Source organism: Peribacillus sp. YIM B13481 (genome assembly GCF_042787985.1).
GTDB lineage: Bacteria > Bacillota > Bacilli > Bacillales > DSM-1321 > Peribacillus > Peribacillus simplex_A.
Genome location: NZ_JBHZPE010000010.1, coordinates 1 through 57,671, shown reverse-complemented (window position 1 = coordinate 57,671; position 57,671 = coordinate 1). Strand labels below are relative to the sequence as shown.

Below are 57,671 nucleotides of genomic sequence, written 5' to 3'. Positions count from 1 at the left end.
CCACATCCATATGCAAGTCTCCCTTAATTGCACAAAGCTCTACTTGTAGTTAAGTGCTTTTTTAATCGAATGATCGTACCTTCGCCCTTATGGGAAATTATATTGATTTCATCCATGAAGTTTTCCATGATGGTAAATCCCATACCGGAACGTTCAAGTTCGGGTTTTGTCGTAAATAACGGCTGTTTAGCCTCCTCGACGTCCTCAATGCCCAGTCCTTCATCACGGATGGTCAATTCCACAGTATCGCCTTCGATGACCACTGAAATGTAGACCCAGCCTTCCGGGTCACTCTCATACCCATGGATAATCGAATTCGTAACGGCCTCTGACACGACAGTCTTGATCTCTGTCAATTCATCCATCGTCGGGTCCAATTGGGCAATGAAAGCCGCAACAGTTACCCTTGCAAATGATTCGTTTTGGCTTAGTGCAGAAAATTTTGTTTCCATTTTATTTTTCATCTTAGGCAACCCCCAGTCTTTGCAAAGCGTTTTTTTCGGATAGTTCCATTTTAACAATTTTAAACAACCCTGACATCTCAAATAACCGCTTTACCGCTGGAGAAATTGCACAGACCACCATTTCACCTTGCTTTTTGTTTACCTGCTTATACCGCCCTAAAATAACTCCGAGCCCTGAACTGTCCATAAAATGCAATTCTTCCATGTTAAGGATAATATGCTTGATGTTATGCTTTTGAATAGCTGCCTCTGCCTGGTTTTTCAATTTTTCTGCTGTATGATGATCTAAATCACCTTTGAGACGAATGCACAATACGCGATTTTTCGCCTCCATATTAATCGTAAGACTCACTATATACAGCCTCCTTCACTGTCTTATAAGGAGTCAAATTCTCTTTTTCACCTGCCAATTCCTTCTTACAGGCAAAACTAGTGGTGTTTCGCCTAAATTAGTACGATTAACAGGCATTGCGACAATTTATTCTATTTAGCTTGGGTAAACATGCCGAAAGCCCTTTTATACAATTGCCACCAACTGGCATTTTCAACAGTTTCCTTCGCGACAATCGGAGATTCGACATAAACCTTACCCTTTTTCTTCAATTCAAACGTACCAATTTGATCACCTTTTTTAATGGGGGCATTCAAATCTTTATCAATAGTGATTTTTTTTGTAAAATCCTTTGCCGTTCCGTTCTTGGCTGTCAAGACTGAAATAGGTTCACTTGTCACTCCCACCACGGATTTCTTGTGGCCTTTACTTACCTTTGCTTCACCTAACACCTCGCCGCGTTTGTAAATCGGATATGTGATGTAATGTGAAAATGCATAATCTAACATCTTAGTAACCTGAGCGTTTCGTTCCTTTGGAGAAACAGCTCCGAAAACGACGGCAATGACACGCATATTCCCTTTTTTTGCTGTTGCTGTCAAACAATACTTCGCTTCATTTGTGAATCCTGTCTTCAGTCCATCCACTCCAGGGTAAAATTTCACTAATCTGTTCGTGTTGACAAGCCAAAATTTCTTTTCGGTATTTTCACGGAGATAATCTTCATATGTACCCGTGAACCTTGTAATCGTATCGTATTTCAATAGTTCCTTCGCCATGATCGACATATCATGGGCCGAACTGTAATGATCTTTAACAGGAAGGCCTGTTGCGTTTTGGAACTTTGTATTTTTCAGCCCGAGGTCTTTCGCCTTTTTGTTCATTTTCCTAACAAACTCTTCTTCCGATCCAGCAAGACGTTCAGCCATCGCGACCGATGCATCATTCGCCGAACCAATCGAGATGCCCTTAAGCATGTGTTCTGTAGTCATCTCTTCACCTGGCTCGAGGAAAATCTGGGAACCGCCCATCGATGCCGCATACTCACTAGTCCTGATTTTCTCCTTCATGCTAAGTTCGCCTTTATCGACCGCTTCCATGATTAGCAGCATCGTCATAATTTTTGTCATGCTTGCCGGTGAAAGGCGAACATCTGCATTTTTGTCATATAGAACAGTACCTGTATCCCGTTCAATCAAAATAGCGGATTTAGCATTTGCCGCCAGCTCGACACCTTTTTCTTCAGCTGCCTCTGTATGCGGGATGCTAAAACCCATTGCTACTAATACGGTTAAAAATAGAGAAAGAATCCGCTTCATCTCCATACCCTCCAATCTTTATATGATTTATTTTTTCCATCAAACCCATTTTTATACAAATAAAGATGAATTTAAGATCATATAATGGATATCAAGTAATAAATTAACAAAAAAATAAAAGAGGCTGCGCATGGGCATCCTCTTTTAAACATTCATTGGGACAGACAAAAAGACCGCTCTAAATAATGAGCGGCCTTTTTTTGAAAAAATTTATTCCATAATCTCTTTATAGATCAAAGTAGGTTTTTCTACTTTCTCTTTTGAAATCGCAATGCTTTCATATAATTTTTCCTTTACCTTTGAAACATCTTCAAAATTACTGTAAATCGTCACAAGGGATTCACCTTTTACAACGGTTTCTCCGATTTTTTTACGGAGTACCAGCCCGACTGCCAAATCTATCTCTGATTCTTTTGTCGCCCGGCCTGCTCCTAAAAGCATAGCTGCCGTTCCTACTTCATCAGCGATGATTTCCGATACATACCCGTCCACTTTCGCTTCCAGCTCGAAAGTATGAGCAGCCTGAGGAAGTTTTTCCGGCTGATCTACAACCGAACCATCGCCTCCTTGCGCTTCTAGGAAGACCTTGAATGAGTTAAGTGCAGAACCATCTTTAATCGCATTTTCAAGCAGGGTTCTTGCTTCTTCCAGCGAGCTTGCCTTTTTGGCAAGGTATACCATATGGCTTCCTAGCGTTAAAGAAAGTTCCGTTAAATCTTCCGGCCCTTCCCCTTTAAGCGTATCGATGGCTTCTTTCACCTCTAAAGCATTTCCGATTGCGTAACCCAGCGGTTGGCTCATATCGGAAATGACAGCCATCGTATTTCGTCCCACATTGTTCCCAATGCTCACCATCGCGTGCGCTAACTCTTCGGAATCTTCGAGAGTTTTCATGAAAGCGCCTGCTCCCGTTTTAACATCGAGTACAATCGCATCTGCACCAGCAGCGATTTTCTTACTCATGATCGAGCCGGCAATCAAACCGATACTATTAACGGTAGCCGTAACATCGCGCAATGCATATAACTTTTTGTCAGCTGGGGTCAGGTTGCCACTTTGCCCAATGACAGCTATCTTATTTTTATTTACAAGTCGAATGAACTCGTCATTTTCTATTTCGACATGAAAGCCTTTTACAGACTCCAACTTATCGATCGTACCGCCTGTATGGCCGAGGCCGCGTCCTGACATCTTTGCCACTGGAACACCTACAGCAGCAACCAATGGTCCAAGTACTAGTGTTGTGGTATCACCCACACCGCCTGTTGAATGTTTATCGACCTTAATTCCTTCAATCATCGATAAATCAATTTGATCGCCCGACTCGACCATTGCCATGGTTAGATCAGCACGTTCCTGCTCATTCATCCCTTTGAAATAAACAGCCATCGACCAAGCACTCATTTGGTAATCCGGAATCGATCCATCGGTAAACCCTTTGATAATGAACTGTATTTCTTCAGTAGAAAGAGCCTTTCCATCACGCTTTTTCTCGATTAAATCTACCATTCTCATATTAGAATCCCCACTTTTTAAAGACACCGCTTCTATAAAGGTGTACTTGTATTTTTTTGGATCGTTTTATATGTCTTTAACGATGTGCTTAACAAATTCCAGAAAACTGCTTTTCACTTTTTCCGTTGTTTCAATTACCTCTACATGCGACAAAGGCTGATCCAGAATGCCTGCGGCCATATTGGTAAGGCATGATATTCCTAGCACCTTCATATCGCTATGTCTAGCTACGATAACTTCAGGAACTGTTGACATTCCAACTGCATCCCCGCCAAGGATCCTTGCCATTTTCACTTCGGCAGGTGTCTCATAAGTCGGTCCTGAATTCCCGATATATACACCTTCTTTAATATCCAACCCGAGTGTTGATGCTATTTTTTTAGCTTGTGTCCGAAGGCCTTTATTATAAGCCTCTGACATATCAGGGAATCTAGGGCCGAAACGCTCTTCATTAGGACCAATCAATGGGTTTGCCCCCATTAAATTAATATGATCCGTAATGAGCATCAAGTCACCAGGTGCGTAGCTTTCATTAACGCTTCCCGCAGCATTCGTTACAATTAACTGCTCAACTCCAAGAAGTTTCATTACACGTACTGGAAATGTGACTTTCTCCATGGAGTATCCTTCATAAAAGTGAAAACGCCCCTGCATTGCTACAACTTTTTTGCCACTTAATTGACCAATGACAAGCTGTCCAGCGTGTCCTTCAACAGTCGATACCGGAAATTCCGGTATTTCGTGGTATGGGATCGTTATGGGATTTTCAATTTCATCTGCCAATACTCCAAGTCCAGAACCAAGAATCAGTCCTATCTCCGGGGAGCCTTCAACCTTATTTTTTATAAATGACGCAGCTGTCTCTATTTTATTAAACATCTTTTTAATCTCCCCTTATTTTATATCGCCCAATATATTTTTCCCGAAGGCAGGCATTTTGACATCAAAATTGGCAGCGACCGTCGCCCCGATATCAGCAAATGTATCTCTAATTGGGAGCTCGGCACCTTCTGTAAATTGTTTGGAATAGACCAATAATGGCACATATTCACGTGTGTGATCGGTTCCTTCATGTACCGGATCATTCCCGTGATCGGCAGTGATGATCAATAAATCATCCTCTTTCAGTTTTTCAAGGACTTCCGGCATCCGAGCATCGAATTCTTCCAATGCCTTTCCGTATCCCTCTGGATCGCGGCGGTGGCCGTATAAAGCATCGAAGTCGACTAAGTTCAGGAAACTTAACCCTTTGAAGTCCTGTTCTATCGTTTGGATTAATTTATCCATTCCATCCATATTAGATACGGTCCTTAATGATTCAGTGACGCCTTCACCATCAAAGATATCCGAGATCTTCCCGATTGCGAGAACATCATATCCAGAATCCTTCAATTCGTCCATTACTGTCCGGTTAAAAGGCTTCAATGCATAATCATGACGGTTAGGCGTTCTTTTGAAGCTGCCTGGTTCACCCGTGAAAGGTCTGGCAATCACTCGCCCAACCTTGAACTCATCAGCCATTGTCACCTCACGAGCAATTTCACAAATCTTGTATAATTCGTCTATCGGAACGATATCTTCATGTGCAGCAATCTGTAAAACGGAATCAGCTGATGTATATACGATCAACGCACCCGTTTTCATATGTTCCTCACCAAGTCTTTCAATGATTTCCGTTCCGCTTGCCGGGACGTTCCCAATTATTCCACGTCCCATTTTCGTCTCAAGTTCATTGACTAATAATTCCGGAAAACCATCGGGAAATACACGGAATGGGGTGGATATATTCAAACCCATTATTTCCCAATGTCCAGTCATCGTATCTTTCCCTGTAGATGCTTCTTTCATTTTCGTATAGTATGCGAGAGGTTGCTGAGCCTTATCAATCCCTTTTATTTCACGGATATTTCCTAAACCCAATTTTGCGAGAGTCGGCATTTTCAATCCATTCATTTTTTCAGCGATATGGCCGAGTGTATCCGCCCCTTTATCACCGAATAAATCGGCATCAGGTGCTTCGCCAATTCCAACTGAATCCATAACCACAACAAATATACGTTTAAACGCTGAATTTCCTTTCATGAGTCATTCCTCCTAAAATAGTAAATCACTTTTTATACTCCCTATAATACCCTTATTCTGCTCAGATACTCTTCAATTAAATGAAATCACGAGAACGTCAGAAGTCTGACCTCTCTACATTGTAAACGATTACCCATGATTGAGACAAATAATATATTTCGAAATGAAACAAAGTGCCATCAGATGGCGCGAGATCGTCAGCATCCTTTTTTCAGCCTGGTCCATACCGAAAAAAGGCTGCTCCCTTTAACTGTTTGCAGTTAAATTCACAACCTTTCTATCATTCTACTATTTTTTTAAGCTCGCGGATGGAATTTTGAATATACATCCTTGATCCGTACGTTCGTAATATGTGTATAGATTTGAGTTGTCGAAATATCCGCATGACCCAGCATTTCTTGGACGGCACGTAAATCAGCCCCATTCATCAATAGATGTGTCGCGAAAGAATGACGCAGTGTATGTGGTGTAATTTCTTTTTCTATTTGTGCCGATTTTACAAGTTTTTTTAGAATTTTCCAAAATCCCTGTCTTGTCAGCCTGTTGCCATGATGATTCAAAAAAAGTGAATCCGTCCTGTGCTTGGGGCTGGCCAATCTCCCTCGAGCCCCTTCCATATAATGTTCAATGGCACTCAATGCCGTTTGCCCAATCGGAATGATCCTCTCTTTTTTTCCTTTCCCTACGCAACGGACAAAACCCATCGATCCATGGACATCCCCCACATCCATGGATATCAATTCACTGACACGCATACCTGTCGCATACATCAGTTCCAGCATCGCCTTATCGCGTAATCCGAATTCATCCAATATCTTCGGGGCTTCCAATAATGCTTCAACCTCTTCCATGCTTAATACTTTTGGAAGGCTTCGTTCCGGCTTTGGCGTTTCTATATGTATGGACGGATCTTGATCGGTTACCTTTTCCCTTAGAAGAAATTGATGAAAAGATCGAATGGAGGCAATATGGCGCGCTACCGTCTTCGATGATTTCCCTTGATCCTTCAAATGGACGAGAAAATGCAAGATGTTCACCCGCCGTGAATCATTCCAGTCGTTAATGGTTTCAACATCTTTCAGATAGCTCCAATATGATCTTAAGTCGCGCTCATAGGAAACGAGCGTATTCTTGGCAAGTCCTTTTTCAATGGTTAAAAAATGAATGAAATCCCTAATTTGATTCTCCATATTCATTACTCCCCGTTTAAATAAAACAACATTAAGCGTTCAAGCCATGCATCATCACCCGTATCAACTGCCTTTGATACTTTTACAGCCATACCTTTGGGCTCATCATAACGATGATAACTTTGATATTCCTGATTCAACCATACCATTCCTATATAAAAAAGAACAGTGAAGCTAACAAAGAGAATCATCACTTTAGCCGTATGCAAAACAAGCGATAAGGATGTTTTCATCATCTTTCCCCTCCCATTCGATCCTTTGTATCAATCTATGCCCAACAGGACAAGTTTTATACGTGTTTCGGCAAGGAGAAAGCAAAAATAGCCTTTACGTGAAAAAAATCATTCTTCATCCTGATATTTTTCTTGAGATGCCTCGCAATAGGTTTTTAGCCTTTTAAAAATGCAAAAAACCTTCTCCATCAAATGGAAAAGGTCCGACTTCATTCACCTTTATTTTCTTCTTTGCCATGACATCGATGGCAAATGCCATGAAAGGTTAATCTATGGTCTTTTATCTTGAAGTTCCAGTCGCGTTCCACAATGTCTTCTACGTCTTCAAGCAGGTCTTCTTGGATCTCATCTACCGCGCCACATTCCACACAAACAAGATGATGGTGGAAATGCGCAGCTCCTTCTTGTCTTAAATCATAACGGGAAACCCCGTCTCCAAAGTTAATTTTATCTACTATCTTCAATTCAGTCAGCAACTCTAGCGTACGGTAAACTGTTGCCAATCCAATTTCCGGCGACTTTTCTTTAACAAGGAGGTAAACGTCTTCTGCGCTTAAATGATCCTCTTCATGCTCAAGTAAAACGCGGACGGTCGCTTCTCGCTGAGGCGTTAATTTGTAGCTGGACGAGTGCAACTGCTTTTTTATCCTATCAATTCTATTTTCTATTTCCATACCTAATATTCCCTCCCGCGCCGCTATCTTATCCATTATATCAAAAGAGGGAAAACTGTCAAAATAGATTTCTTGTTAATGATAAAAAAAATTACGGGAAGGGCAATTTTCCATCAATTACCCAATAAGCTTACGACATTTTTCATTAAAGAAGGGGATAGGTACGCTTCAAATGCAGCAGCTGTTATCAAAAATAACCCCGACAAAACCAACGAGAAAATATACCGTGATATTATCGGCTTAAGCGGCTCACGGACCTGCTTAAGGAAAATCCGGCTGATCATTTTCATTGATAGTGAGACGGCAAGGACGGTTATCACGATGAATATCGGGACTATGAATATATTTTGGGGCAGAATGGCGACGAACGATAATAAGAACCCACTCCATCCCATTTGATTGACTAAAAAGCCGACTGTGAATCCAACAACCATTCCTTTTATAAATAACAAAACCAAGATGACCGGCAAACCTATGACCGATATTCCGAGAATCCAGATGACGCCGATATATTTTATATTATGCATAATACTTTGGCTGAACATATCATGCGAAGATGCAAATTCACCTTTGGAAACTTGTCCGAAAAATTGCGATAAATAATAGAACAAGTCCTCCTTTTGGGTAAAGCTCAAACTATTCACCAGTACTGCCCCAAAAATGACACCCATCAAAAAAAGCACGGTGATAAAGACATATAATGAGGAATGTTCGTTAATATGTTTCATTACGGCATTTTGTACGACAGATTTTTTTTTCATCTTTCATCCTCCCAACTCCGCTTACTAGAATCTATGTTTTCACTCTCTCATTTATGCTAAGAAAACTTTCCCATCAGCAGAACACCTTTAACTGTATTCGTGTTATAATTTTCCATATTAATTATATGGAGGCAGGATATGAAAGCTATATTAATGGATTTCCCAGAGAAGATTGAAACCCCTCGATTATATCTAAGGCCTTGTCAGCCTGGTGATGGCATTGACGTTTACGAAGCCATTGTCCATTCTAAATATGAATTGAAACAGTGGCTGCCCTTTGCCCATCAGGATGCCTCTTCGGAAACTTTAGAACGGAATGTTCTGAAGGCTTTTGCGGACTTTATTTTAAAAGAGGATATTAGACTTCATATTTATAGGAAAGAAGACGACCAATTCATCGGCTCCACTGGTCTGCATCGAATTAACTGGGATATCCCTAAATTTGAAATTGGCTATTGGATTGATACGAGGTACAGTAAACAAGGGTACATAACGGAAGCGATAGAGAAGTTAACCAAATTCGCTTTTTACCATTATGGTGCTAAGCGGGTCGAAATCCGCTGTGACCCTAAGAATATTGCCAGCAGACGGATTCCCGAGAAGCTAGGTTATACCTTTGAAGGAACTTTGCGGTATGACTGTCTTAGTGCAGATGGCAAGGAATTGCGGGACACCTCAATTTATGCAAAAACAACATACTAAAAAAAGTCCTGACAGTTAACCATCTCATCTGTCAGGACTTTTTTTCAGGTTAGCTTTCCTTTTTGACCTTTCCATACTTGCCTCCGCCCCCCACTTCAAAAGAAAGCGTCCCTTTCCTTGCAGAATCGATGTAGCCCGCCAATTTTTCAGGAACGATTTCCATGAGCTGTTCAAGCGTAACTTCATGAAGGATATTCATCTCGGTTCCAAATGCCACCAGCAGTCTTTCCATGGATTTAGGTCCAAGGCCTGGGATGAAATCAAGTGGTACTTGGTGGATATATGGCGGTCTTTCCCTCCCATATCTTCCGTTCATTTTGGAAATGGAGAGTTCTTTGATCCGGGATGACACCCCTTTTATAATGGACTTATTACCACACTCAGGACATTTTTCACTATCCCTCAATACCTGGTGTAAACACCCTGAACATACGGTTTGATGATACTTTCCCAATAAGGGGTTCAAACCATAATTGACGGTTACTTTTCGATTTTCCTTTCCTTGAAGGGCTTTTGCCAACTCATTGAAACTTGGTTCTTCAAGCTGGATTTTTTGATATTCACGAGCGATTTTCCCAAGCGAATGCGCATCAGAATTTGTCACGAATACATAGGATTCCAACTCTTCGATATCCTTGACCATTTCTGTATCTGAACTTAAACCAAGTTCGATGGCATCAATTAGCTCCTGGTCTAATACTTCAGTCAGACTGGATCGCACCCCTTTCCCGTATAAGCTTTTAAATGGGGTGAAAACATGTGCCGGGATAAACAGGCCGCCCAATGACTTCACCATCTTTTGTAACGTTCTTCCATCACAATAAATCCTTTGCGAGCTTAATGTGATATTTTTAACATGGCCGCTCATCCATGATGAGAATTCCTTCATCGCTTTTAAAGTGGGAAAATAGGCGAGGACATGGATTGGTCCATTACAATTCTGATCATAAATTTCTATCTCCGAGCCTGGAATGATGGTTGTATTCTTGTATTGAAGACCGCCTTCAATCTTTTCCGTGATTTTGCCATCCTGAATTCCCGCTTCGATCTCTTCGATAATTTCAGGAGAATGGCAATCGATTATCCCGATTAGATCAAGGCCCTTCCTTTCACTTGCCACTTGCAGCACATTGCTGAAGGTTAACGTTTTAGCACCTGTTATTTTCACGGCCCTTCCGCTTCTCGTTCTGCCAATATGGATATGGAGGTCAGCGTAAAACTCTTTCATTTATGATGTCGCCTTTTTCAACATCAGATACTGAACGGCATATGCCGTTTTGGCATCCTGGATCTTTCCTTCAGCCATATAAGTTTGGGCTTCCTCCAACGTGAGTTCCATCATCTCGACAAATTCATCTTCATCCAGCGGGGCCGCATTTTCTTTCTTTTTCAAATTGTGGGCCACATACAGGTGAACCAATTCATCGGCGAAACCTGGGGATGTATAGAAGGATATGATGTGCTCCATTTTTTCGCATTCATAACCTGTCTCCTCTTCAAGCTCCCGTTTTGCCGATAGGACCGGTTCTTCGCCTTTTTCCAGCTTTCCTGCAGGGATTTCCACCAAACTTCTCTCCAGCGCTTTACGGTACTGTTCAACCATGATGATTTTATTTTCTGCCGTAAGAGCTATGATGGCAACTGCTCCCGGATGTTTCACTATTTCACGTTTACCCGTTTTCCCATCAGGAAGCTCTACATCATCCACTTGCAGGCTGATTACCTTTCCTGTGAAGATTTTTTCCGAAGACAGCGTTTTTTCTTCAAATTTTTTCATCCTGACCACTCCTTGTTCTAATTTCAGCATGATTCCTCATACATTTTACCATAATAGAGAGGGAGGGCGATTTAATGAAGGTTTACGTATTGGAAAAAAGCGTTACTTTATCCGGAAAGAGTTGGGAAATCATTCAAAAACTAAAACAATTGCAAAATCAATATGTCTATATCAATGATTGGATTGCCGACATACACCATCAGGTGCCACCCACTCCTTTAAAACGGATCAAGTGAATTCTTTGAGTAGAATGGATTTCTCCTTTACAATGAATGTAAAGGGAGTGGATAACATGAAAAAACGCAAACTAGGGAATTCAGAAATGCTAGTATCTGAAATCGGGCTCGGATGCATGTCATTGGGGACTGTTGAAAATCAGGCATCCGAAATCATACAGGCCGCTTTAGATGAAGGAATCAATTATTTTGATACTGCTGACTTATATGATTTCGGTATGAATGAAGAAATCGTCGGAAAGAATTTAAAATCGGTCCGCGATAAGGTATACATAGCCACCAAGGTTGGAAACCGTTGGAATGAAAATAAGGATGCCTGGAGCTGGGATCCATCTGGCGCTTATATTAAAACGGCAGTAAAAGATAGCTTAAAACGATTGGGCACTGATTATATCGACCTTTATCAGTTACATGGAGGCACCACTTCAGACAATATCGAAGAAACGGCAGAAGCATTTGAAGAGCTAAAAAAAGAAGGATATATCCGATATTATGGAATTTCCTCAATTCGTCCGAATGTGATCAAGGAATTCACTGAAAAGTCTGAGCTTGATTCCGTTATGATGCAGTATAATCTACTCGATCGCCGCCCAGAAGAGTGGATATCCCTTTTGGCCAACAATCAGATAAGCATCATCGCCCGCGGGCCGCTTGCTAAAGGGCTGCTTAGTGAGAAAATGCTTAAAAAGGCAAACGAGGATGGATACCTTGACTATAGCTATCACGAACTTAAAGATTTGCTTCCGCAAATAAAGGACAAACTTTCTGATAGGAAGCTTAATGAAACGGCACTTCAATATGTTTTGTCCCATCAAAGCGTCGCTACCGTTGTACCAGGCGCAAGCTCGGTACAGCAACTCCGGGAAAACTGCCAGGCCGCTAACAGCTCCTCACTGTCCAAAACCGAGCTTGATATCTTGAAGCAGTTGACCAAAGCGAACAAATATGAAAGTCACCTGGAATAAAAAATGATGAACTGAACTGATTGTTTCAAAGGACGTTTTGTAGGCTGCCTTGCCTCGTTAAACCAACGGGAGGGGCAGCCTATTTCCGTTCCATCGTTTTATCGTTTACTTGGCCATACTGCTTCTGTACCGTTTTCAAGTTTCCCATCATTATTGTTTTTCAACTTTTTTCATTGCCATTCTATAAATGATGTTGTACAATTCAATTGTGCACAACCTAAGGATTAAATAGGGGGGAAAATGATGACAAAAACATTATTTACAACGTCTGTAACAGTTGATGGCGGAAGAGAAGGAACGGCAATTTCTGCTGACGGCAACTTCACGGTTGATATTGCGATGCCTGGAACACCTAGGGCTAAACAGATGCCTGAAGCATCTAATCCGGAACAGCTTTTTGCTGCTGGATATGCTGCATGTTTTGATAGTGCTTTGCAATCAGTTGGTAAAATCGAACACATTTCTTTCGATTCCAAAGTCACTGCAAGCGTCAGTCTTTTGATGGGTGAGATGCATCAGTACAGCTTGGCTGTAACTTTGGCTGTGAAGGGATCCGGGATTGATAAAGAGACATTTGAAACCCTTGTTCATAAAGCACATCAAATGTGTCCTTATTCAAAAGCAATCAATGGCAATGTGGACGTCGCCTTTGAAATAGATGTAGATTAAAATCCGACAAAAAGACGCTTGGGGTTCCCAAGCGTCTTTTTCCTACAATTCCTGTAATGTTTTCAATAGTTGGAGCAGCGAAGCTTTCAAATCTTCAACCACCCTCTTATCCTCACCCGATATAGCCGAAATGCGATCGGGAATGAAACAGGCCTCTTCCTGTAAACCAAGCCCCTTTTCCGTCAACTTAATCATGACAGACCGTTCATCTTCAATGGAACGTTCACGGACAATCAAGCCATTCTGCTCCATTCGTTTCAACATGGGGGTAAGCGTTCCTGAGTCGAGGGCAAGCAGCTCCCCTAGCTTTTTTACTGTAAGTGTATCCTGTTCCCATAGTAGAAGAAGAACGAGATATTGAGGATATGTCACTTCGAGTTTATCAAGCAGAGGTTTATATTTCTTCGTCATTTCCCTTGAACTTGCATAAAGAAGGAAACATAATTGATTTTCCAGTATTTTACTTTTCATCACATCACCAGCTAGTAGTAGTCCATCCGATATGAATGCATACCGAACTTACCTTAAATATAATCGTTATGCTTTATAAAATAAAGGAATATCAGTAAGGGATGTTCCCCTATCCGTTTAAAATGGTTCTTCCTGTGGATGGGCTACACTGCCCCCTTTTTTCTTTATTTATAGTTCTTCCAGTTCATATCGCTTTCACCCAATAGCTCCTCGAATGATTTGTTCTTCTCCCGCTGCTTTCTTTCTTCGCGTTTTCTTTCTTCCTCCGCTGCCCTTTTCTCCTGTTCAGCCTCATTCAGTTCCTTTTGCTTTTGACGAAGCTGGGACATGATATCTTGATTGATCATATCACCAAGTTTCAATGATGATGAATCTTTATCTTGGTTTTTGCTTTGATTTTGATTTCGCGGCTGTTTCTTTTTCATCCTTAAAACCTCCTGGCCATTTATTTGAAATTATTATATCACAACTGCCGTTTTCCTCGTTATGGTTTTCAAACAGTGTTTTCCCATTTCCCTCATGGTAAAATAAAGAAAATCAACCGAGGAGGACCCTTCATGAAAAAATGGTGGTTTGCAATAGCTGGAATCCTAACCTATATCATCGGCGTCGGCATTTATTTTTCCAATCGGATCATGTACATGAAAAAGAAGGAAACCGATTATATCCAGAATCGTGAAATCATGGCTAAACGCCTGATCAGGGAGGATTTTGATAATCTGCCTAAAACGGAAATTTGGGTACCCTCACCATCCGGATATTCCTTGAAATGCTTGTTCATCGAACCGCATGACACCAATAAATGGGTGGTCATTTCTCATGGTGTGACGGAAAACAAAGTCAATTCGATTAAGTACATGAATATTTTTCTTAAGCGCGGCTTCAACGCCGTCATTTATGACCACCGGCGGCACGGGGATTCTGGTGGCAAGACGAGCAGTTATGGACATTATGAAAAATTCGACCTGAAGGCCGTAATCGATGAATTGAAAAGACGTAAAGGTTCCGATCTTCATATTGGCATTCATGGAGAATCCATGGGGGCCGTAACCCTGCTTTTATATGCCGGAATGCTTGAAGATGGTGCTGATTTTTACATTGCCGACTGTCCATTTTCAAATTTCGAGGATCAGATCAAACACCAGCTCAAGCTTGAAATCCCATTTCCCTCTTGGACCGTGTTTCCGCTTGGGCGTATGTTCATCAAACTCCGAGATGGATATTGGACAAATGAAGTGTCCCCCATCGATTATATGAAAAACATCCGAAACCCTGTGCTCTTCATCCATAGTGAAAACGACAGCTTCATTCCCGCTTCCATGACAGCGGAATTATATGCAGCAAAAGAGGGCCCAAAGCAGCTGTACATCGCTAAAAAAGGGGCCCACGCTCAATCTTATAATGAAAATCCAAAAGAATATGAAGATCAAATCGATCAGTTTCTCAAACTTGTCTGAACAGAAAAAGAGAGGGTATCCACGATTCCCTCTTTTCTAGTTAGATTTTATTAAAATAGCTCATCCTCGGATTTAAGATTTGATTCGGACTTTTTAATTGAAAGCTGTTCGCTTCCGGAACAAAGTCTATTTTCATGACTTCATCCAGAAAAATCATTTTTGATTTCTCAACATATAGGGGAATTCCGTTCGTTTCCGCTTTTTCGGTACCTTCTTCAGGTTCGTTGACCAGCCATAGCGCGGTCACACCACTTACCACGCAGCCACAGCCATCAGTATCATATTTCAACTGTAAATATCCTTCTTTTCCCTGAACCTTATCGGCTATTTTCTCAGCGGCTCTTTCCGTCCATTCAATATACATGATCCATGCCTCCCGATATCTTTGCATTCCCCTATTATAAACGATAAAAATGTTTCTGTTAATGATACTGCTTCCTTCTGCAAGATCGCCCAGATTATCTTTTGCCCCGATGATCCCCTTTCACCAAGAAGAAAATACATTAAAAAGAACCGATATCGTTTCGAATATGAAAGGCTGTCCCTCGAGAACAGCCCTTCCGCTCATCATTCCATTATCCTTACATCCGCTATATCGGAAAGCTTGATATAGTGAGCCTGCTGAAAGCGATCGACGATATGAAGCTTTTGGGTGAGCTCATTATAATAATGGATCCTGCCGATTAACAGCTGATACCGGTTTCCTTCATAATGAGCGATCGTGACATCCTTTCTTTCCTCCATCGCTTCCCCCATTACCACATTCATTTCTTCCAGTTGCTGCTCATCAAGGATGCGCTTCGTTTCATGGCCATCCTCCACCACCCAATCCCGGAGCATCTTCACATGCTCCGGCAACATCATCGATGTCCATTTGATACGGCCGCGATCACGAATCATTCTTTTCCCTCCCTTCAAAGTCGACCTTACGCCTTATGCCCACCAAGCAGCCTGCTTCGGTAAACGGCTGTACCCGCTTCCGTATACGAAACTGCACGCAATAACGATTTGGGTCCATATTTATGGCGGATTCGATCAACCGTGTAACTCAATTCCCGCTTTTTCCAGCGCGAAGCATCAAATAAAGTCAGCTGCATTTCGTTATCATCCACAATATTCGAGAGTGTGACCGCTATGCTCCGAACCGTTTTTTGCTTATAGTTCTCATGAAAAAGCTCCAGGCAAACTTTATATAACTCCATCGTAATGTTAGTCGGTTCACTAATCGAACGCGAACGATGGAAACCTCCGCCAAACTCATCCTTGCTGTAACCAATGCTTAAGCTGACCGTCCTTCCTGCCTTGCGGTGGGTACGTGCCCTTCTTCCAACCTCTTCGCAAATTTCCAGCATGACCTGCTTGACCTCATGCTCCTCCTTATAATCCCTTAGCAGGATTTGACTTTTGCCAAAGCTGACTTGCCCTTCGATGATTGTTGCCCCCATATCCGATAAATCGATTCCCCACGCATGGTGGTAAAGCTGATTGCCCATAATTCCGAACTTCGCTTCAAGTAATTCAAGATCATAATTGGCAAGCTGCCCGACCGTGAATATGCCCATTCCATGAAGGGTTTTTTCTACGCGCCTGCCGATTCCCCACATTTCACGAAGCGGGGCAATCGGCCAAAGTTTGTTCGGCACATCCTCATACTTCCATTCCGCAATCCCTTTATGCTTGGCTTCCAAATCAAGGCAAAGTTTTGCCATAAGCATGTTCGGACCAATTCCAATGGCACAGGGGAGCTGTAATTCCCGTTCGATTTCATCTTTTATCTTTTCAGCTATCACCTGGGCATCTCCCCATAAAGAAGCGGCACCATCGACTTTCACAAAACTTTCGTCCACACTATACACGTGAATCGCTTCTTTGGGCACATAACGGTTGAACAAGCGGGTGATTTCCGTCGAGACCCTTAAATAGGTCGCCATTTTGGGTTCAACGACGACAATCCTTGGATCATTCGGAATCTCAAACCTCCGCGAACCTGTCTTGATGCCAAATTCCTTCTTCATCTTTGGGGAAGCCGCAAGCACAACGCTCCCCGTCCTCTTCAAATCACCAACCACCGCCAGATAACAATCGAGTGGGTCCAGACCAAGCATGACCGCTGAACAGCTTGCATAAAAACTTTTCATATCGATACACATAATTGATTGTTTCGGCATTGTCCCATAATCCATCATTTCTTCACCCTGACAAGAATATACGTTCGCTTTTATTATATTCATAACTTTAACCGAATATACGTTCTTGTTCAATGGAAGTTTTCATACAATTTTCTACTTTTTAATGCAATTTCCTTCAAAAATATAACGAACCCTAAAAACGGATTAAATACCAATTTTAAACTGATTATCCATATAGTTTTTTTAAAAACAGATCAATTAGGAGCTTGAATAATCTAGAATGAGTCAAAAGGCTTAGTTTTTTTAAATTCCCCTCACTGCTTTCAACAGTCTTTCGTCCATTTAATTTTAGTCTTACTACTCATTTTTTGTAATGAAACTGTAACCAGAATTATGTCTAATTGTCATAATGGTATTGTAGGATAATATTGTTAAGAATAAAAGAGAGATAGATAGAGAGGAAATGAACATTATGAAGAAATGGATCGCTTCAGCTGCTGTTGCATCTGCCATGATGCTAACCCCACTGCAAGCCTTTGCAAATATCGGAGATCAAACCCTCAGACCCGGAATGACACATAGCGATGTCAAACAACTACAACAACTTTTAAAAACCAAAGGTTATTTCACATATTCAGGTTCACTGACTACATATTACGGCACGTATTCCACATCTGCAGTAAAAAAATTCCAAAAAGCTAAAGGATTAACTGCCGACGGAATTGCTGGCCGAGGCACATTTAATGCGCTTGGTGTTTATAATGTCAATAATACAAGCCTAATCAGCTATGCAAAAACCTTAATCGGCAAGCCCTACAAATGGGGCGGGACAACACCAACTGGATTCGACTGTTCAGGCTACATTTATTATGTATTCCAGAAATCACAAGGAATTACCTTACCACGTACAACATCATTGCTCTATTCAAATACAGGGTTAAAAGTATCTTCACCATCTAAAGGTGATCTTGTATTCTTTGATACTTCTTCTGGAAGAACAGGAGTATCACATGTTGGGATCTATATCGGAAATGGTCAATTCATTAGTGCTACATCTTCAAAAGGAATAGCCATCGCGGATATGGATAATTCTTATTGGAAACCAAAGTATTTAGGTGCGAAAACTTTATAAAATCCAGGACGTGAGCTCATTCTTGTGAGCGGATTCCCATAAAATAACCGGACAGAATTCATAAATGATTCAGTCCGGTTTTATTCATTTCTTTTATTTTATATATAGTATTTCATCCGTTAAATCCTCAACCGTCACCATGAATGAAGAATCTAAGTTGGAACGATTCATCATTTCGATATTATATACATGTTCTGAGGGCAAATGGCTGACCTCGAGAATCATGAATCGCTGACTTTCCGCTTTGCTGACATGATCGATGGCAGCAGTGACCGCCCTTTGTTCGGCTAAGCTTTTTGCATCCGTCAAAACAAGAATCAATTCCGCTTCCGCTTTCCCAGGAAATGTTTTCTTGACCCCGCCCCGGTGCCATGGTTTCACTTTCATCCCGATTTCCAGGTCAGCATAATCGAGATCATTCCCATGTTGATCTTGAATATATGTATCATTGGTCACCTTGTAGTACGTCCCTTTAACCAAAATCCTTTTATCGTCAAGATCCGTAATGAAACCTTTTTCCCCCTTATCAATGGCCTCATGCATATTCCTATCAGAAGATTGACAGCTAGCCAGAATAAAGGCAACAATTATATATATATAAAGGTTTACGATCATCTTCATGAAAATCCCTCCTAAAAAATAGACGGTTTTCCTAATGAAACGGTTACCAATTTATTCAAATTTTTTTCAAACAAAGGGGGAATGTCATTGGACATTCCCCTTTTGTTTTATCTATTGCTGACCTTATTCGCCTTGTAGCGCTATAGAAAGTCTGGCCTACTTTTTGAAGAATGCTTTTTTCCCTAAAGATTCGGTGATCTTTGGAAACATGTTATACCATTTCCCAGCTAAATTCATCCAGCCAGGGAGATTGATTTCCCTCTTATTGGTCAGCATCGCTGCTACGATTTTGGTCGCGACATCTTCAGGGTTAAGCATGAATTTTTCAACATTCTTTAAATATGTCCCTGATTCATCCGCAATGTTAAAGAAATTCGTTTCTATGGGCCCAGGATTGACGGTGGTCACAAAAACATGATCTTCCATTAGCTCGAGCCGAAGTGCGTTTGAATAGCCAAGAACTGCGAACTTGGTCGAAGAATACAATGTTGATTTAGGAGTGGCAATTTTACCGGCCTGTGAAGCGATATTGATGATATGCCCCGATTTTCTCCGCTTCATATACGGAAGAACCAGCTTTGTGCAGGCCATTAATCCAATGACGTTAACAGCAAACATTGCTTTCGTTTCATTTAATTCCGTATCCTGCGCTTCTTTAAACGTGCCGAAACCGGCATTATTGACCAATACATCCACTTCACCTATTTGTTCATGGATGTCATTGAATACCCTTGTCACCTGATCAGTATCTGCAACGTCAAGCTTATAGGCATATGCGTCAACCCCATATTGGTTGATTAGTTCATTCTTTAGCTGTTGTAATTTATCCAGGCTTCTGGCCAAGAGGACGAGACGGCCTCCCTGCTTTGCACTTTGGATTGCAACTTCCTTGCCAATCCCTCCGGAAGCACCGGTAATAACAATAACTTTCCCTTGTAACTTATTCAAAAAAGTGAGCCTCCTTGAGAACATTAAGCGATTGAATACAGAATGACCCCTGATTGGATTTCTGTTTCGACTTCACCCAAATCTTCTAAATAATCCAGCTGACCAACCGTTTCCGAAAGTGTCAGGCCCACTTCCTGAAGGTAAACTTTCGGAAAAAGCTGCTGACACACTTCAAAGACCGATAAAGGTTTATCTTGAAGCATGCTTTTCACCTGCATGGCTCGGTTATGCTGCCGCTCGAATCTATATTGAATCAAGTCAGCAACCGCATCTCCTTCCACTTCAGTTCCATGTCCGGAGTATACAGTGGATATGGAAAAATCCAATAATTTCTGAAGTGATGCATTATATTGCAGTAACGGACGAGGCCTCTTACCGCCCAGAAGTAAAGGCGGTTCCATTAAAGGATTAGGTGAAATCTTAGCAAGCAAGTGATCACCCGCGATCATGACACCGTCACTTTCCCTGTAAAAGGATAAATGGCTTTGCGCATGCCCTGGAGTCTCGATCGCTTTCCAGCCTGGAAGACCAGGAAGCTCATCCCCCTCGGCCAAATATCCATGCAGCTTCCGTTGACTAAGGAAGCTGATTTCATCGCGGTTATGGATCAGTTTATTTTTCAGCTCTTCTGCCACTCCAAACTTCGTGGCATAATCAAGAAAAAAACGATTATGGGTTTCAAGGAACTCATCACTGATAGTCAGCCAGCGCTGATTGTTTTTATGTCCATAAACAGGGATATCCTTTTCAAAGAAATCGAGTGCACCTGCATGATCAGGATGATGATGGGTTAAAATGATTTGTTCGATATCAGTCAATTCCAGACCCAAATCACCAAGTCCATTAGTCAAGGCTTCCTTTGATCGTTTTGTTTTAACTCCAGTATCAATTAGCGTTAAAGCATCCCCTTTAACAACATAAACATTTACATCGCCCACTGCAAATGGCGTGGGCAATGCAAGTTTTGCGATATCTCCATTCCAATTCGCCATAATCTTTTCCACCTTAGAAATTATATTTATATAAATCTTTTTATACGCTAGACAGGATTTTTAGTACACTTATCAATAAAATATAGGTATAATTACCATTTTACATGTATTTTTAATCACTGTCATTATTTTCACATAATTCATGTCTATTTTTTGTCGTCCATGCATATATTATCATTGACAGAGTACTGATATATCCTTCATAATCACAAGTAATTAAAGACGGATGGCTTTGATTAAGGCCAAGTAAATTTATTGATGGCGTAAAGAGAGTGAAGCTCGGAATGTGCTGAAAGGCTTCATCGCCCCCTCATTATTGAACCTACCTTATGAGCCTTCAGGAAAACCTGACGTAATTCCCGCGTTAGAGGAATCAAGTGCAGCTTTTCTGTTTATTTGTTATGGAAAAGTTGAACAAAGGTGGTACCACGGAAGCTAGACCTTTCGTCCTTTATTGGATGAGGGGTCTTTTTGTTTTTAAAAAAAGACCGAAAATTTAAAAGAAAAAGGAGCGAGAAATATGAAAAAAATCGCATTTATCGGGGCTGGATCGATGGCAGAAGCAATCATTTCGGGGCTGGTGACTCAACAGGTGATTGATCCAGCAAATATTTTTGTAACAAATAAATCCAATGATGACCGGTTAAATTATTTAAAGAAAGAATACGGGCTAACTGCCACAAGATCGCTGCAGCAATTAGTACAGAATGCAAACCTTGTCGTACTGGCGGTGAAACCGAAAGATATTTTAGAAACGATGCAATCAATAAAAGAATACATTCGCGAAGAAATGCTGTTCATTTCCGTGGTGGCCGGGGTTCATACAACAAGTTTGGAAGGAGTCGCCAACAAACAGTTCTCAATCGTCCGAGCCATGCCTAATACATCGGCAGCTGTAGGAAAATCAGCAACTGCCCTTGCGGCTAATGGTCACACGAAAGAATCGCAATTACAAACGGCGATTACCCTTTTTGAAACGGTAGGAACCGTAGCTGTCGTTGGCGAAGCCCAGCTAGATGCGGTAACAGGCTTATCAGGAAGCGGGCCGGCTTATATATATTACTTGGTCGAAGCATTGGAAAAATCAGCAGAAAAAATAGGTCTCGATTCCGAAACAGCGAAGCAATTGATTCTCCAGACACTGATGGGTGCGGCCGATATGTTACAGAAATCACCTAAAACGCCTGCCGTACTAAGAAAGGAAGTAACTTCACCAGGCGGAACGACTGAAGCAGGTCTGAAAGCACTTCAAGCACATCAAGTGCAAGAAGCATTCATTGCCTGTGTACAAGAGGCGACTGAGCAATCGAAGCGAATGGGCGATCAAATAAGTAAAGAACTTGCCAAGCATGTAGTTTCACAGTAAAAGGCACATGATGATTACCAGCTGTTGCCTAGCCACTCCCGTATAGGCAGTGGCTAGGCAACAGCCCTTTTTTTATGATCCAACTCCTGAAGGCATAGGGAAGGTCCAAGTCTTTTGATTTTCCAGCCCTTCCGCAGTGCGCGTTACTTTATAATGAGCATATCCGTTTCATCAAAACTCCAATCCTTCGAATACGCAACCTCCCAATAGTAACCATCGGGGTCTGAAAAATATCCGCTGTATCCTCCCCAAATAACATCTTGAGGTGATTTCTCGATCGTTCCCCCGGCCTTTTCAGCCTTGTTGATCACTTCATCCACTTCTTCTATTGATTTAGCATTATAAGCGAGCGTAAGCCCCGGGAAACCATGTTTCTTAGGCGGTGCTTTCTCATTGATGTCCTTTGCTAGCTCCTCTAAAGGATACAAAGCAAGTTTCGTTCCTGCATTATTAAAAAAAACGATTGCTGGTTCTTCCTCTTTTATCGATGTGCGGAATCCCAACCCATCCCGATAAAACCTTAAGGATTCATTGATATCCTTAACACCTAAAGTTATAAGGTTAATCCTGTTCATACTATTCCTCCTTTTTTCTTCTTCAAAGGGTAATTCGACATATGAATCATTTTCCCTTTATAGTTTTGATTGACCATCAAGCCACACCATCACAAATGCTTCTTCTTAAATCTCCTAACAAGGCTCACCATTTGCCAAAATCGGTTCCAAGAGTATTCCTTCTCGGATTGGTCCTCATGCAAATTACGTAGGAAATCCACTTTCTTTGCCGAATGAATACTTGTTTTGTCATCTGTAAAGGAATTGCCTCATACTTATCGAATTCAACAACAAAAGGGGGAATCTCGATGAATACAAGTGCAGTTGCCCGGTTACTGAATGTTTCCCATAGTACGATTCAACGCTGGGTCACCCAATTGAACATGGAGGTAGAACGGAATCAGCTTGGCCACTATCAGTTTTCAGATGAAGACATTGCATTATTGAGAAAAATCCAAGATCAGCTGAACGAGGGCATCATTCTCCAAAAGGTCAGTATATCAGAGAAAAAGATTAGAAAAGCAACCGGCCAGAAACACTCCGAAACGAATAAAGAACATGATCAACTGATAGAACGAGTCGTCAGGCTTGAAAATGGACTGAAAACAAAAGCGGACGATGTTGTATCCTATCAACTTTTACAGCACAGAAGTGAAATGGAAGAAATGCACAAGCTCGTTAAAAAGCTCGAAGCTCGTATCGAAGCGTTAGAAACACCAATTGTCCAGCCATTTGATTATTTCCTCGCGGCTGAAGAAGCTGCTGCCACTAAAAAGACGAAGAAAAGGCCATTCATAAAAATGATTTTTGGAAATAACAGAAGGAATGATAGTTCATCATGGAGCACAGCCGACAGCGATTAACATCGATTATATTCAAGATCGTTAATGAGCACCCCACCATAACCATTTTTCCTAGGCTCAAGTACTTCTTCGACATTCGTGCAGTAAATAAAGACCTGATCTGATTAATTACCCCAAAAATAAAAAGGCCAGGACCCAAGATTTATCTCACCTGGGTCGGGCCTTTTCATCATCTTAAATCAACACTGCACGGTCATTGAGCATTTTTTCGCCTTTAATGCGCTGGAATTCGTTAAGCAGTTTTTCAACGGTTAGCTTCTGCTTTTCAGCGCCTCTAGCTTCAAAAATGATCTGTCCCTTATCCATCATGATCAAGGAATTTCCAAGATCGATGGCCTGCTGCATATTATGGGTCACCATCAACGTCGTTAACTGGTTCTTTTCAACGATTTCCTTCGTCAGATTTGTCACAAGCTCTGCCCTGGAAGGATCGAGTGCTGCTGTATGTTCATCAAGAAGCAGGATTTTAGGATCGGTGAAGGTCGCCATCAGCAATGAAAGTGCCTGGCGCTCCCCACCTGATAATAACCCCACTTTTGCAGTCATCCGATTTTCCAAGCCTAAATGAAGGGTACCCAAACATTCTTTAAAAAGCTCTTTCCGTTTTTTTGTCACCCCGAAGCCCAAACCTCTTCTGTTGGTTCTGCCATATGCAATCGCCATATTTTCTTCAATCGTCATATGTGGTGCCGTCCCCAGCATCGGATCCTGAAAAACGCGGCCAATCATTTTAGCACGAGCATGTTCCTCAATGGCCGATACGTTTTCCCCATCAATGATGACTTCACCGGCATCAGGGAGAATCTTGCCGGATATCATGTTCATCAGCGTCGATTTACCTGCTCCATTACTCCCGATGACTGTTACAAATTCGCCTTTAGTCATCTGCAGTTCAAGATTCCCAAGGGCTAGCTTTTCATCTGGTGTCCCTTCATTGAAGACCTTATAAATCTGATTTAACTGAAGCATATCCTTCTCCCCCTTTCGATGAAGTCCCACCATGGCGCATCTGTATTTCTTTGAGCCGCCTTTTCTTTCGGCTTTTTTCCTTTTGTTTATCGGTAATTTTCGGAATGACAAGTGCCCCGACCACAATAAGTGCCGTAATTAATTTAACATCACCTGTATCAAGGAAATCTACGCGGAGTGCCAAAGTTACGACGATTCGGTAAATGATCGCTCCTCCAATGACCGCAAGTGTCGCACGTGCAATCGTTTTTGAGCCAAATAATGCTTCGCCAATTATAACGGATGCCAATCCGATGACGATGATTCCAATCCCCATGCCAATATCGCTAAACCCGTTATATTGGGCAACCAAGGATCCCGAGAAAGCCACAAGTGCATTTCCGATTGCAAGTCCCAGGATTTTCATGTTTCCTGTATGGGCGGAAAAACTCTTGACCATAGCTTCATTATCACCCGTCGCACGTAAAGCAAGACCGATTTCCGTTTTTAAAAAAGCTGACATTCCAGCTTGAATGATTAAAGCCACAATCAACATAACAATTAGTATGGCCCACGTTTTGGGCATGCTATCACCGAGGCCCACGATCGTTAAAAGACCATTCAACACATTGTCCACCCCTGTGCCAGCCCAGGCATCCTGAATATTCGTGATGATGGTTGTTTGGGAAAGCAACGGAATGTTGGATGCACCCATGATCCTTAGGTTGATGGAGTAAAGTGCGATCATCATTAAGATACCTGCAAGGAGTGGATTGATTTTCCCTTTCGTATGAAGGAAACCCGTTATTGTGCCAGCAATGAACCCGGCAACCATTGCACTCAACGTGGCTATGATCGGCGAGAAACCGTTAACGATCATAATGGCGGCAACAGAGGCCCCTGTCACAAAACTGCCTTCCACTGTCATATCCGGGAAGTCGAGAATCCTGAATGTTAAATATACACCGAGTGCCATGATCGCATAAATCATTCCCGACTCAAAAGAGTTGAATAAGGCTGAGAACATATTTTTCTTCCTTCCCCGAACAAAAGCAGAGTTTATTTTACAAACTCAGCATCTGCTTTCCATTCTTCTTTTATTTCAACACCCATATCTTTTGCTGCCTTTTGGTTGATGACCAATTTTAGTTTTTGTGGATATTGAACCGGGATATCTCCGGGTTTTTTGCCATCCTTCAGGATTTCAACCGCTTTTTGCCCCGCTTCATAACCAATATCATAGTAACTGAAGCCATAGGCTGCAAAACCACCCGCATTCACGGAATCCAGCTCGCCAACAAACAAAGGGATATCTTTATCATCTGCCACAGAAATGACCGATTCCAGTGCCGAAACAACTGTATTATCAGTAAAGATATAGAAAGCATCCGCTTTTCCGATTAATGATTCCGCTGCCTGTTTAACATCTGCAGAAGTTGAGACAGATGCCTCCACAACTTTCAATCCCGCTTTTTTCGCTTCCGCTTTCACATTTTTTATTTGGACGACGGAATTTTGCTCCCCTGTATTATAAACGGTTCCAATTGTCTTGGCGCCAAGTTCATCTGCTAGGAATTTCATTGACTTGGCAATTGCTTCAGGATGGGAATCCGTCGTACCCGTCACATTTCCGCCTGGCTTATCCAAAGATGTAACAAGCTCCGCCGCAACAGGATCGGTAACCGATGTAAAAACGATTGGAATATCCTTGGTCGCATTTAAAGCGCTTAGGGCACTAGGAGTGGAATTCGCAAAAATCAAATCCACTTTATCCCCAACAAAGTTATTGGCGATCGTTTGACTGTTATTTTGGTCACCCTGTGCAATTTGAAGATCATATTTGGCATTGATGTCGCTATCCTTCAATGCCGCCTGGAATCCTTTATATGCCTGATCCAGGGAATCATGCTGTACGAATTGTGATACCCCAATGTTGAATGTATCCTTTCCGCCTTCATCCTTCGCCGCATCTTTTTCCTTGTCATTTCCACACCCAGCCAATAATAACCCTGCGACCAATGTCATAGCTGCAGTTGAATATAATTTCTTTTTCATATTTTCCCCCGCCTTTTTTCTTATTTAAGACTATGTCTTTCTAACGAAGCCAGCATTTTCGCTTTTATGTCCTAAATTATAATCGTTTAGTCCCAATTATCCAATATATATTTTAACTTTTTAGAATTTTTCGAGTTTTTAATGTAAAACATCAAAAAAAGCTGCTGTGAAAGGTATGATAACTTTCACAGCAGCTTAATGGAATATCAGTGTTCGACTACTTGATTAACAATTTCGGTAACTGTAGCACGATCAATTTTTTCTTTGCCTTCTTTTAAGGCCTTCAATGTGGCTTTTGCCAATTCCAAAGGTATTTTACAGAATTGGATGATCTCTTTCGTTTCAATTTCCCCAATGTACGCATCGGCTAATGCAAGATTATGTTCCGTATGGGCAAGCATCTCATCGAAACCCCAGCCATCCGGATAAAAGTTCACACCACGTTCTGCATCCTCCTCACGGTTACGCAGGATATTGACCGTTTGGAGTCCACGGCCAAATGCGATGGCAAGTTCACGGTCCGTTTCCGTTCCATCGTACCAGTTCCACATATCGGACAGCATGACGCCAACTAAACCCGCAACATAATATGTGTAATCATCGAGCTCTTCTTCATTATGAATTTGCCAGTCCTTAGTAACCCATTTTGCCATGCCTTCGGCCATTTCCTTTGTCGATTCCAAGACTTTGGCTTTTGCACCGGGAGGACAAAATTGAATCCAGTCCGAAAGAAGCAGGGTCACTTCGGGCAGAAAATCCTTATATGGTTCAAATAACGATTGAAGTTCTTCTTCCCTATGATCCGCCCCAAGCAGCTCGCTTAGAGCATGTAACAGGGTAACCTTAGTATCTGCAGGCAGATCGGGGTGGTCTTCGATCTCATCGATGGCGCGCATGCAAAGGTATGCAGCTCCAATTGCCTCCTGTAATCCCTTCGGAAGATAGCTGATTGGAATGAAAAAAGTCCGGCTTGTTTTTAAGAGAAAATCCATTGCTTTAGTATGTAGGTTACTTTGGTCAGTCATATTTACACTCCTTTAAATATCCAATGAACAATTGATTAATTATATCAAACATTCTCTTTGATTTCAGCTACCCTATTCCTTTGAATATAAAGGAACTTTAATGGCCATTAGATCTTCAGCCATGATCGTGTTTGCGAAGATAGCTTCGCTTTCCTTCCTTAACCTCTCCGAATCCTCTGGAGTATACCGTGAGCTGATATGGGTAAGGATTAGATGCTTAGCTCCCGCTTTCAAAGCCGTTTCTGCAGCCTGAACGGTGGTCGAATGATAATAGGCGGATGCCATTTCAGATTCTTCTGCTGAAAATGTAGCTTCATGAACAAGGTAGTCCGCTGAATCAGCAAGAATGAGAGCATTGCTGCACACACGCGTATCACCCAGAATCGTGATGATCCGGCCTTCTTGCGGAGCACTTAGATAATTCTTCCCATTTAAGATACGGCCGTCATCAAGACTGACCGTTTGTCCATTTTTCAATGCTTTAAAAAGCGGCCCCGGCTTCACACCTTCTTGCAGCAGCCGATCGACGAGCAAGCTTCCCTGGCGATCCTTTTCTACAATCCGGTAACCGATACTGTAGATGCCATGATCCAGCGCCATGGCCGTCACAGTGAATTGTTCGTCCTCAAATGCCACGCCTTCCTCTATTTCAATGATTTCCAATGGATATTTTAAATGAGTGCCACTCACCTGTAAGCTCGTCTTAATAAATGCATCAATGCCATGCGGACCATATACGGTCAATTTATCCACTCCGCCCTGAAAAGATCTGCTGCTTAAAAACCCAGGGAGTCCGAAGATGTGATCACCATGCAAATGGGTGATGAAAATTTTTTCAATCTTTCGCGGTTTGACTGCCGTTTTTAAAATTTGATGCTGTGTTGCTTCACCACAATCGAATAACCAAACCGTCCCGCGCTCTTCCAATAATTGAAGAGCGATTGATGTCACATTACGCGCTTTAGCCGGAACGCCAGCGCCTGTACCTAAAAAAACAAAATCCACGATACTACCTCCGTTGCAAATACTTTATGACTTAACTATAGCATAATCAAAGGTGCTCTTTCATTTATGACTCATTAAAACCGAAACAACATTAAACTTTTAATGAAATATGAGAAAAAAAATGCGCAAATTGATTGCTTTGAGGGAAAGCTAAACGTAAAATTAGAAATTGGTACACAATCGGGAATTCCAACTTTATAGACAGATTTAACGGAAAGTTGAGGTTTTAACATGACAGAAAACAATAAACCCACAGCATTGATTATGATTTTTGGTGCTACCGGAGATTTAGCGAAAAGGAAATTGTTTCCTTCCATATATCGACTATTTCAAAAAGAGAAAATCAATAAATTCGCCGTCGTTGGAGTAGCAAGGAGATCATTGACGAACGAAGAGTTTCAAACAAGTGTCAAGGACTCCATACTTAAGTTTGGACATGCGGAAGAAAAGGTAGACGAATTCATTTCCCATTTCCATTATCACTCCCATGACGTAACTAGCTCGGAATCATACCTGCAGTTAAAAGACATTGCCGAAAATTTAGACGGGCAGTACCATTTAGAAGGAAATCGGATCTTCTATTTAGCGATGGCACCTGAGTTTTTCGGAACGATTGCCGAACAGATTAAAGCTCAAGGCCTGACTGATTCGACTGGATATAAGCGCTTGGTCATCGAAAAGCCATTTGGGCACAGTTTCGAAACTGCCCAAAAATTGAATGAGCAGATTCGAACTGCATTCGCTGAAGATGAAATCTACCGTATCGATCATTATTTAGGAAAAGAAATGGTTCAAAATATTGAGGTCATACGTTTTTCAAATGCCCTATTCGAGCCGCTTTGGAATAACAGATATATATCTAACATCCAGGTTACTTCAAGTGAAACACTTGGCGTTGAAGAACGTGGGCGTTATTATGAAACTAGCGGTGCCCTAAGGGATATGGTCCAAAACCATCTGCTGCAAATGGTTGCCTTGCTTGCCATGGAACCCCCGATCGCTTTGACAACCGAAGAGATCAGAAGCGAAAAAGTGCGGGCATTGCGTTCACTTCGACCTATGAAGGTGGACGAAGTCAATCAATACTTCGTCCGTGGCCAATATGGTGAAGGAACGATAGGCGGTCAAGCACTTCCGGCATACCGCAATGAACATAACGTAAATCCCGAATCCAACACAGAGACCTATGTTGCGGGTAAATTGATGATAGATAACTTCCGTTGGGCCGGTGTACCTTTTTATATCCGTACCGGTAAGAGAATGGATGTCAAATCAACGAATATCGTTGTACAATTCAAAGATATCCCAATGAATCTATATTATAAAACAGAAGAAACGTTGAACCCAAATCTTCTCGTTATCCATATCCAGCCAGACGAAGGTATCACACTGTACTTAAATGTTAAGAAATCCGGGACGACATCCAATACAAAGCAAATGAAGCTGACCGTATCCAACAAAGGGATCGAACACATAAATTCTCCTGAGGCATATGAAAAGCTATTGTTTGACAGCATGCGCGGAGATGCTACAAACTTCACTCACTGGGACGAGGTTGCCCTCTCATGGAAGTTCGTCGATACCATTTCCGATGCATGGGAAAATACTAAAGAAGAATCTTTCCCTAATTATGAAGCAGGATCCACAGGTCCACTTGCATCCGATGAACTCCTGGCAGAAGATGGACATATTTGGTGGCAAATCAAGAAAAGCGAAAATAATGATGATTGATAGGATATCAAGAAGGGATGCAGATTTGAATTCTGCATCCCCTTCTTCATTCATGAAACATTCTTCCTGACCAATTTCTCCCGGATAATATGAAACATTTCCTTGGGCTTTGACATTTCTTCATCTCTTTCTAAATTAAGCCAAAATGAAACACCCAGTTCTAAGACAATGAATAATAAAAAAATGGCTACAGCCAACCAGATGATGAACATTAGTCATCCGCTCCTTCTCTCTTATCTGCCTACTGTATCCTATGGTCCGTCCATGGCTTTCAATGTTTATGTTTCCTTTTCCGCAGGTGTTTAAACCTAAAAAGATGGATGAATGACATACATCATACTACATTTCCATAAAAAAGGAAATAAACCAGCACTATTTACACCTAGTTCATTTTTACCCTTTCCAACCTTTTGGACTCTTTATAGAAAAAGAATGGTAAGGTCTTGCTGAGGTTACACTAGAAAAGGTGCCAGTAATGGCACCACTAACTTCGATCTGGGGGGATTATCGAATGGACATTCGTGAAGGACTAATTCCAACAGCGTTGGGCACAGCCGTGACAGCTGCTGGTTATGCAATGAAGCAGAACCGGCGCTCAAACAAAATGGTGGCTAATACGGTATTTGGTTTCGGTTTGGCACATATTGTATTAGGGGTCATTGACCTTGTGGAGCATCGGAGATAGTTTTTTTAAAAAAGCCGGCTTAAAAGGGAATTCCCTTTTAGCCGGCTTGAACTTATTATTTTTCCATCCATTCGGTATGGAATGTTCCTTCTTTATCAATGCGTTGATACGTATGAGCTCCAAAATAGTCACGTTGGGCTTGAATAAGGTTAGCTGGCAGCGTTTCTGTACGATAGCTGTCGAAATAGGCAAGTGCCGATGACAAGCAAGGAACCGGAATTCCGTTCATCACTGCCGTTGACACTACCTCACGTAGAGCTCCTTGATAGCTTTCGGCAATCCCTTGGAAATAAGGATCAAGAAGCAGGTTGTTCAAGTTCGCTTTACGATCGTACGCTTCCTTGATTTTTTGAAGGAATTGTGCACGAATGATACAGCCGCCACGGAAAATCATCGCGATTTCGCCATATTGCAAGTTCCAGTCATTTTCTTCTGATGCTGCTTTCATTTGTGCAAATCCTTGTGCATATGAACAGATTTTGCTCATATAAAGTGCTTTTCGGATACTTTCAATCAAAGCCTTTTTGTCGCCTGTAAATGATTCGGCTTTTGGACCACGAAGGATTTTACTCGCTTCAACACGCTCGTCCTTGATTGCTGAGATAAACCGGGCGAATACGGATTCCGTAATGATTGGAAGCGGAACACCAAGATCAAGCGCACTTTGACTTGTCCATTTCCCTGTTCCTTTTTGGCCCGCTTTATCTAAAATGATATCGACCATCGGCTTGCCAGTTTCTTCATCATATTTTTTGAAAATATCAGCAGTAATTTCAATTAGATAACTATCAAGTTCCCCTTCATTCCATTCAGTAAAGACTTCATGGAATTCTTCAGCGGACAGTCCAAGAAGATTTTTCAAAAGGAAATAAGATTCGGAAATCAACTGCATGTCCCCATATTCAATACCATTATGTACCATTTTCACATAATGACCTGCTCCATCCGGTCCGATATACGTACAGCAAGCATCACCATCGACCTTAGCTGAAATATCCTTCAAGATCGGTGCAACCAGTTCATATGCTTCTTTTTGACCCCCAGGCATGATGGATGGACCTGTTAGAGCCCCTTCTTCCCCTCCTGAGACGCCTGTACCGATGAAATGGATGCCAAGCTTGCTTAATTCGTCATTACGGCGCTGAGTGTCCTTGAAGAAGGTATTTCCTCCATCAATAACGATATCCCCTTTTTCAAGTAAAGGTTTTAATTGCTCGATTGTCGCATCTGTTGCAGCACCAGCTTTAACCATCAATAAAATTTTGCGTGGTGTTTCCAAAGAATGGACGAATTCCTCAAGCGTGTAAGCGGCCGTTACGTTTTTACCTTCCGCTTCCTTCATCATTTCGTCCGTTTTTGATCCTGAGCGATTATAGACGGAAATTGAATATCCTCTGCTTTCAATATTAAATGCAAGGTTCTTGCCCATTACCGCTAGTCCGATAACGCCAATCTGTTGTTTTGTCATGATCATCTTTCCCTTCTCTATATCTTTACACAGCTTATACGCTATTCTTTTTCAAAAGAAGGATCATTCCTCCTGGATTGCTCAAAGAAATCTTTGCTGAAGCTAGTGTCTGTTCCAATCGAACGGTTCTTCAAGGGTAATCCCTTTTTAATAATATTTTCTCCGTACTTATTTTGCAAGTGTTCCATCGCTTCATACAGAGGTTCTTTTGCTGCATCCTCTTGAAAGGAGAAAATATCCAGCTGTTTGAAGGCTGACTCTTTCTCTATGACATCATAGGCAGTGACACCAAGGAGTCTGATCCCTTCCCCATTCCAATTTTTCATAAAGAGATCTGTAGCTCCATCCAGGATATCCTTTTTTTCAAAAACAGGATTAGGAACCGTCCTGCTTCTCGTTATAGTGCGGCGGTCTTTGTAACGGATCGTCACACCTATTTTTTGACCAAGCAGGCGTTTATTTTTCAAACGGATGGCTACCCTCTCAGAAAGCTTTTCCAATACACCGATCAGTTCTTTTTGATTTGTGGAGTCATGTGGCAGAGTTGTTGAGTTCCCAATGCTTTTATGATCAAAAATCGCTTCGGGATCCACAATCCTGGGGTCAATTCCATTAGCCCTATCTTTCAAACGGATGCCATTGATCCCAAGAAGCTGTTTCAGTTGACTATCATTGGCAATTGCAAGGTCCCTGATCGTCATTATGCCGATGGTTTTAAGCTTTTCCGAGGTCTTATCCCCGATTCCATGCATTTCGTTCACTTGTAAAGGCCAGAGCTTTTCCGAAATATCCCTTTTCCTTAATATGGTGATTCCCATTGGCTTCTTCATATCAGAGGCAGTTTTGGCCAAAAATTTATTAGGGGCAATCCCGATGCTGCAAGGGAGATCCATCGTATTCAAAATTCTTTCCTGAATGCTATTGGCTATATCTAAAGGTGAACCCAATTCGGCGCATTCACTAATATCCAGATACCCCTCATCTATCGAAACCGGTTCAACCATCTCTGTATATTGCCTCAATACATCGAAAATAGCCAGTGATGCCTTTCGATAACGCTCGAAATTCGGTTTCTGAATGACTAATTGAGGACATAGTTTTTTCGCCTGCCAAATTGGCATGGTCGTTTTAACCCCGAACTTCCTCGCCTCATAGCTGCAGGTGACGATTATGCCTCTTCTCTCTTCAACATTGCCTGCAATCGCAAGCGGTTTGCCTTTCAATGAAACATCATATGACATTTCAACTGAAGCATAGAAACTATTCATGTCTACATGGAGAATGACCCTGCCATTTTTGGGATACATGTCCTTCATGTTTGACCGTCACATCCTTGTAAAAATAAAAAACACCGGATAATAGGGCCAATAAAAAACCATTTCTTTTAAGATACCCCTATTTATCTTTGGTAACCACAGTGAAAGATGATGCAAATCCAAGAAAAACAGCCATCATGTCATTGATGACTGTACATAAATTCCAGCAATACTTGAACAAAGATGATACGAGTTTTTGAGGATCAATGATTGTAATCAAACGGCTACCCCATTGGCAACACCCTGCATATATTCAGTTTATTGATTGCCTGGCTGGACTATGTGTCCGGCGGGGAGGACATCCGTCCATTTTGCAATCCACCTCTGTTCATCATTGCCGAGAGCTGATTTACCTGGATATTACCTCATTCATATCTATCAGTGGTAACAATTCATTCCTGACCTTGCCCATTCCAGCAACAAATCCTTGCTAGGGGGAATCAATTATATGGCATCAGATTTCTCGATGGAAATCACGGATTAAAATCGGTAAAGCACATTCCTCATTTCCAACAAGAAATACGGCCACCTTCTTTAGATTTACTCAGGAAACTCTCTTCCGGATCTATTTTTCGATTTAATTATTCCCCGGATACTTCTTTGATGATACTGACAACCATTTCAGCAAGCTTCGTTAATTCCTCAACGGGTATTCTTTCATTCGTAGTATGGATATCTTCATACCCCACTGCGAGATTGACAGTAGGAATCCCAAAACCTGCAATGACATTGGCATCGCTTCCGCCGCCGCTTTTAACCAACTCGCATGGACGACCGATTTTCTCTGCTGCCTTTCTTGCGACTTCGACTACATGATCGCCAGCCCCATATTTAAAACCAGGATACATGACGTTAACTTCAACTTCAGCACGTCCGCCCATTTCAATGGCGGCAGTCTCGAATGCCTCTTTCATTCTCGCCACTTGTTTTTCCATTTTTTCAGGAATCAAGGATCTTGCTTCCGCAAGGATTTCAACATGGTCACAAACAATATTGGTTTGCTGTCCACCTTGGAAACGTCCGATGTTGGCTGTCGTTTCCTCGTCGATCCGGCCTAACGGCATTCTTGAGATCGCTTTGGAAGCGATCGTAATTGCCGAAACTCCTTTTTCAGGAGCGACACCAGCGTGAGCAGTCTTGCCTAAAATTATCGCAGACACTTTCGCCTGAGTAGGTGCAGCAACGACGATATTGCCAACTTTTCCATCACTATCAAGAGCAAAACCGAATTTTGCCGTTACAAGTGAGCGATCCAATGCCTTTGCCCCTATCAAGCCAGATTCTTCACCGACTGTTATGATAAATTCGATTGTCCCATGCTCGATATTCTGTTCTTTCAACACTTTAAGCGTTTCTAACATGACCGCTAATCCAGCTTTGTCATCCGCTCCTAAAATGGTCGTTCCGTCTGACACTATGTATCCATCTTTGATGGAAGGCTTGATTCCATTACCTGGTACAACCGTATCCATATGGGAGGTGAAATAAATGGTATCTACGCCTTCTTTCATTCCTTTTAAAGTACATACTAAATTGCCTGCACCATGACCAGTAACTGCTGTTGTATCATCTTCAAAAACCTCTACACCCAGTGCCTCGAATTTTTCTGTCAGCACTTTGGCGATGGCTGCTTCATTTTTCGTTTCGGAATCAATCTGGACCAATTCCATAAATTCACTAACTAAACGTTCTTCATTAATCATAAAATAAAACCTCCAAAAAAGTTTTCCTCTTTAATTATACTTCTAAAAGCGGCGCCCCGGCAAATAATGTGAAATTGAGGAACCGTGCTTAAATGGAATGCTGGTCATCCCCCGTCCAAAGTTCCCCTTAAAAAGGGTGAATGATAACATATAAATGGTTTTCGAATTCTTCCCAGTATGGAAAAGAGCCCAAAATAGATATATTTCGGGCTCCTTGCAGTTGGATCATAACGGGATATTGCCGTGTTTTTTCCATGGACGTTTTTCTTTTTTGTTGCGAAGCATTTCAAGTGATTGAATGATCTTAATCCTTGTTTCCCGGGGATCAATTACATCATCTACCATTCCAAGACTTGCAGCAACATATGGATTAGCGAATTTATCACGGTATTCTTCTATTTTAGCTGCACGAGTCGCTTCAGGGTCTTCACTATTTTGAATTTCACGGGCAAAAATGATATTTGCCGCTCCAGCAGAACCCATTACCGCGATTTCCGCATTTGGCCATGCAAATGTTAGATCAGCACCGATGGATTTACTATTAAGGGCCACATAAGCTCCTCCGTATGCTTTACGCAGGATGATCGTCAATTTTGGTACTGTTGCTTCTGAATAAGCGTATAGCAGCTTTGCACCGTGACGGATTATCCCGCCATGCTCTTGTTTAACGCCCGGGAAGAAGCCTGAAACATCTTCAAACGTAATTAACGGAATGTTAAACGAGTCACAAAAACGAATAAAACGGGCAGCCTTATCAGATGAATCAATATCCAGTCCCCCTGCCAATACTTTTGGCTGGTTACAGACAAGTCCCACTGATTTCCCTTTGATTCGGGCTAAGCCGACCACTATGTTTTTCGCAAAGCCCTCTTGCACCTCCATGAAGGAACCCTCATCGACAATTTGCTCCAATACTTTCCGAACATCATATGGACGGATCCCTTCATAAGGGACTACATCCGTTAAGTCCGGACGGTAGTCATCTCCATCGTCCGTTTCCAAAACCGGCGGCTTCTCTTCATTGTTTTGTGGAAGATAGCTCAGGAGACGTCTAACGTCGGCCAATACTTGTTCTTCTGTCGCTCCCTTGAAATGCGCATTACCGCTTATGGTATTATGTACAGTCGCTCCACCCAACCCTTCAGATGAAATCTTTTCACCCGTAACCGTTTCAATGACTTTAGGTCCTGTTATGAACATTTGGCTCGTTTTTTCAACCATGAAGACAAAGTCGGTTATGGCTGGAGAATAAACGGCTCCGCCTGCACAAGGTCCCATAATAACGGAAATTTGTGGAATGACGCCTGAATAAATGGAGTTCCGATAAAATATTTGTCCATAACCGTCAAGGGAAACAACACCTTCTTGAATACGCGCTCCACCAGAATCGTTCAAACCTATGAAGGGGGCCCCATTTTCCGCTGCCAAATCCATAACATTGGCAATTTTCAGAGCATGCATTTCCCCTAGTGCACCGCCAAATACAGTAAAGTCCTGGGAAAACAGATAAATGTCGCGGCCGTTTACCTTTCCATAACCGGTGACAACCCCTTCTCCCGGTCCTTCTTCCTTTTCCATGCCAAAATTAGTATTACGGTGTTTGATGAAAGGATTAAGTTCAATGAAAGTTCCCGGATCAACTAAAAGCTCGATTCTTTCCCTTGCAGTAAGTTTGCCCTTTTCATGCTGCTTATCGATTCTTTCTTCACCGCCGCCCATTTCCACTTTGCGGCGTCTGTCATATAAGTCATTGATCGTTTCATATATGTCTGTCATTCCTGCTCCTCCTTTGATCCGGCTCGTTCACAAAGCTCAAACAATACACCTGAAGTAGACTTGGGATGAACGAAAGCAACATCTGCTTTGTGTGCTCCCTTTCTTGATGAATCATCAATCATGCGCAATCCTGATTCTTTAATTTCTTTAATTCGATCTTCGATACTATCGACACCAAGGGCCACATGATGAATCCCTTCACCGCGTTTATCAATGAATTTGGCGATTGGACTTGACGGTGACAACGCTTCCAATAACTCCAAACGGGTATTGCCTGCCAAGATAAAGGCCACTTTTACGCCTTGGCTCTCCACTGTCTCTATTCCTTCAAGTTCCAAGTTCAGCGTTTCCGTGTAAAGTGGTAAGGTTTCATCAAGTGACTTGACGGCAATACCAATATGATCGATATTTTTAATCATCATTCATCCCCCCATGTTATGTATTATGGATGACTCTATTAAAATACTATTAATCTTCCATTGAAGCCTTTCAAGATTCGGAATAATATGAACATTGTACTTTTACTTGTTTCTACTAAACGTTCAAGTTAAAATAAAACCAATTAAACTGTTTGAGGGAGAGAGAGCATATGGGAAATAAAAAAATAAGAAAGATCGTCGTGTATTTAATGCTTATCTCGATGTTGATGACGACCTTATTATCAGGTATCGCATTTCTTTTATAATAAATATCGGAATGAGAGGGAAGCAAAGACTTCCCTCTCTTTTTTATTTTATCGCTCCGTTTTTCTTTGCCAAAGTTTTGAAATCATCGTTCGACTTGGTGATTAACACCTTTGTGCCGATAGGGACTTTTTCATACAAACGCTCTACATCGGCTTTATGCATCCGTACACAGCCATTTGAAATGAATTTACCGACTGACGACGGTTGATTCGTACCATGTATCCCGTAAATCCTGCCATCGGTATTTCGTGCATCAAATCCAATCCACCTCGATCCCAAAGGGTTCCTGGGATCGCCGCCCGGAATATTCTTTTTTCGATAATAGGGATTGACCGCTTTTATTTTAACCGTGAAAATCCCTTCAGGTGTCAATTCCTGACTCTTCCCAGTGCCGACCGGCAGAATCTCCTTGACCTCGTTATCATCAATGAACGCCAATTTATTGTTGGCTTTATTGATGATGATAAAAGGATCTCCCGGCTTAACCGATTGAGGTTGAGCTTGTACCTGTAGCGGCCACAAAGATAGCATAAGCAACAAAGAAAGGATCCATTTCATTTATATCAATTCCTTTACTTTTTTGCTTAGTTTAAGCCATGTGCCTCTTTTTCATTCGGTTATTGGCCAGCTTGGGTAGCCCCTTGAAGGAATGCTTCAACAATAAATAGCGTTCCATTTCCTTCATGAGCTGCAGTAATGCGGCCCTTGATTCAAACTCTTCCCGTGTCTGTGGAAGTGCCATTCCCCTAAAATGCATCTCCATTTCTTCAAGCTTTTTCAGGTAAAGAATGGCCGTATTTTGTGGATGGACGTTTTCTGCCAGGTCCTCAATAAAATCAGCCACTATCCCGCTTTGCTTGACGACCAATGGAATATTCGTGACTAGAGGAAGAATGCGTTCAATTATTTCAAATTGCTTTTCACGCATTTTGAAATAATGGTAATACAGGTCTTCTTCCCTTAAGAAATGATTTTCCACGTCCCTGAAGGCAAGGCTTTTGGCTTGGTTAAGAAGATTGGCTGTTTCAGTAATTTCCTTACCATCCCATGTGTGGTCATTATCCCTTAAATAGCGGACAATCCCCATTAAGATCGCACTAAAGTTAGTTTCGATACTTTCCTGATAGGCAAGCAGTTTTTCTTCGACACTGGGCATGTACAGATTCATGACAAGTGCAACTCCAACTCCAACGGCAATTAATATCGTTTCATTGATCAGCAGGGAAAAAGTGATGTTGCCAGCTCCATAAAGATGCATGATGATGACACTGCTCGTTACAATTCCCTCATTAATCTTCAAGGCAACTGTCGTAGGAATGAAAATCAAAAGGATCAACCCTATTGTCAGCGGATGGAACCCGATGAAATGAAAAAATAGGGATGCATAGACCATTGCGATCAAACAAGCTAAAAACCGGTGCCAGGAGGCATCCACCGACTTCTTTTTTGTAACTTGAATGCATAAGATCGTTATGATTCCCGCAGCCGAAAAATATTCCAGGTTAAGCATTTGTGCAATAATAATTGCCAGGGTAACCCCCAAAGCAGTTTTAATCGTCCTGTATCCGATTTTAAACATTGTTATGTATCACCTGGCTCTTTCGCTATCTATTATAATACTATCAGGATTTCTGATGTTTTTACAGTCCTTTGTGAATGAAATTTCCAATTTTTCAAAATCCATTCACTCAAAAATACATTATAGGAATAAAATAAAAAAAGGTAACCTAGTCGTTACCTTTTTTTTATAATTATATACTATTTGCCTTGGCTTATAAAACTTTTTCCAAGAAGTCTTTTGCACGCTGGCTTTTCGGATTGGAAAAGAATTCTTCCGGAGCACTTTCTTCGACGAGAAGACCCCCGTCCAAGAAAAGTACACGATCGGCCACTTCTTTGGCAAATCCCATTTCATGCGTTACGATAAGCATGGTCATCCCAGTATGTGCCAGTGACTTCATTACCTCGAGCACTTCTTTTACCATCTCAGGATCAAGAGCTGAGGTCGGCTCATCGAAAAGCATCACTTCCGGATTCATTGCCAATGCCCGCGCAATGGCGACCCGTTGTTTTTGTCCGCCTGATAGACGATTCGGATATGACGATTCTTTATCGGCCAAACCGACTTTAGTCAAGAGCTCCCGGGCTTGTTTTACTGCTTCAGCTTTTGATAATTTTTTCACCTTCATCGGTGCATATGTCAGATTCTCCAGGACAGTTTTATGAGGAAATAAATGAAAATGTTGAAAAACCATTCCGACATTTTCACGCACTTTCATGATATTGGTCTTTTTTTCAGTGATGTTTTGATCTTTAAACCAAATTTGACCATCAGTTGGAGTCTCAAGCATATTGATGCAACGCAAGAAAGTTGATTTTCCCGAACCGGATGGGCCGATGATCGCTAACACTTCACCCTGCCCTATCTCGGTGCTGATGCCTTTTAATACCTCGAGCTTACCATAATTTTTTTTGAGCTCATCAATTTTAATCACTGCGTCTCATTCTCCTTTCAATCACCTTGCCTAAGATGGTAAGAACCATAACCATCACATAATAAATGAGACCGGCAAATAAAATCGGCTCGAAGAATTTATATGTCTCACCGCCGACAATATAAGAACGGCGCATGATATCCCCCAACCCAATAATTGTGACAACGGCTGATTCCTTCGTTAAGGAAATCACTTCGTTCACAAGGGACGGCAGGATATTCTTGATGGCCTGCGGAAGTATTATATTAAGCATCATCCCTGAATAGGGTACCCCAAGTGCAAGTGCAGCCTCACGTTGCCCTTTATCTACCGCTAGAATGCCTCCCCTGATAATCTCAGAGATGTATGCGGCAGAGTTTAGCCCGAATGCTAAAAATGCTGCTTGGAATGCTTCGATTTGAATCCCTAATATTTGTGGTGAACCAAAATAAATCAGCATTAATTGCAGCACTAAAGGGGTACCGCGGAAAATGGATGTATAAAAGTCAGCAATCCAATTTAAGGGCTTGATTCTACTGATTTTAAGTATAGATAATAATATTCCCAAAACAAAACCGATTACAGCCGCAACCGCTACAACCTTTAATGTAGTCGGTATTCCCTCCAGGATATATGGAAGGGAGGGTATAATCCTATCAAATTCCAGATTCACTCCATTCATCCTCTCTTATGAAGGCCGTTCTCATGGGCCTTCCTCCTGCTTCATTTAATGTCAATAAAGCGCGGAAAAACGTTCAGAAGGCATATTGCATCTCTTCTGAACGCTTTTCCTCTCTTGTATTATTCAGTTTCGCTGCCACCGAACCATTTTATTATTAATTTTTCCATTTCACCATTCTCTAACATTTTTTTCAATTCGGCATTGAATTCGTCAGTTAACTTGCTTCCTTTTTGGAAAGCGATTGCCGAACCGGCATCTTCTTCACCAGATTTGATCACATAGCCCACCAAATCTTTATTATCTTTCAAATAGCCTTTTGCCACAGTATCTTCCATGATTGCGGCGTCAAAACGTCCTGTGGACATTTCTTGAACAACCTCTGGAATACGATTCCGTTTTTCAATTTTCATCCCGGTCTTTTTGGATTTATTCAAGTCGTTTGCCAATGTCTCCTGAATGGATGCAAGCTGTACCCCTACCGTTTTCCCTTTTAAATCTTCAACAGTTTTGATCTTACTGTCCTTTGTCGTGATGATCATGTTTTTAGCTGTATAGTATATATCACTGAAATCAACGGATTGTTCACGTTTTTCTGTTGGAGTCATTCCAGAGATAACGAAATCGACCGATTTATTTTCCAGAGCCGGAACAAGACTATTAAAGTCAATGTCCTTCACTTGAACCTCATAACCTAATTTTTTACCGATTGCTTTAGCGATATCAATGTCAAATCCTTTTATTTGATCACTTTTAGATGTTTCAACATATTCAAATGGCGGATAATCCGCAGATGTTCCCATTACCAGGACCTTTTTGTCTTCTTTGCCAGCTGTGTTTTTATCTTTTTTCTCAGATGTTCCGCATGCTGCTAAAATACCTACTAATAACACAGAAGTAAGCAACAATGCTAACTGCTTTTTCAACTTCATTATTATTCCTCCAAAATGATATTTTCAATTCTCTTGTTATTAAATTTGGTTTTAGGTTACATAAATTAATTAATTCGCATAACTAATATTCATACACTAATGTGTATTTTAACACACTCTAATAATTATTCAATAACGTAAAAGATAGATTTACTTTTCGAAATATTCACTCAATTAACCTTCCCCATTTCGCACTTTTTCTCCAGAGGGGATATATCTGGCTTCCTTATCTATCTTCTTTCCTAAATGTTCCTTATTTATGCAAGTTCATGAATAAAAAAAAACCCGTCGATTGGCGGGTTTTTTTGCTTATGGCTATAGCTTACACTTCTTCGCAATATTGATCGAAGTAGTCTTGTAATTTTTCAACTACGGACATCGGGTGGTGCCCTTCAATTTCATGGCGTTCTATCATAGTGATGATTTTTCCATCTTTCAGCAATGCAAATGATGGGGATGACGGTGGATACCCTTCGAAGTAATCACGGGCTTTTTCCGTCGCCTCCTTATCTTGCCCAGCAAAAACAGTTACAAGCTGATCAGGGCGTTTATCATTATGAATCGCATGAGCTGCTGCAGGTCTAGCTATTCCCCCAGCGCAGCCACAAACGGAGTTGACCATAACAAGTGTCGTTCCTTTTTGTGCAAATACCTCTGCTACTTCCTCGGGAGTAGTCAATTCTGTATATCCAGCAGTCTTAATCTCATCGCGAGCCTGTTTGACTACGTCGTTCATTAAAAAATTAAAATCCATATTCATGGTATGTGCCCCTTCCAAGTTTTCTCTTCAATCCTATCATAACAATTGCCACTTCGTGATTCAATAAATTTACCTGCTAAAGGTGGATAAAGGGATCTGAAACATGTTTAAAACGAAAAGGAAGCGGGAACCATGTGTGTAACAACAAGAAAACTTCTTACAAAGGGATGGGGCATGAGAAACAATTCAAGCCCCACCCCTTTCCTGTTTAATTTGACTTAAACGTATCAGTAAAAAATTGAAAGACTTGCTTAACAGCAGTGGTGACCGTTTTATTCCCTGACATCACTTCATTCTCCAGAATAGGGAGAAGACCTTTGACGGTTTCATTTTTATAGAACATCGTTTTAAGCTGGTGATCCATTAATGAATAAAGCCATTCCTTAGATTGCATTCTTCTCCGTTCTTGAAAAACACCAGATTCCTTGGTCATAGCGGAAAATTCATTCAATACATCCCAAAGCTCTGGAATTCCTTTACCGGTTATGGCAGAACAAGTATATGCCTTTCCTGCCCATCCCTTTGTTGCCGGCTGAAGGAAGTGCAAGATTCTACTATATTCGGACTTTGTCCTAATCGCCAACGGAATGTTCTCCCCGTCCGCTTTATTGACCACAATTCCGTCCACAAGTTCCATGATCCCTTTTTTCATCCCCTGTAATTCATCCCCGGCACCGGTTAGGACAAGGAGCATGAAGAAGTCGACCATACTTCGTACTATAGCTTCACTCTGGCCGACACCAACAGTTTCTATCAGGATGACATCAAATCCTGCCGCTTCACAAAGCAACATCGTTTCCCTTGTTTTGCGGTGAACTCCTCCTAAGGTGCCTTCGGATGGTGAGGGCCTTATGAAGGCACGGGGGTTTCTTGCCAGCTCCTCCATCCTCGTCTTATCACCTAGGATACTTCCCCCGTTGATAGAAGAGCTTGGGTCGACGGCTAGAACAGCAACCTTATGGCCCCTTGCACATAAGTAGGATCCAAACGTCTCGATAAACGAGCTTTTCCCTGCACCTGGCACTCCGGAAATCCCGATTCGAATCGAGTTCCCTGTATGAGAAAGGATGGAATGTAATAATTCCTGTGCAGGATCGAAGTGGTGGGGTGCATTGCTTTCAATCAGTGTAATCCCTTTAGCAAGATTGGCCCTATCCCCTTTTATGATTCCCTCTTTAAGTTCATGGATCGGTATGCTTACATTTTGTTTTTTGACGAATTTGCTTTTTGAAGCTTTGTTATGACTGGCTGTTAATTCTACACCTGGCTTTAATGAAGAAGCAAAACCTTCCTGATTGTTAAGATCGACCCATTCCGGCTTCTTGTCTTCACTCATTATTGGACCACTTCCTCATATCCGAGGCGATTGTATATTTCCTGAAGCACTTTTTTCGCTGCCTGTGGAATGACTGTACCAGGTCCAAAAATGGCTGAAGCGCCATTTTCCATTAAGTAATCATAATCCTGTGCAGGGATGACGCCGCCGACGATCACTATGATGTCTTCACGGCCCAATTTCTTCAGTTCCGACATTAGCTGCGGTAACAATGTTTTATGACCGGCAGCAAGCGAACTCATTCCGACAACATGCACATCATTTTCCACGGCCTGTAAGGCGGTTTCTTCCGGTGTTTGGAATAATGGACCGATATCGACATCATAGCCTAAATCCGCAAACCCCGTTCCTACTACTTTAGCTCCACGATCATGACCGTCCTGACCCATTTTAGCCATTAACAAACGCGGTCTTCTTCCTTCATTTTCAAGGAACTCTTCCGTCATGCGGACGACTTCCTCAATTTCCGCTTCTTTTGAGTATGCCGAGCTATATACACCGCTGATAGAACGGATCGTTGCTTTATGACGTCCAGCCACCTCTTCGACCGCATCGGAGATTTCACCTAGTGAAGCCCGTACTCTTGTAGCTTGCACAGCCAGTTCAAGCAGGTTACCTTCGCCTGTTCTAGCAGCCCTGGATAGCGCCTGAAGAGCTTCATCCACCTTTGCCTGATCACGCTTCGCTTTTAATTCGCCCAAACGCTTTAGCTGACTTTCGCGAACTGCGGTATTATCAATCTCCAGTATTTCAATCGGATCTTCTTTTTTCAAACGATATTTATTGACGCCGACAATCGTTTCATCCTGAGAATCGATTTTAGCTTGACGCTTTGCAGCCGCTTCCTCGATCCTCATTTTTGGAAGGCCGGTTTCGATTGCCTTTGCCATTCCTCCAAGACCTTCGATTTCTTCTATGTGAGCCCAAGCCCTTTCGATTAATTCATTAGTGAGCGATTCTACATAATATGAACCCGCCCATGGATCGATTACCTTTGTGATACCGGTTTCCTCCTGCAGATAAAGCTGTGTGTTACGTGCAATGCGGGCCGAGAAATCAGTTGGCAGTGCAATGGCCTCATCCAGTGCGTTCGTATGCAGGGACTGTGTATGTCCCAGTGCGGCCGCATGAGCTTCAATCAGGGTCCTTGCGACATTATTAAACGGATCCTGCTCGGAGAGGCTCCAGCCGGAGGTTTGGGAATGAGTCCTTAATGCCATCGCTTTATTATTTTTCGGTTCGAACTGTTTCATCAGTTTTGACCAAATGAAACGAGCCGCCCTCATTTTCGCCACCTCCATGAAATAGTTCAATCCTACAGCCCAGAAGAATGACAGGCGTGGTGCAAACTTATCGATATCAATACCTGCCTTCATGCCGGTACGTGCGTACTCAAGACCATCAGCCAATGTATAGGCCAGTTCGATATCCGCCGGCGCCCCCGCTTCTTGGAGATGATAACCCGAGATGGAAATGGAATTGAATTTCGGCATATATTTGGAGGTATACTCAAAAATATCAGCTATGATTTTCATGGACATTTCAGGTGGGTAGATATACGTATTCCGAACCATATATTCCTTTAAGATGTCATTTTGAATCGTGCCCGAAAGCTTATCCTGTGTAACGCCTTGTTCTTCAGCTGTCACGATATAAAAAGCCAGGATAGGTAATACTGCACCGTTCATAGTCATTGATACGGACATCTGATCTAGCGGAATCCCGTTGAAAAGGATTTTCATGTCAAGGATGGAATCAATGGCAACTCCCGCTTTCCCCACATCACCGACAACGCGTGGATGATCGGAGTCATAACCACGGTGTGTGGCTAAATCAAAGGCAACTGAGAGCCCTTTTTGCCCCATCGCCAGATTACGTCTGTAGAACGCATTGGATTCCTCAGCAGTCGAAAAACCTGCATACTGGCGTACCGTCCAAGGACGATTGACATACATCGAAGGATAGGGCCCCCTTGTAAACGGAGCGATGCCTGGGACACTTTCCATATGCTCCAATTCGCGATTATCTTCTTTAACATAAAGCGGTTTGACTTTTATTTGTTCATTGGTTTCAAACAGAAGGCTATCGATATTTTGCCCAACGGCTTTTTCGGCTTCTTTTTTCCATGCTTCTACCGTCCCTTTAATCTTAGCCTTGGCAGGATTTATAGCAGAAAAATTCGGTTTTTTCATTTCAGTTCACCCCTAGCTCATGCAATAATTCCAATAAAATTGCTATTACGTTCGTTTTAACATGGATAGAATCTTTCATTCCGGCTTCACTTAGTGTGATTTCCAATTCTTCTTGCTGCTTGCCAGCCAAATAAATATTGATTTCAGGGAATTGCTTTTTAATTTCTTTAATTGTGATTGGGGCTAATTCCGCGTAGTCACCATCACTGCCGCAAATACAATAGATAGGGAAATTGGTCGAAGCTACGTAATCGACTGCTTCCTGAATGGTTTGACACCCCTTACTACCTACTGTTTCAATACCTCCTGCTGCAGCCAGACTTTTAACGAAATCTGCACGGGGTTTATAGGATTTAAGGTTTTTCAAATTAATCAAACCGATTGTTGGAGCTGTTCCATTTATTTCTTTATAACTTTCACTGCGCAGTCTTATTTGTTCGAACTGAATGGATACCCGTTCCAAGGCGATTGGCGTAATGCCAACCGGCTTCTCAACTTTCATGTATGACACATGTTTATCCAGTGTCGGGGTTTTAATCTTATCAGCTGGATTCGGATAAACATTCGTTCCGATAATACTATCTTTTCTGAAAGCCGCATTTTGAACTCTTCCTAGGTATACTTCAGCTATGTCTTTCTGTAGGGTGCCTTGCTTAATCAGCTCTAAAATCCCCCCGGCTTCATCGATTTCAAGGAATTTCGCCCAAGCCTTTTCAGCCAATTCATCCGTTAATTGTTCAACATACCAAGAACCGCCAGCAGGATCGACCACGGTGGTGATATTTGTTTCCTCTTTTAAAATCAAATGAGTGTTACGGGCGATTCTTTCTGAAAAATCATCAGATTCACCAGTTGCATGAGTAAATGGATGAATTTGAAGATATTGAATGCCACCGATAGCTGCAGCAAAAGCTTGGTTTGTGGTCCGAAGAATATTGACGTGCTGGTCATATAGCGTTTCTGTCAGTTCGGAAGTAACAGCATGTATGGCCATTTTAAAATGATCCGGAGCTGTATCGAAGGCTTCAGCAAGACCTGCCCAAAGCCTCCTGGCAGCCCGCAGTTTGGCGATGGACATAAAGTAATTGGAATCGACTGCAAACGAAAATACTATTCTTTCGGAAACTGAAGAAATGGAAAGCCCTTGTTTTTGCCCTTCCAATAGATATTGGACGGCTGCCGATAATCCGTACGCGATTTCTTGAACGGCATTGGCTCCTCCATTATGATAGACTGCCGTATTAATCAGGACTGTCTTTAAATCCCGGCCTACCTTCTGATAATCTTGGATCGTCTTAAGCCATTCTGCAAAATAATGATCCGTATCCTCTGGCAGCTGACCGCCAATGAGCCATTCTGCAATGGGATCTTCTGCAACTACGCCTGTCAATTGGGCATTTTGCGATTCAGCAACGGCTTTGAATTGCGGGAATAATCCTTTTTGTTTTCCCTTAAGGTCAATGAAAACCGGGATTTCCCTTAATGGGATATCTTTAAACAATTTTTCAGCCCTTGCTCCCTCAGCAAGCAATCTTGCAGGGTACGCCACGACATTTTGACCGCGCTTGAATGACACCTTCATCTTTTCATTTGCCTCTTCAGCCGTGACACCGCTTACAGGTTGAACGACCAGCCAAGGTTTTTCATAATAACCCGTTGGAAACGTTCCTCGGGTATAAGGGAAGAACCCTGGCAATTCAGCTACATTTGCCGTTGAATCCGCCGTTTCTGTATAAAGTGGATATAAAGTGATGCCCTCATATGTATTCGTTTTTAATTTTTCTACACTTTTTCCTTTTAAACTGACTTCCGCAGCTTCTTTCCACTCTTCCAAAGAAGGCTTAGGAAAGGTTATGTTTTTTACATCTTTCAGTTCCATCTGTAATCGCTTTCTTATCGTCTGCCGTCTCAATCCCCATATCCACTCTTCGGGAGAACGAACGCTCAGTCAGTTCAGATAAGAAAACCACCCTCCCATCAATTTGATCTGGATTATACTAACATTCTATCATAATTTTCTTGAAATTTAAGCCAATAGAAATTAGCAAAGGAGTTCTAAGAGAAGCTGATAGCCTTTTTCGTCTCTTTGAAATAAAGTACAGCCCTATTCTGTGCTAGAACAGCTCTCAATAAAATAATAGCAAAAATAAAATTTTTGTCGATGTTTTTCTAAAAAGAAGTACAAAAAAAGGAAGGAACCTACTGTCCTTCCTTTTTCTTCATTTTAGTATATGGAAGTGTTTTCTTTGGAAATCTTTTCGATGATTTCTTTAACTCTTGCGAGGAATCGTCCACATACCAGGCCGTCCAAAACACGATGATCTAGTGATAAACAGAGATTAACCATATCCCGTACTGCAATCATGTCATTTATGACCACTGGCCGTTTCACAATTGTTTCAACTTGTAAAATGGCTGCCTGTGGATAATTGATGATTCCCATGGATTGGACAGAACCGAATGAACCAGTGTTATTAACAGTGAACGTGCCACCTTGCATATCCTCTGCTTTTAACTTACCCGCCTTCACTTTGGATGCGAGTTCCTGTATCTCCCTTGCAATACCTTTGATTGATTTTTCATCTGCATTTTTTATGACCGGTACAAATAAGGCATCTTCAGTTGCAACGGCTATTGATATATTGATTTCTTTCTTTTGTATGATTTTTTCGCCTGCCCACATCGAATTGAGCTCTGGAAATTCCGTAAGGGCTTGAGCAACCGCTTTTACGAAAAAGGCAAAGTACGTTAAATTATAACCTTCTTTTTGTTTAAAGTCGGATTTTAGATTATCACGCAACTTCACCATATTGCTTGCGTCAACTTCCACCATCGTCCAAGCATGCGGAATTTCGTGCTTACTTTTCAACATATTGGACGCAATTGCCTTACGGATGCCGGTAACAGGTATTTCCTTGTCACCAGCCGCAGTCGTAACGTTTGTTACTGGGCTGGTTTGACGATCAACTTGAGGAGCGAGCACTTTAGGAGCCGAATCGGGCATTGCCGAAGGCTCATCCGCCTTAGGAAGATTCCCTGATTCAACAAGTTTAAGTAAATCTTTACGGGTGATCCGTCCCTCATTCCCCGTTCCTTTCACTTTTGAAAGATCGATTCCATGCTCCTGGGAAAGTTTTAACACTGCTGGCGAATAGCGAGCTTTCCTTGATGGTTCGGCCGCTTGCTGTACATTTCTTGTAACAGGTGCATCAACTTTTTCTACGCTATGAGAAACAGCTTGCCCTACATTATCGTTATCCGTCTTTGCCGTTTCAACTTCAATCGAGCAAATGACTTCCCCGACTGCTAACGTTTGATTCTCATCCGCTTTCAATTCCTTGATGATGCCGGTGAAGGAAGAAGGAACCTCAGCATTTACTTTATCCGTCATCACTTCAGCTAACGGGTCGTATTTCGTGACATGATCCCCAGGCTTTACAAGCCATTTACTGATGGTTCCCTCTGTGACACTTTCGCCTAGTTGAGGCATCTTCATTAATTCCATAGCCATAAATCGTTCCTCCTTCTTAACAGTCATTAATACTCAGCCAATTCCCTCATAGCTTTTTCCACCTTATCTGGATTCACCATAAAATGTTTTTCCATCGTAGGCGCATATGGCATGGCAGGTACATCAGGTCCGGCCAACCGTTTTACAGGAGCATCCAAATCAAAAAGACAATGCTCGGCAATGATGGCTGCGACCTCACTCATAATGCTTCCTTCTTTATTGTCCTCCGTAACCAGTAAAACTTTCCCCGTTTTAGATGCCGCTTCTATGATAGCATCTTTATCTAAAGGGTAGACGGTGCGCAAGTCAAGAACATGTGCAGAGATTCCATCTGCAGCTAATTTTTCTGCTGCCTGAAGGGCAAAATGCACACAAAGGCCATAGGAGATGACAGTAATGTCTTCCCCTTCCCTTTTCACATCCGCCTTACCGATTGGAAGTACATAATCTTCAGTGGGTACCTCACCCTTGATCAAGCGATATGCGCGTTTATGTTCAAAGAAAAGCACTGGATCTTCATCGCGAATGGCAGCTTTAAGCAAACCCTTTACATCATACGGAGTGGAAGGCATCACAATTTTCAAACCCGGCTGATTGGCAAAGATTGCTTCAACCGATTGTGAATGATAAAGAGCTCCATGAATTCCTCCTCCATATGGGGCACGGATCACCATAGGACAGCTCCAGTCATTATTGGAACGGTATCTAATCTTGGCTGCCTCTGAAACAATTTGGTTAATGGCAGGCATGATGAAATCAGCAAATTGCATCTCAGCTATCGGCCGAAGCCCATACATGGCGGCTCCAATTCCCACTCCTGCAATTGCAGATTCAGCGAGCGGTGTATCGATGACCCTGGCTTCACCGAATTGGTCATATAAACCATGAGTCGCTTTAAAGACCCCACCTTTTTTTCCAACATCCTCTCCCAATACGAATACACGGGAATCACGTTCCATCTCTTCCCTCATTGCCATTGTTACAGCATCTATATAAGAAATCACTGGCATTCTATTACCCCCTTACTTTTGTGCATACACATGATTCATTGCACTTTCAGCCTTCGGATATGGAGCATTTTCAGCATAATCAGTAGCTTCGTTGACTATCTTCATGACTTCATCATTCATTTGTTTCTCAAGATCCTCATCCATGATTCCCACTTCTTTTAAATACGCTCCAAATGTCTTTATGGAATCCTTTGTTTTAGCTTCGGCCACTTCATCCGCTGTCCGGTAGCTTCTGTCATCATCATCACTTGAATGTGGAGTGAGCCTATATGAAACGGTTTCTACAAGGGAAGGCCCCTCTCCCCTTCGTGCACGGTCAGCCGCTTCTTTCACTGCTGCATACACTTCCAATGGGTCATTGCCATCCACCGTTATTCCAGGCATCCCATAGCCAATCGCCCTATCGGAAACATTTTCACACGATAGCTGTTTCTCAATAGGAACGGAAATCGCATATTTATTATTTTCACACATGAAAATGACCGGTAGCTTATGCACACCTGCAAAGTTGGCCCCTTCATGAAAATCGCCCTGATTTGATGAACCTTCCCCAAACGTTACGAATGTTACTAAATCCTTACCTTCCATCTTCCCAGCAAGGGCAATTCCAACTGCATGCGGGACCTGTGTCGTTACAGGTGACGAACCGGTGACGATTCTATTTTCCTTTTGACCAAAATGTCCAGGCATTTGACGTCCCCCGGAATTGGGATCTTCCTCTTTCGCAAAACCTGAAAGCATCAAGTCTTTTGCGGTCATTCCGAAGGTAAGAACCACACCAACATCCCGATAATAAGGCAGTACATAATCCTTTTGCCTATCCAGCGCAAAAGCTGCTCCAACCTGTGCAGCTTCTTGCCCCTGGCAGGAAATTACGAAGGGAATTTTCCCGGACCGGTTTAAAAGCCACATACGCTCATCAATCCTGCGGGACAAAAGCATTGTCCTGTACATATCTAAAACCATTTCCTCAGTTAAGCCTAATTGTTCATGACGTTTTTCTACCATCATAAAACCTCCTGACCTTATTCTTATGAATGAATGGCAAGTCCATCGATAGCAAGCGCCGCCTCGCCGATTGCTTCAGAAAGACTTGGATGTGGATGAATTGTCTTGGCTACCTCCCAAGGTGTCGCATCAAGTACTTTTGCAAGTCCAGCTTCTGAAATCATATCCGTAACATGTGGTCCGATCATATGAACGCCAAGTATATCATCCGTTTTCTTATCTGCAATGATTTTGACAAAACCATCTGCTTCCCCGAATACAAGGGCCTTACCAACTGCACGGAATGGGAATTTCCCAATTTTAAGTTCATAGCCTTCCTTGTTTGCCTGCTCTTCCGTCAAACCTACGCTGGCAGCTTCAGGGCTAGAATACACACATTTTGAAATTAGCGAATAATCCAACCGTTCTGGTTTTTGGCCTGCCATATGCTCAACGGCTGTAATACCTTCATGGGAGGCAACATGAGCCAATTGAAGACCGCCGATACAATCACCGATCGCATAGATATGTGTTTCCTTCGTTTGGAAGAATTCATTGGTTTCAATAAAGCCTTTTTCTTTCACAATTTCCGTATTTTCAAGGCCGATCCCTTCAACATTTGCTGATCTGCCCACGGAAACCAGCATTTTTTCAGCTGTGAATTCCTCTACCGATCCATTTACTTCAGCAGAAATAGTTACTGAAACATCCGTTTTCAGGGTTTCAGGCAATACCTTGGCACCTGTAACGAATTTGACGCCTTTTTTAGTTAGGAGACGAAGCATCTCACTAGAAATATCATGATCTTCTGTCGGGATGATTCTATCCGCATATTCAAGTACTGTTACTTCAACACCAAAATCATTCAGCATCGAGGCCCATTCAATTCCGATAACTCCCCCGCCTACAATAATCAATGATTTTGGCAGGCTCTCAAGCTTTAGGGCTTCATCCGATGTTAAGACCAATTCCCCATCAATTGGTAAACCTGGCAGTGTCCTCGGACGCGAACCGGTAGCTATGATAATATTCTGAGGAATAAGCATTTCATTTTCACTGCCATTATTCATTTCCACGGAAATTGTCCCAGGCATCGGTGAAAATATAGATGGACCAAGTATACGTCCTAATCCTTCATAAACGGTTATCTTCCCTTGTTTCATCAAGTGCTGAACACCTTTATAGAGTTGATCAACCACTTTATTTTTTCTTTCCTGTACCTTAAGGAAATCCAACTTTACATCCCCGGTAATAATACCGAATTCCTCGCTCTTCACTGCAGTCTGATAAACTTCTGCACTTCTTAAAAGTGCTTTTGAAGGGATACAGCCTTTATGTAGACACGTTCCGCCGAGCTTGCCTTTTTCCACGACAGCCGTTTTCAATCCTAATTGTGCAGCCCTTATTGCTGCCACATACCCACCTGTTCCTCCTCCGAGGATAACGAGGTCAAATTCTTCAGCCAAAACCACTCCTCCTCATAATTACAGATTGTCACCTTTTTACTTGCACTATGTTTATTACGTTATCCATGTTGAAAATTCCTGTGTTTATTTAAAAAAAACACAGGAATCTATAACTTGTATAACTACATTCATTTTCTTCCATTCAAGATATGCTTTTCATTTTGTAAAAATTGACTTCTTGAATTCCTCATACGAGCAATGCGCTCCTCTGCCATCCTGTCCGCTGCTTTGTAAGTTGGAATTTGATCACGTTTTGCAATCTCCATGACTCGTTCAATGGTATCATAAACCGTTTCCACTTTCTTAAGCGCTCTTTCCCGATTATACCCTAAAAGCTCATCAGCCACGTTTATGACTCCACCTGCGTTAATTACATAATCAGGAGCATATATAATACCTTTTTCATGAATTTGATCGCCATGAACAGGATCCTTCAATTGATTATTGGCTGCACCTGCAATGACTTTCGCCTTGATTTTATTGATTGTTTGATCATTTATGACAGCCCCTAATGCACAAGGAGCATAGATATCACATTCAACCCCATAAATTTCATCTGGATCCACTGCTGTCGCCCCAAAGGATTCAACTGCACGGGCCACGCTTTCTTTATTGATATCAGTCACGATCAGTTTAGCGCCCTCCTCATGAAGGTGGCGGCATAAGTTATAAGCTACATTCCCGACGCCTTGGACTGCAATTACCTTGCCTTCTAAAGAATCATTGCCGAATGCTTCTTTTGCAGCAGCTTTCATACCGCGGTATACCCCATAAGCAGTTACAGGGGAAGGGTTACCTGAAGAACCGAATGCAGGGGAAATCCCAGTGACAAAATCCGTTTCCTCGTGGATGAGATCCATGTCTTCAACTGTCGTCCCTACATCTTCAGCTGTTATATAACGCCCATTCAGCCCTTGGATATACCTTCCGAACGCACGGAACATTTCTTCATTTTTATCCTTGCGCGGATCGCCGATGATGACGGTTTTTCCCCCGCCTAAATTCAAGCCGGCTGCTGCATTCTTATATGTCATTCCTTTCGAAAGCCTTAAAGCGTCTTCTATGGCATCTTCTTCAGAAGCATACGTCCACATCCTTGTGCCACCAAGTGCAGGTCCCAATGTCGTATCATGAATGGCAATAATCGCTTTCAAACCCGATTGTTTATCCTGACAGAATAGCAGTTGTTCGTAATCATACTTCTCAAGATATTTAAAAATTTCCATAAAGGAATCCTCCCTAGATGTTTTAATCGTTTGTGTCAGATATGAGGATGCTAAATTACTCCTCATTCTTACTGGTTACTACGTTCATTTTAAATAAATTCCGCTAAACACATGATATTTTTCCCATTTGGAATGGTTCCCTTGAAAAATCCATTCACTTTTAAATATGCAAATAACATGCCAATAAACTGAAAAGTGAGAGCCTTTTTAACCAAAAAAAGGAGATGCTGGTTCATAAGTTGGACAACTATAGCCTATAACAAATTTAAAAAAATTTCATGTTAGAAGTGGACTCTCACTCAAATTAAAATAAATCAGAAAATTCCGTGCAGTTTTTTTCATAGTGCGCAAATTTTAACGTGCAAAGAATTTCATAGTTCGAATTTTTCCATTTTGTAATACAGATTTCTAACTGATATCCCCAGCGCTTTTGCTGTAAGTGTTTTATTTCCATTGTGTGTATAGATCGCTTGCTGAATGATTTCGGCTTCATACTGGTCTATTATCTCCGAGAGCGGTTTACCCGATACGTAGCCAGAAGAAGGCCTCATTAATTTCTCCTGTTTTAATGGAACCTCTTCGATAAAATCGGGAATATGCTGTATATCAATGATCGTCTCGTTCAATTTCATGAAAATGATCGCCCGTCCTAAAATATTCTCCAGTTCCCTCACATTCCCTGGCCAGTTATAGATTTGCATCTTATGTATAGCATCTGCAGTGATTCCCTCTATGCTCCGTCCATACTCCTGATTGATTTTATGAATTAAATGCTCCGCCAATTCTTTCAAATCTTCTTTTCGCTTTCGTAAAGGAGCAATGAAAATGGGCATGCGGTTCAGCCTGAAATATAAATCTTCCCTGAATGATCCGCTTGATATTGCCTGTTCAAGGTTGATATTCGTAGCTGCTATGACACGGACATTGATGGGAATCGGCTTTGTTCCCCCCACTCTGATGATTTCCCGTTCTTGTAAAACCCGTAGTAATTTTGCTTGGATGTTGGCTGGTAATTCACCAATTTCGTCCAAAAAGATACTCCCTTGATTTGCCTCTTCGAAAAAACCGACCTTTCCGCCTCTGCTTGCCCCTGTAAAGGCTCCCTCATCATAACCAAACAGTTCACTTTCAAGTAATGATTCTGAGATGGCCGCGCAATTTACACGTACGAATTTATTGAATTTCCTATCGCTCGCATTATGGATGGCGTGGGCAAACAACTCTTTTCCTGTCCCTGATTCCCCTCTCAATAAGACAGTAGCGGGTGTCCTTGCCGATAATTTCGCCTGTTCAATCGGAAGCTTCATCTCTTCGGAAGCTCCTATTATATCATCAAAGGAATATTTAGCCTGCAATGTCCGGATAATTTGTCTCGCCCGATTCAATTCGTGAGTCAATGCTTGAATTTCGGATACATCATGAATGACGCCAACACTGCCTTTCAAGCACCCGTCCACAATGATTGGAGCTACATTCACAATCACTTCCTTATGTTTTGGGCCGACACGCATATTGACACCCCGAACAGGCTTTTTTGTCTGGAGCACTTTCATATGCATACTATCACCTTCGTAAATATCGATGGAAGCCGGCTTACCAATCACTTGGTTCTTTGTTAAGCCAGTGATTCTTGTATATGCCGGATTGATCAATAGTCCCCTCCCTTGATCATCCACGACCGATATGGCTTCATCACTGGATTGAATGATTGCCTGGAGCATCGTCTGTATCTCTTTTAAATCAGTGATCTGCTCCGCCAATTGCACAGCTTCCGTTTTATTCCTAAACACGGAAAAAGCCCCTATGATTTCCTTATCGGCATTTACCAGAGGAATCCTTGTCGTTATGAGCTCCATCCCATTAGTAAGCGTGATCTCCTGATTTACTTCTTTTTTGTTCATTTCCATCACTCGAAGTAATCCAGTTGAAGGGAAGAGATCTTTGATATGTCTGCCAATCACATCCTCGCGCTTTGTGTCAGATGCTCGTTCCGCACTATCATTGAACATGATGATGAATCCCTCATGATCAATCACTACCATCCCTTCACTGGTCGTATTCAGGATCAAATCCATTTTTGCCGAGGCATTCTCCAATTTATTTATTAAACGATTTTTCTCTTCAAACAGCTTAGTCATAATGAGGGCGACACTTCCAGGAATGAGTATCGTTTGATCATCCATATCCCTTTTTATCTTTTTATAGACGGACGGGTCTCCAGTCGTATCAAAAATGATGTCCAAATCCCAATCCAATCCCTTGCTCCAATTAGTCACTGTAGGAATCCTTCGCTCTTTTGCAGCAAGCATTCCTTCAGCCGATTCATTTGTATCAGCCATACAAACAATTGAGAATACTTCACTTTCCGAAAGGAGTTTCAACACGGTTGTCCCTCCCACTCCTCCCCCCACTATCATGACTTTTTGCATGAGCCATCCCCCTTAAATAATTACCCATTTATTATATCTATCTCTGCAATTTTTTTCATACTCCACATCTCATCTTACCATATTGGTATCCTTTAAAAAAAGCCACCAACTTCCAGTCATTTTCTAGATTCCCGAAACTTGACAAATATTTTATATCTATTATCATTTTTAAAAGATGGAATTTTCGGAAGGGATTTGACAGCATGAAACGTTTAATCGCTTTTTTGATTCTTTTTATACCCGGGGCCTTCGCTGCCTATGGCATAAAAATAATGAGGGACATGGTGTTCGGTATTTTACAGCCTCCCTATCCAGTCCTTTGGCTGCAATTTTTAATCGGACTGCTTTTAGCGATTGCCGGGATAGCCTTTATCGCAGGCTTCGTCCTTCATCGAGATCGAAAACAAAATAAGGTCCAAAGCAGGTTCAATAAATTTTAAACACTAAAAAGAACACAAAAAAAGAAGGTGCCATATAATTAAACTGTACCCTGTAGAGTAGACACTTAAAAAAAGTGTCTACTCTACAGGGTCTTTTTTTGTACAATGGAATGACTACAAGCAGAGGAGAATGGAAAAATGGCTAAAAAGCTCTTCACGACAAAAGAAATAGAGATATTGTCAACTAATCCTTATGTGAAATCAGTCAGTACTAAAGGAATTACATATACTGATGAGTTTAAACAGATATTTATTACTCATTCTAATAACGGAACACCTGCTAGAGAGATATTCGAAGGATGCGGATTTGATATTGAGATTATTGGTATTGATCGTGTACATTCATCTAGGGACAGGTGGCGTGCAGCCTATCGCAAAAA

At 41.9% G+C, this 57,671-nt stretch carries 61 protein-coding genes (1 of these 61 running past the window's edge); 13 read left to right on the top strand and 48 right to left on the bottom strand.

Annotated features, from left to right (window positions below):
- The 11 genes from sigF to spoIIM all read right to left on the bottom strand — a co-directional run.
- Positions 1 to 10 carry the beginning of an RNA polymerase sporulation sigma factor SigF gene (gene sigF / locus ACFX4X_RS08740; protein WP_061463935.1) on the bottom strand. Its footprint begins 758 nt before the window's first position, so 10 of the gene's 768 nt are visible here — the first part of the coding sequence; the start codon lies at positions 8 to 10; its stop codon lies beyond the left edge, outside the window.
- 13 nt (positions 11 to 23) lie between these two features.
- Positions 24 to 464, bottom strand: coding sequence for an anti-sigma F factor (spoIIAB, locus tag ACFX4X_RS08735; RefSeq protein ID WP_034308139.1), 441 nt, complete (start codon positions 462 to 464; stop codon positions 24 to 26).
- Position 465: 1 nt separating this feature from the next.
- On the bottom strand, positions 466 to 816 hold the full coding sequence (gene spoIIAA, locus ACFX4X_RS08730; protein WP_061463936.1) for an anti-sigma F factor antagonist: 351 nt from the start codon (positions 814 to 816) through the stop codon (positions 466 to 468).
- A 131-nt stretch (positions 817 to 947) separates the two neighbouring features.
- Positions 948 to 2,114 carry a D-alanyl-D-alanine carboxypeptidase family protein gene (locus tag ACFX4X_RS08725; RefSeq protein ID WP_377382972.1) on the bottom strand — a complete coding sequence of 389 codons (1,167 nt, stop codon included), beginning with the start codon at positions 2,112 to 2,114 and terminating at the stop codon, positions 948 to 950.
- Positions 2,115 to 2,324: 210 nt separating this feature from the next.
- Positions 2,325 to 3,629 carry a pyrimidine-nucleoside phosphorylase gene (locus ACFX4X_RS08720; RefSeq protein WP_061463938.1) on the bottom strand — a complete coding sequence of 435 codons (1,305 nt, stop codon included), beginning with the start codon at positions 3,627 to 3,629 and terminating at the stop codon, positions 2,325 to 2,327.
- Positions 3,630 to 3,695: 66 nt separating this feature from the next.
- Positions 3,696 to 4,508: a purine-nucleoside phosphorylase gene (locus ACFX4X_RS08715; protein ID WP_377382970.1), complete on the bottom strand. Its 813-nt coding sequence runs from the start codon at positions 4,506 to 4,508 to the stop codon at positions 3,696 to 3,698.
- A 15-nt stretch (positions 4,509 to 4,523) separates the two neighbouring features.
- Entirely contained in the window at positions 4,524 to 5,711 is a 1,188-nt protein-coding gene (gene deoB, locus ACFX4X_RS08710; protein ID WP_284470280.1) for a phosphopentomutase, read from the bottom strand.
- A gap of 296 nt (positions 5,712 to 6,007) precedes the next feature.
- On the bottom strand, positions 6,008 to 6,901 hold the full coding sequence (gene xerD, locus ACFX4X_RS08705) for a site-specific tyrosine recombinase XerD (protein ID WP_089361449.1): 894 nt from the start codon (positions 6,899 to 6,901) through the stop codon (positions 6,008 to 6,010).
- Positions 6,902 to 6,906: 5 nt separating this feature from the next.
- Entirely contained in the window at positions 6,907 to 7,137 is a 231-nt protein-coding gene (locus ACFX4X_RS08700; protein ID WP_375166215.1) for a YqzK family protein, read from the bottom strand.
- A 206-nt stretch (positions 7,138 to 7,343) separates the two neighbouring features.
- The gene (fur, locus tag ACFX4X_RS08695; RefSeq protein WP_061466137.1) at positions 7,344 to 7,802 is read right to left on the bottom strand and encodes a ferric iron uptake transcriptional regulator; all 459 of its coding nucleotides are present in this window, start codon (positions 7,800 to 7,802) and stop codon (positions 7,344 to 7,346) included.
- Between the two features lie 119 nt (positions 7,803 to 7,921).
- Positions 7,922 to 8,569, bottom strand: a complete 648-nt coding sequence (gene spoIIM / locus ACFX4X_RS08690; protein ID WP_061463942.1) for a stage II sporulation protein M — start codon at positions 8,567 to 8,569, stop codon at positions 7,922 to 7,924.
- Positions 8,570 to 8,707: 138 nt separating this feature from the next.
- Here spoIIM and ACFX4X_RS08685 point away from each other — a divergent pair, with 138 nt between their 5' ends.
- A complete protein-coding gene (locus tag ACFX4X_RS08685) occupies positions 8,708 to 9,271 on the top strand; it encodes a GNAT family N-acetyltransferase (protein ID WP_089361450.1) in 564 nt (187 codons plus the stop codon).
- 49 nt (positions 9,272 to 9,320) lie between these two features.
- Here the strand turns inward: ACFX4X_RS08685 and ACFX4X_RS08680 are convergent, their stop codons facing one another.
- Together ACFX4X_RS08680 and ACFX4X_RS08675 are read right to left on the bottom strand one after the other, a co-directional pair.
- Complete coding sequence (locus ACFX4X_RS08680; RefSeq protein WP_377382966.1) at positions 9,321 to 10,499, bottom strand: endonuclease Q family protein; 1,179 nt, start codon at positions 10,497 to 10,499, stop codon at positions 9,321 to 9,323.
- Positions 10,500 to 11,048, bottom strand: coding sequence for an NUDIX hydrolase (locus ACFX4X_RS08675; protein ID WP_061463945.1), 549 nt, complete (start codon positions 11,046 to 11,048; stop codon positions 10,500 to 10,502).
- Positions 11,049 to 11,122: 74 nt separating this feature from the next.
- On the opposite strand from ACFX4X_RS08675, the gene mciZ reads away from it, so the two are divergent.
- From mciZ to ACFX4X_RS08660, 3 genes are all read left to right on the top strand, one after another.
- A complete protein-coding gene (mciZ, locus tag ACFX4X_RS08670; protein ID WP_089361452.1) occupies positions 11,123 to 11,284 on the top strand; it encodes a Z-ring formation inhibitor MciZ in 162 nt (53 codons plus the stop codon).
- A 56-nt stretch (positions 11,285 to 11,340) separates the two neighbouring features.
- The gene (locus ACFX4X_RS08665) at positions 11,341 to 12,249 is read left to right on the top strand and encodes an aldo/keto reductase (RefSeq protein ID WP_284470276.1); all 909 of its coding nucleotides are present in this window, start codon (positions 11,341 to 11,343) and stop codon (positions 12,247 to 12,249) included.
- A 243-nt stretch (positions 12,250 to 12,492) separates the two neighbouring features.
- Positions 12,493 to 12,918, top strand: coding sequence for an Ohr family peroxiredoxin (locus tag ACFX4X_RS08660; RefSeq protein WP_061463947.1), 426 nt, complete (start codon positions 12,493 to 12,495; stop codon positions 12,916 to 12,918).
- Positions 12,919 to 12,960: 42 nt separating this feature from the next.
- On the opposite strand, the gene ACFX4X_RS08655 is transcribed toward ACFX4X_RS08660, so the two are convergent.
- Both ACFX4X_RS08655 and ACFX4X_RS08650 read right to left on the bottom strand, forming a co-directional pair.
- Positions 12,961 to 13,389, bottom strand: a complete 429-nt coding sequence (locus ACFX4X_RS08655; protein WP_289337358.1) for a MarR family winged helix-turn-helix transcriptional regulator — start codon at positions 13,387 to 13,389, stop codon at positions 12,961 to 12,963.
- A gap of 164 nt (positions 13,390 to 13,553) precedes the next feature.
- Positions 13,554 to 13,814, bottom strand: coding sequence for a YqkE family protein (locus tag ACFX4X_RS08650; protein ID WP_061463949.1), 261 nt, complete (start codon positions 13,812 to 13,814; stop codon positions 13,554 to 13,556).
- A 132-nt stretch (positions 13,815 to 13,946) separates the two neighbouring features.
- Here ACFX4X_RS08650 and ACFX4X_RS08645 point away from each other — a divergent pair, with 132 nt between their 5' ends.
- Entirely contained in the window at positions 13,947 to 14,846 is a 900-nt protein-coding gene (locus ACFX4X_RS08645) for an alpha/beta hydrolase (RefSeq protein ID WP_377382963.1), read from the top strand.
- Positions 14,847 to 14,886: 40 nt separating this feature from the next.
- On the opposite strand, the gene ACFX4X_RS08640 is transcribed toward ACFX4X_RS08645, so the two are convergent.
- From ACFX4X_RS08640 to ACFX4X_RS08630, 3 genes are all read right to left on the bottom strand, one after another.
- Positions 14,887 to 15,210: an iron-sulfur cluster biosynthesis family protein gene (locus ACFX4X_RS08640; RefSeq protein WP_089361456.1), complete on the bottom strand. Its 324-nt coding sequence runs from the start codon at positions 15,208 to 15,210 to the stop codon at positions 14,887 to 14,889.
- Positions 15,211 to 15,413: 203 nt separating this feature from the next.
- A complete protein-coding gene (locus ACFX4X_RS08635) occupies positions 15,414 to 15,746 on the bottom strand; it encodes a YolD-like family protein (RefSeq protein WP_284470273.1) in 333 nt (110 codons plus the stop codon).
- Between the two features lie 26 nt (positions 15,747 to 15,772).
- Positions 15,773 to 17,032, bottom strand: coding sequence for a Y-family DNA polymerase (locus tag ACFX4X_RS08630; RefSeq protein WP_377382961.1), 1,260 nt, complete (start codon positions 17,030 to 17,032; stop codon positions 15,773 to 15,775).
- 415 nt (positions 17,033 to 17,447) lie between these two features.
- On the opposite strand from ACFX4X_RS08630, the gene ACFX4X_RS08625 reads away from it, so the two are divergent.
- Positions 17,448 to 18,107: a C40 family peptidase gene (locus ACFX4X_RS08625; RefSeq protein WP_061463954.1), complete on the top strand. Its 660-nt coding sequence runs from the start codon at positions 17,448 to 17,450 to the stop codon at positions 18,105 to 18,107.
- Positions 18,108 to 18,200: 93 nt separating this feature from the next.
- Here ACFX4X_RS08625 and ACFX4X_RS08620 read toward each other — a convergent pair whose 3' ends face one another.
- The 3 genes from ACFX4X_RS08620 to ACFX4X_RS08610 form a co-directional block, all read right to left on the bottom strand.
- Positions 18,201 to 18,728 (bottom strand): hypothetical protein, encoded by a 528-nt coding sequence (locus ACFX4X_RS08620; RefSeq protein WP_284470271.1) that lies wholly within the window; start codon positions 18,726 to 18,728, stop codon positions 18,201 to 18,203.
- Positions 18,729 to 18,884: 156 nt separating this feature from the next.
- Entirely contained in the window at positions 18,885 to 19,700 is an 816-nt protein-coding gene (locus ACFX4X_RS08615) for an SDR family NAD(P)-dependent oxidoreductase (RefSeq protein WP_377382959.1), read from the bottom strand.
- Positions 19,700 to 20,668, bottom strand: coding sequence for an MBL fold metallo-hydrolase (locus tag ACFX4X_RS08610; protein ID WP_061463957.1), 969 nt, complete (start codon positions 20,666 to 20,668; stop codon positions 19,700 to 19,702). The genes ACFX4X_RS08615 and ACFX4X_RS08610 overlap by 1 nt, the downstream gene beginning before the upstream one ends.
- A gap of 520 nt (positions 20,669 to 21,188) precedes the next feature.
- Between ACFX4X_RS08610 and proC the strand changes: the two genes are divergently transcribed.
- On the top strand, positions 21,189 to 22,034 hold the full coding sequence (gene proC / locus ACFX4X_RS08605; RefSeq protein ID WP_377382957.1) for a pyrroline-5-carboxylate reductase: 846 nt from the start codon (positions 21,189 to 21,191) through the stop codon (positions 22,032 to 22,034).
- 143 nt (positions 22,035 to 22,177) lie between these two features.
- On the opposite strand, the gene ACFX4X_RS08600 is transcribed toward proC, so the two are convergent.
- On the bottom strand, positions 22,178 to 22,609 hold the full coding sequence (locus ACFX4X_RS08600) for a VOC family protein (RefSeq protein ID WP_377382955.1): 432 nt from the start codon (positions 22,607 to 22,609) through the stop codon (positions 22,178 to 22,180).
- A gap of 287 nt (positions 22,610 to 22,896) precedes the next feature.
- Here ACFX4X_RS08600 and ACFX4X_RS08595 point away from each other — a divergent pair, with 287 nt between their 5' ends.
- The gene (locus ACFX4X_RS08595; RefSeq protein WP_284470268.1) at positions 22,897 to 23,451 is read left to right on the top strand and encodes a MerR family transcriptional regulator; all 555 of its coding nucleotides are present in this window, start codon (positions 22,897 to 22,899) and stop codon (positions 23,449 to 23,451) included.
- Between the two features lie 174 nt (positions 23,452 to 23,625).
- Here ACFX4X_RS08595 and ACFX4X_RS08590 read toward each other — a convergent pair whose 3' ends face one another.
- The 5 genes from ACFX4X_RS08590 to rnz all read right to left on the bottom strand — a co-directional run bounded on the left by ACFX4X_RS08590 (position 23,626) and on the right by rnz (position 28,484).
- Positions 23,626 to 24,420 carry an ABC transporter ATP-binding protein gene (locus tag ACFX4X_RS08590; protein ID WP_061463961.1) on the bottom strand — a complete coding sequence of 265 codons (795 nt, stop codon included), beginning with the start codon at positions 24,418 to 24,420 and terminating at the stop codon, positions 23,626 to 23,628.
- Positions 24,395 to 25,426, bottom strand: a complete 1,032-nt coding sequence (locus ACFX4X_RS08585; protein WP_377382952.1) for an ABC transporter permease — start codon at positions 25,424 to 25,426, stop codon at positions 24,395 to 24,397. Before ACFX4X_RS08585 ends, ACFX4X_RS08590 begins: the two co-directional genes overlap by 26 nt.
- A 32-nt stretch (positions 25,427 to 25,458) precedes the next feature.
- Positions 25,459 to 26,454: an ABC transporter substrate-binding protein gene (locus ACFX4X_RS08580; protein ID WP_377382951.1), complete on the bottom strand. Its 996-nt coding sequence runs from the start codon at positions 26,452 to 26,454 to the stop codon at positions 25,459 to 25,461.
- A gap of 206 nt (positions 26,455 to 26,660) precedes the next feature.
- Positions 26,661 to 27,479 carry a squalene/phytoene synthase family protein gene (locus ACFX4X_RS08575; protein WP_284470265.1) on the bottom strand — a complete coding sequence of 273 codons (819 nt, stop codon included), beginning with the start codon at positions 27,477 to 27,479 and terminating at the stop codon, positions 26,661 to 26,663.
- A 72-nt stretch (positions 27,480 to 27,551) separates the two neighbouring features.
- Positions 27,552 to 28,484, bottom strand: a complete 933-nt coding sequence (gene rnz / locus ACFX4X_RS08570; protein WP_284470264.1) for a ribonuclease Z — start codon at positions 28,482 to 28,484, stop codon at positions 27,552 to 27,554.
- Positions 28,485 to 28,715: 231 nt separating this feature from the next.
- On the opposite strand from rnz, the gene zwf reads away from it, so the two are divergent.
- Positions 28,716 to 30,215, top strand: coding sequence for a glucose-6-phosphate dehydrogenase (gene zwf / locus ACFX4X_RS08565; RefSeq protein ID WP_284470263.1), 1,500 nt, complete (start codon positions 28,716 to 28,718; stop codon positions 30,213 to 30,215).
- A 50-nt stretch (positions 30,216 to 30,265) separates the two neighbouring features.
- Here the strand turns inward: zwf and ACFX4X_RS08560 are convergent, their stop codons facing one another.
- On the bottom strand, positions 30,266 to 30,427 hold the full coding sequence (locus ACFX4X_RS08560; protein ID WP_155727338.1) for a hypothetical protein: 162 nt from the start codon (positions 30,425 to 30,427) through the stop codon (positions 30,266 to 30,268).
- Between the two features lie 299 nt (positions 30,428 to 30,726).
- On the opposite strand from ACFX4X_RS08560, the gene ACFX4X_RS08555 reads away from it, so the two are divergent.
- A complete protein-coding gene (locus ACFX4X_RS08555) occupies positions 30,727 to 30,900 on the top strand; it encodes an asparagine synthase (protein ID WP_089361468.1) in 174 nt (57 codons plus the stop codon).
- 55 nt (positions 30,901 to 30,955) lie between these two features.
- Here the strand turns inward: ACFX4X_RS08555 and gndA are convergent, their stop codons facing one another.
- The 5 genes from gndA to mce form a co-directional block, all read right to left on the bottom strand.
- On the bottom strand, positions 30,956 to 32,368 hold the full coding sequence (gene gndA, locus ACFX4X_RS08550) for an NADP-dependent phosphogluconate dehydrogenase (protein ID WP_317778486.1): 1,413 nt from the start codon (positions 32,366 to 32,368) through the stop codon (positions 30,956 to 30,958).
- Positions 32,369 to 32,409: 41 nt separating this feature from the next.
- Complete coding sequence (locus ACFX4X_RS08545; RefSeq protein WP_061463968.1) at positions 32,410 to 33,684, bottom strand: DNA polymerase IV; 1,275 nt, start codon at positions 33,682 to 33,684, stop codon at positions 32,410 to 32,412.
- A gap of 581 nt (positions 33,685 to 34,265) precedes the next feature.
- Entirely contained in the window at positions 34,266 to 35,387 is a 1,122-nt protein-coding gene (locus ACFX4X_RS08540; RefSeq protein ID WP_377382947.1) for a tripeptidase T, read from the bottom strand.
- A 225-nt stretch (positions 35,388 to 35,612) separates the two neighbouring features.
- Complete coding sequence (locus ACFX4X_RS08535) at positions 35,613 to 37,163, bottom strand: acyl-CoA carboxylase subunit beta (protein ID WP_061463970.1); 1,551 nt, start codon at positions 37,161 to 37,163, stop codon at positions 35,613 to 35,615.
- Positions 37,160 to 37,582, bottom strand: coding sequence for a methylmalonyl-CoA epimerase (mce, locus tag ACFX4X_RS08530; protein ID WP_284470260.1), 423 nt, complete (start codon positions 37,580 to 37,582; stop codon positions 37,160 to 37,162). Before mce ends, ACFX4X_RS08535 begins: the two co-directional genes overlap by 4 nt.
- Before the next feature lie 170 nt (positions 37,583 to 37,752).
- Between mce and prli42 the strand changes: the two genes are divergently transcribed.
- Complete coding sequence (gene prli42, locus ACFX4X_RS08525; RefSeq protein ID WP_284470259.1) at positions 37,753 to 37,848, top strand: stressosome-associated protein Prli42; 96 nt, start codon at positions 37,753 to 37,755, stop codon at positions 37,846 to 37,848.
- 43 nt (positions 37,849 to 37,891) lie between these two features.
- Here prli42 and ACFX4X_RS08520 read toward each other — a convergent pair whose 3' ends face one another.
- From ACFX4X_RS08520 to ACFX4X_RS08450, 15 genes are all read right to left on the bottom strand, one after another.
- Positions 37,892 to 38,407 (bottom strand): L,D-transpeptidase, encoded by a 516-nt coding sequence (locus tag ACFX4X_RS08520; protein WP_061463972.1) that lies wholly within the window; start codon positions 38,405 to 38,407, stop codon positions 37,892 to 37,894.
- A gap of 31 nt (positions 38,408 to 38,438) precedes the next feature.
- Positions 38,439 to 39,428: an aromatic acid exporter family protein gene (locus tag ACFX4X_RS08515; protein WP_377382943.1), complete on the bottom strand. Its 990-nt coding sequence runs from the start codon at positions 39,426 to 39,428 to the stop codon at positions 38,439 to 38,441.
- A gap of 193 nt (positions 39,429 to 39,621) precedes the next feature.
- Positions 39,622 to 40,344: an amino acid ABC transporter ATP-binding protein gene (locus ACFX4X_RS08510; RefSeq protein WP_061463974.1), complete on the bottom strand. Its 723-nt coding sequence runs from the start codon at positions 40,342 to 40,344 to the stop codon at positions 39,622 to 39,624.
- On the bottom strand, positions 40,337 to 40,996 hold the full coding sequence (locus tag ACFX4X_RS08505) for an amino acid ABC transporter permease (RefSeq protein ID WP_061466139.1): 660 nt from the start codon (positions 40,994 to 40,996) through the stop codon (positions 40,337 to 40,339). The genes ACFX4X_RS08510 and ACFX4X_RS08505 overlap by 8 nt, the downstream gene beginning before the upstream one ends.
- A 128-nt stretch (positions 40,997 to 41,124) precedes the next feature.
- Positions 41,125 to 41,928 (bottom strand): transporter substrate-binding domain-containing protein, encoded by an 804-nt coding sequence (locus ACFX4X_RS08500; protein ID WP_445744651.1) that lies wholly within the window; start codon positions 41,926 to 41,928, stop codon positions 41,125 to 41,127.
- A 328-nt stretch (positions 41,929 to 42,256) separates the two neighbouring features.
- Positions 42,257 to 42,694, bottom strand: a complete 438-nt coding sequence (locus ACFX4X_RS08495) for a BrxA/BrxB family bacilliredoxin (protein ID WP_061463976.1) — start codon at positions 42,692 to 42,694, stop codon at positions 42,257 to 42,259.
- A 208-nt stretch (positions 42,695 to 42,902) separates the two neighbouring features.
- Positions 42,903 to 44,030, bottom strand: a complete 1,128-nt coding sequence (meaB, locus tag ACFX4X_RS08490) for a methylmalonyl Co-A mutase-associated GTPase MeaB (protein WP_061463977.1) — start codon at positions 44,028 to 44,030, stop codon at positions 42,903 to 42,905.
- The gene (scpA, locus tag ACFX4X_RS08485) at positions 44,030 to 46,222 is read right to left on the bottom strand and encodes a methylmalonyl-CoA mutase (protein WP_061463978.1); all 2,193 of its coding nucleotides are present in this window, start codon (positions 46,220 to 46,222) and stop codon (positions 44,030 to 44,032) included. The genes meaB and scpA overlap by 1 nt, the downstream gene beginning before the upstream one ends.
- Before the next feature lies 1 nt (position 46,223).
- Positions 46,224 to 48,134 (bottom strand): methylmalonyl-CoA mutase family protein, encoded by a 1,911-nt coding sequence (locus tag ACFX4X_RS08480; RefSeq protein ID WP_377382940.1) that lies wholly within the window; start codon positions 48,132 to 48,134, stop codon positions 46,224 to 46,226.
- A 312-nt stretch (positions 48,135 to 48,446) separates the two neighbouring features.
- Positions 48,447 to 49,733, bottom strand: coding sequence for a dihydrolipoamide acetyltransferase family protein (locus tag ACFX4X_RS08475; protein ID WP_377382938.1), 1,287 nt, complete (start codon positions 49,731 to 49,733; stop codon positions 48,447 to 48,449).
- 26 nt (positions 49,734 to 49,759) lie between these two features.
- Positions 49,760 to 50,743: an alpha-ketoacid dehydrogenase subunit beta gene (locus ACFX4X_RS08470; protein WP_061463982.1), complete on the bottom strand. Its 984-nt coding sequence runs from the start codon at positions 50,741 to 50,743 to the stop codon at positions 49,760 to 49,762.
- 12 nt (positions 50,744 to 50,755) lie between these two features.
- Entirely contained in the window at positions 50,756 to 51,751 is a 996-nt protein-coding gene (locus ACFX4X_RS08465; RefSeq protein WP_061463983.1) for a thiamine pyrophosphate-dependent dehydrogenase E1 component subunit alpha, read from the bottom strand.
- A gap of 23 nt (positions 51,752 to 51,774) precedes the next feature.
- Positions 51,775 to 53,196 (bottom strand): dihydrolipoyl dehydrogenase, encoded by a 1,422-nt coding sequence (lpdA, locus tag ACFX4X_RS08460; protein WP_125160628.1) that lies wholly within the window; start codon positions 53,194 to 53,196, stop codon positions 51,775 to 51,777.
- A gap of 128 nt (positions 53,197 to 53,324) precedes the next feature.
- Positions 53,325 to 54,422 (bottom strand): branched-chain amino acid dehydrogenase, encoded by a 1,098-nt coding sequence (gene bcd / locus ACFX4X_RS08455; RefSeq protein ID WP_061463985.1) that lies wholly within the window; start codon positions 54,420 to 54,422, stop codon positions 53,325 to 53,327.
- Between the two features lie 371 nt (positions 54,423 to 54,793).
- Positions 54,794 to 56,851 carry a sigma-54 interaction domain-containing protein gene (locus ACFX4X_RS08450; protein WP_284470252.1) on the bottom strand — a complete coding sequence of 686 codons (2,058 nt, stop codon included), beginning with the start codon at positions 56,849 to 56,851 and terminating at the stop codon, positions 54,794 to 54,796.
- Between the two features lie 203 nt (positions 56,852 to 57,054).
- Here ACFX4X_RS08450 and ACFX4X_RS08445 point away from each other — a divergent pair, with 203 nt between their 5' ends.
- Entirely contained in the window at positions 57,055 to 57,291 is a 237-nt protein-coding gene (locus tag ACFX4X_RS08445) for a DUF2627 domain-containing protein (RefSeq protein ID WP_061463986.1), read from the top strand.
- Positions 57,292 to 57,429: 138 nt separating this feature from the next.
- On the top strand, positions 57,430 to 57,671 hold a 242-nt coding region (locus tag ACFX4X_RS08440), incomplete at its 3' end, for an HTH domain-containing protein (RefSeq protein WP_377382935.1).

Coding starts and splice junctions, on each gene's coding strand:
- spoIIAB (WP_034308139.1), bottom strand. CDS start 464: ATGAAAAATAAAATGGAAACAAAATTTTCTGCACTAAGCCAAAACGAA.
- ACFX4X_RS08725 (WP_377382972.1), bottom strand. CDS start 2,114: ATGAAGCGGATTCTTTCTCTATTTTTAACCGTATTAGTAGCAATGGGT.
- ACFX4X_RS08720 (WP_061463938.1), bottom strand. CDS start 3,629: ATGAGAATGGTAGATTTAATCGAGAAAAAGCGTGATGGAAAGGCTCTT.
- ACFX4X_RS08715 (WP_377382970.1), bottom strand. CDS start 4,508: ATGTTTAATAAAATAGAGACAGCTGCGTCATTTATAAAAAATAAGGTT.
- deoB (WP_284470280.1), bottom strand. CDS start 5,711: ATGAAAGGAAATTCAGCGTTTAAACGTATATTTGTTGTGGTTATGGAT.
- xerD (WP_089361449.1), bottom strand. CDS start 6,901: ATGGAGAATCAAATTAGGGATTTCATTCATTTTTTAACCATTGAAAAA.
- ACFX4X_RS08700 (WP_375166215.1), bottom strand. CDS start 7,137: ATGATGAAAACATCCTTATCGCTTGTTTTGCATACGGCTAAAGTGATG.
- spoIIM (WP_061463942.1), bottom strand. CDS start 8,569: ATGAAAAAAAAATCTGTCGTACAAAATGCCGTAATGAAACATATTAAC.
- ACFX4X_RS08685 (WP_089361450.1), top strand. CDS start 8,708: ATGAAAGCTATATTAATGGATTTCCCAGAGAAGATTGAAACCCCTCGA.
- ACFX4X_RS08680 (WP_377382966.1), bottom strand. CDS start 10,499: ATGAAAGAGTTTTACGCTGACCTCCATATCCATATTGGCAGAACGAGA.
- ACFX4X_RS08675 (WP_061463945.1), bottom strand. CDS start 11,048: ATGAAAAAATTTGAAGAAAAAACGCTGTCTTCGGAAAAAATCTTCACA.
- mciZ (WP_089361452.1), top strand. CDS start 11,123: ATGAAGGTTTACGTATTGGAAAAAAGCGTTACTTTATCCGGAAAGAGT.
- ACFX4X_RS08665 (WP_284470276.1), top strand. CDS start 11,341: ATGAAAAAACGCAAACTAGGGAATTCAGAAATGCTAGTATCTGAAATC.
- ACFX4X_RS08660 (WP_061463947.1), top strand. CDS start 12,493: ATGACAAAAACATTATTTACAACGTCTGTAACAGTTGATGGCGGAAGA.
- ACFX4X_RS08655 (WP_289337358.1), bottom strand. CDS start 13,389: ATGAAAAGTAAAATACTGGAAAATCAATTATGTTTCCTTCTTTATGCA.
- ACFX4X_RS08650 (WP_061463949.1), bottom strand. CDS start 13,814: ATGAAAAAGAAACAGCCGCGAAATCAAAATCAAAGCAAAAACCAAGAT.
- ACFX4X_RS08645 (WP_377382963.1), top strand. CDS start 13,947: ATGAAAAAATGGTGGTTTGCAATAGCTGGAATCCTAACCTATATCATC.
- ACFX4X_RS08640 (WP_089361456.1), bottom strand. CDS start 15,210: ATGTATATTGAATGGACGGAAAGAGCCGCTGAGAAAATAGCCGATAAG.
- ACFX4X_RS08635 (WP_284470273.1), bottom strand. CDS start 15,746: ATGATTCGTGATCGCGGCCGTATCAAATGGACATCGATGATGTTGCCG.
- ACFX4X_RS08630 (WP_377382961.1), bottom strand. CDS start 17,032: ATGATGGATTATGGGACAATGCCGAAACAATCAATTATGTGTATCGAT.
- ACFX4X_RS08625 (WP_061463954.1), top strand. CDS start 17,448: ATGAAGAAATGGATCGCTTCAGCTGCTGTTGCATCTGCCATGATGCTA.
- ACFX4X_RS08620 (WP_284470271.1), bottom strand. CDS start 18,728: ATGAAGATGATCGTAAACCTTTATATATATATAATTGTTGCCTTTATT.
- ACFX4X_RS08615 (WP_377382959.1), bottom strand. CDS start 19,700: ATGTTCTCAAGGAGGCTCACTTTTTTGAATAAGTTACAAGGGAAAGTT.
- ACFX4X_RS08610 (WP_061463957.1), bottom strand. CDS start 20,668: ATGGCGAATTGGAATGGAGATATCGCAAAACTTGCATTGCCCACGCCA.
- proC (WP_377382957.1), top strand. CDS start 21,189: ATGAAAAAAATCGCATTTATCGGGGCTGGATCGATGGCAGAAGCAATC.
- ACFX4X_RS08600 (WP_377382955.1), bottom strand. CDS start 22,609: ATGAACAGGATTAACCTTATAACTTTAGGTGTTAAGGATATCAATGAA.
- ACFX4X_RS08595 (WP_284470268.1), top strand. CDS start 22,897: ATGAATACAAGTGCAGTTGCCCGGTTACTGAATGTTTCCCATAGTACG.
- ACFX4X_RS08590 (WP_061463961.1), bottom strand. CDS start 24,420: ATGCTTCAGTTAAATCAGATTTATAAGGTCTTCAATGAAGGGACACCA.
- ACFX4X_RS08585 (WP_377382952.1), bottom strand. CDS start 25,426: ATGTTCTCAGCCTTATTCAACTCTTTTGAGTCGGGAATGATTTATGCG.
- ACFX4X_RS08580 (WP_377382951.1), bottom strand. CDS start 26,454: ATGAAAAAGAAATTATATTCAACTGCAGCTATGACATTGGTCGCAGGG.
- ACFX4X_RS08575 (WP_284470265.1), bottom strand. CDS start 27,479: ATGACTGACCAAAGTAACCTACATACTAAAGCAATGGATTTTCTCTTA.
- zwf (WP_284470263.1), top strand. CDS start 28,716: ATGACAGAAAACAATAAACCCACAGCATTGATTATGATTTTTGGTGCT.
- ACFX4X_RS08560 (WP_155727338.1), bottom strand. CDS start 30,427: ATGTTCATCATCTGGTTGGCTGTAGCCATTTTTTTATTATTCATTGTC.
- ACFX4X_RS08555 (WP_089361468.1), top strand. CDS start 30,727: ATGGACATTCGTGAAGGACTAATTCCAACAGCGTTGGGCACAGCCGTG.
- gndA (WP_317778486.1), bottom strand. CDS start 32,368: ATGACAAAACAACAGATTGGCGTTATCGGACTAGCGGTAATGGGCAAG.
- ACFX4X_RS08545 (WP_061463968.1), bottom strand. CDS start 33,684: ATGAAGGACATGTATCCCAAAAATGGCAGGGTCATTCTCCATGTAGAC.
- ACFX4X_RS08540 (WP_377382947.1), bottom strand. CDS start 35,387: ATGATTAATGAAGAACGTTTAGTTAGTGAATTTATGGAATTGGTCCAG.
- ACFX4X_RS08535 (WP_061463970.1), bottom strand. CDS start 37,163: ATGACAGACATATATGAAACGATCAATGACTTATATGACAGACGCCGC.
- mce (WP_284470260.1), bottom strand. CDS start 37,582: ATGATTAAAAATATCGATCATATTGGTATTGCCGTCAAGTCACTTGAT.
- prli42 (WP_284470259.1), top strand. CDS start 37,753: ATGGGAAATAAAAAAATAAGAAAGATCGTCGTGTATTTAATGCTTATC.
- ACFX4X_RS08520 (WP_061463972.1), bottom strand. CDS start 38,407: ATGAAATGGATCCTTTCTTTGTTGCTTATGCTATCTTTGTGGCCGCTA.
- ACFX4X_RS08515 (WP_377382943.1), bottom strand. CDS start 39,428: ATGTTTAAAATCGGATACAGGACGATTAAAACTGCTTTGGGGGTTACC.
- ACFX4X_RS08495 (WP_061463976.1), bottom strand. CDS start 42,694: ATGAATATGGATTTTAATTTTTTAATGAACGACGTAGTCAAACAGGCT.
- meaB (WP_061463977.1), bottom strand. CDS start 44,030: ATGAGTGAAGACAAGAAGCCGGAATGGGTCGATCTTAACAATCAGGAA.
- scpA (WP_061463978.1), bottom strand. CDS start 46,222: ATGAAAAAACCGAATTTTTCTGCTATAAATCCTGCCAAGGCTAAGATT.
- ACFX4X_RS08475 (WP_377382938.1), bottom strand. CDS start 49,733: ATGGCTATGGAATTAATGAAGATGCCTCAACTAGGCGAAAGTGTCACA.
- ACFX4X_RS08470 (WP_061463982.1), bottom strand. CDS start 50,743: ATGCCAGTGATTTCTTATATAGATGCTGTAACAATGGCAATGAGGGAA.
- ACFX4X_RS08465 (WP_061463983.1), bottom strand. CDS start 51,751: ATGGTAGAAAAACGTCATGAACAATTAGGCTTAACTGAGGAAATGGTT.
- bcd (WP_061463985.1), bottom strand. CDS start 54,422: ATGGAAATTTTTAAATATCTTGAGAAGTATGATTACGAACAACTGCTA.
- ACFX4X_RS08450 (WP_284470252.1), bottom strand. CDS start 56,851: ATGCAAAAAGTCATGATAGTGGGGGGAGGAGTGGGAGGGACAACCGTG.
- ACFX4X_RS08445 (WP_061463986.1), top strand. CDS start 57,055: ATGAAACGTTTAATCGCTTTTTTGATTCTTTTTATACCCGGGGCCTTC.